This is a genomic window from Zetaproteobacteria bacterium (assembly GCA_003696765.1).
Lineage (GTDB): Bacteria > Pseudomonadota > Zetaproteobacteria > Mariprofundales > J009 > RFFX01.
The window spans coordinates 1-49,952 of sequence record RFFX01000079.1 but is presented as its reverse complement, the minus strand read 5'-3'; the positions used below and the strand labels follow the sequence as shown (position 1 = coordinate 49,952).

At 68.7% G+C, this 49,952-nt stretch carries 43 protein-coding genes and 1 tRNA gene; 17 read left to right on the top strand and 27 right to left on the bottom strand.

Going from position 1 to position 49,952, the window contains the following annotated elements; all coding sequences use genetic code 11:
- The first annotated feature begins 110 nt into the window (after positions 1 to 110).
- The 6 genes from D6682_07635 to D6682_07610 all read left to right on the top strand — a co-directional run bounded on the left by D6682_07635 (position 111) and on the right by D6682_07610 (position 7,982).
- Positions 111 to 1,310: an aminotransferase class I/II-fold pyridoxal phosphate-dependent enzyme gene (locus tag D6682_07635; protein RMH50213.1), complete on the top strand. Its 1,200-nt coding sequence runs from the start codon at positions 111 to 113 to the stop codon at positions 1,308 to 1,310.
- Positions 1,307 to 2,503 (top strand): diaminopimelate decarboxylase, encoded by a 1,197-nt coding sequence (locus D6682_07630; protein ID RMH50212.1) that lies wholly within the window; start codon positions 1,307 to 1,309, stop codon positions 2,501 to 2,503. Before D6682_07635 ends, D6682_07630 begins: the two co-directional genes overlap by 4 nt.
- Positions 2,101 to 4,137 (top strand): sel1 repeat family protein, encoded by a 2,037-nt coding sequence (locus D6682_07625; protein ID RMH50211.1) that lies wholly within the window; start codon positions 2,101 to 2,103, stop codon positions 4,135 to 4,137. The genes D6682_07630 and D6682_07625 overlap by 403 nt, the downstream gene beginning before the upstream one ends.
- Before the next feature lie 61 nt (positions 4,138 to 4,198).
- Entirely contained in the window at positions 4,199 to 5,512 is a 1,314-nt protein-coding gene (locus D6682_07620) for an adenylosuccinate synthase (protein ID RMH50210.1), read from the top strand.
- 39 nt (positions 5,513 to 5,551) lie between these two features.
- Positions 5,552 to 6,169, top strand: a complete 618-nt coding sequence (locus tag D6682_07615) for an RlmE family RNA methyltransferase (GenBank protein ID RMH50209.1) — start codon at positions 5,552 to 5,554, stop codon at positions 6,167 to 6,169.
- A gap of 49 nt (positions 6,170 to 6,218) precedes the next feature.
- Positions 6,219 to 7,982, top strand: a complete 1,764-nt coding sequence (locus D6682_07610) for a GGDEF domain-containing protein (GenBank protein ID RMH50208.1) — start codon at positions 6,219 to 6,221, stop codon at positions 7,980 to 7,982.
- Between the two features lie 55 nt (positions 7,983 to 8,037).
- Here D6682_07610 and D6682_07605 read toward each other — a convergent pair.
- Positions 8,038 to 8,112, bottom strand: a tRNA-His gene (locus D6682_07605).
- Between the two features lie 157 nt (positions 8,113 to 8,269).
- On the opposite strand from D6682_07605, the gene D6682_07600 reads away from it, so the two are divergent.
- From D6682_07600 to D6682_07590, 3 genes are read left to right on the top strand one after another with little or no spacing between them, the layout of a single operon-like run.
- Positions 8,270 to 9,682 (top strand): PAS domain-containing protein, encoded by a 1,413-nt coding sequence (locus D6682_07600; GenBank protein RMH50207.1) that lies wholly within the window; start codon positions 8,270 to 8,272, stop codon positions 9,680 to 9,682.
- Positions 9,663 to 12,140: a response regulator gene (locus D6682_07595; GenBank protein RMH50206.1), complete on the top strand. Its 2,478-nt coding sequence runs from the start codon at positions 9,663 to 9,665 to the stop codon at positions 12,138 to 12,140. Before D6682_07600 ends, D6682_07595 begins: the two co-directional genes overlap by 20 nt.
- Before the next feature lie 17 nt (positions 12,141 to 12,157).
- Positions 12,158 to 12,928 carry an MBL fold metallo-hydrolase gene (locus D6682_07590; GenBank protein RMH50221.1) on the top strand — a complete coding sequence of 257 codons (771 nt, stop codon included), beginning with the start codon at positions 12,158 to 12,160 and terminating at the stop codon, positions 12,926 to 12,928.
- Positions 12,929 to 12,965: 37 nt separating this feature from the next.
- Here the strand turns inward: D6682_07590 and D6682_07585 are convergent, their stop codons facing one another.
- A complete protein-coding gene (locus D6682_07585; protein RMH50205.1) occupies positions 12,966 to 14,381 on the bottom strand; it encodes a hypothetical protein in 1,416 nt (471 codons plus the stop codon).
- 72 nt (positions 14,382 to 14,453) lie between these two features.
- A complete protein-coding gene (locus D6682_07580) occupies positions 14,454 to 14,945 on the bottom strand; it encodes an Rrf2 family transcriptional regulator (protein RMH50204.1) in 492 nt (163 codons plus the stop codon).
- 238 nt (positions 14,946 to 15,183) lie between these two features.
- Between D6682_07580 and D6682_07575 the strand changes: the two genes are divergently transcribed.
- The 3 genes from D6682_07575 (at position 15,184) to D6682_07565 (ending at position 17,169) form a co-directional block, all read left to right on the top strand.
- A complete protein-coding gene (locus tag D6682_07575) occupies positions 15,184 to 15,549 on the top strand; it encodes a group 1 truncated hemoglobin (GenBank protein RMH50203.1) in 366 nt (121 codons plus the stop codon).
- A 20-nt stretch (positions 15,550 to 15,569) separates the two neighbouring features.
- A complete protein-coding gene (locus D6682_07570; protein ID RMH50202.1) occupies positions 15,570 to 16,058 on the top strand; it encodes a group 1 truncated hemoglobin in 489 nt (162 codons plus the stop codon).
- Between the two features lie 139 nt (positions 16,059 to 16,197).
- On the top strand, positions 16,198 to 17,169 hold the full coding sequence (locus D6682_07565; protein RMH50201.1) for an oxygenase: 972 nt from the start codon (positions 16,198 to 16,200) through the stop codon (positions 17,167 to 17,169).
- Between the two features lie 51 nt (positions 17,170 to 17,220).
- On the opposite strand, the gene csrA is transcribed toward D6682_07565, so the two are convergent.
- The 6 genes from csrA to murJ all read right to left on the bottom strand — a co-directional run bounded on the left by csrA (position 17,221) and on the right by murJ (position 22,513).
- Complete coding sequence (csrA, locus tag D6682_07560) at positions 17,221 to 17,442, bottom strand: carbon storage regulator (protein ID RMH50200.1); 222 nt, start codon at positions 17,440 to 17,442, stop codon at positions 17,221 to 17,223.
- Entirely contained in the window at positions 17,436 to 18,671 is a 1,236-nt protein-coding gene (locus D6682_07555) for an aspartate kinase (GenBank protein ID RMH50199.1), read from the bottom strand. The genes csrA and D6682_07555 overlap by 7 nt, the downstream gene beginning before the upstream one ends.
- A gap of 4 nt (positions 18,672 to 18,675) precedes the next feature.
- Positions 18,676 to 19,095 carry a biopolymer transporter ExbD gene (locus D6682_07550; protein RMH50198.1) on the bottom strand — a complete coding sequence of 140 codons (420 nt, stop codon included), beginning with the start codon at positions 19,093 to 19,095 and terminating at the stop codon, positions 18,676 to 18,678.
- Positions 19,096 to 19,410: 315 nt separating this feature from the next.
- Positions 19,411 to 20,022: a MotA/TolQ/ExbB proton channel family protein gene (locus tag D6682_07545; GenBank protein ID RMH50197.1), complete on the bottom strand. Its 612-nt coding sequence runs from the start codon at positions 20,020 to 20,022 to the stop codon at positions 19,411 to 19,413.
- A 77-nt stretch (positions 20,023 to 20,099) separates the two neighbouring features.
- Entirely contained in the window at positions 20,100 to 20,936 is an 837-nt protein-coding gene (locus D6682_07540) for a hypothetical protein (protein ID RMH50196.1), read from the bottom strand.
- 92 nt (positions 20,937 to 21,028) lie between these two features.
- Entirely contained in the window at positions 21,029 to 22,513 is a 1,485-nt protein-coding gene (gene murJ, locus D6682_07535; protein ID RMH50220.1) for a murein biosynthesis integral membrane protein MurJ, read from the bottom strand.
- A gap of 179 nt (positions 22,514 to 22,692) precedes the next feature.
- Between murJ and D6682_07530 the strand changes: the two genes are divergently transcribed.
- The 5 genes from D6682_07530 to queG all read left to right on the top strand — a co-directional run bounded on the left by D6682_07530 (position 22,693) and on the right by queG (position 28,639).
- The gene (locus D6682_07530) at positions 22,693 to 22,908 is read left to right on the top strand and encodes a 30S ribosomal protein S21 (protein RMH50219.1); all 216 of its coding nucleotides are present in this window, start codon (positions 22,693 to 22,695) and stop codon (positions 22,906 to 22,908) included.
- Positions 22,909 to 23,059: 151 nt separating this feature from the next.
- Complete coding sequence (locus D6682_07525) at positions 23,060 to 23,506, top strand: GatB/YqeY domain-containing protein (protein ID RMH50195.1); 447 nt, start codon at positions 23,060 to 23,062, stop codon at positions 23,504 to 23,506.
- Positions 23,507 to 23,512: 6 nt separating this feature from the next.
- Complete coding sequence (locus D6682_07520; protein ID RMH50194.1) at positions 23,513 to 25,318, top strand: DNA primase; 1,806 nt, start codon at positions 23,513 to 23,515, stop codon at positions 25,316 to 25,318.
- 238 nt (positions 25,319 to 25,556) lie between these two features.
- Entirely contained in the window at positions 25,557 to 27,557 is a 2,001-nt protein-coding gene (gene rpoD, locus D6682_07515) for an RNA polymerase sigma factor RpoD (protein ID RMH50193.1), read from the top strand.
- Positions 27,554 to 28,639, top strand: a complete 1,086-nt coding sequence (gene queG, locus D6682_07510; protein RMH50218.1) for a tRNA epoxyqueuosine(34) reductase QueG — start codon at positions 27,554 to 27,556, stop codon at positions 28,637 to 28,639. The genes rpoD and queG overlap by 4 nt, the downstream gene beginning before the upstream one ends.
- Here the strand turns inward: queG and D6682_07505 are convergent.
- The 18 genes from D6682_07505 to D6682_07420 form a co-directional block, all read right to left on the bottom strand.
- Complete coding sequence (locus D6682_07505) at positions 28,596 to 29,762, bottom strand: glycosyltransferase WbuB (protein ID RMH50217.1); 1,167 nt, start codon at positions 29,760 to 29,762, stop codon at positions 28,596 to 28,598. The genes queG and D6682_07505 overlap by 44 nt on opposite strands.
- A gap of 5 nt (positions 29,763 to 29,767) precedes the next feature.
- The gene (locus D6682_07500) at positions 29,768 to 30,913 is read right to left on the bottom strand and encodes a UDP-N-acetylglucosamine 2-epimerase (non-hydrolyzing) (GenBank protein RMH50216.1); all 1,146 of its coding nucleotides are present in this window, start codon (positions 30,911 to 30,913) and stop codon (positions 29,768 to 29,770) included.
- A 327-nt stretch (positions 30,914 to 31,240) separates the two neighbouring features.
- Positions 31,241 to 32,788, bottom strand: a complete 1,548-nt coding sequence (locus D6682_07495) for a heparinase (protein RMH50192.1) — start codon at positions 32,786 to 32,788, stop codon at positions 31,241 to 31,243.
- Positions 32,789 to 32,889: 101 nt separating this feature from the next.
- Positions 32,890 to 35,019 carry a dehydrogenase gene (locus tag D6682_07490; GenBank protein RMH50191.1) on the bottom strand — a complete coding sequence of 710 codons (2,130 nt, stop codon included), beginning with the start codon at positions 35,017 to 35,019 and terminating at the stop codon, positions 32,890 to 32,892.
- Positions 35,020 to 35,220: 201 nt separating this feature from the next.
- A complete protein-coding gene (locus D6682_07485) occupies positions 35,221 to 35,532 on the bottom strand; it encodes a DUF3467 domain-containing protein (GenBank protein RMH50190.1) in 312 nt (103 codons plus the stop codon).
- Positions 35,533 to 35,818: 286 nt separating this feature from the next.
- The gene (locus D6682_07480) at positions 35,819 to 38,473 is read right to left on the bottom strand and encodes a valine--tRNA ligase (GenBank protein ID RMH50189.1); all 2,655 of its coding nucleotides are present in this window, start codon (positions 38,471 to 38,473) and stop codon (positions 35,819 to 35,821) included.
- 73 nt (positions 38,474 to 38,546) lie between these two features.
- Positions 38,547 to 38,903, bottom strand: a complete 357-nt coding sequence (gene gspI, locus D6682_07475) for a type II secretion system protein GspI (protein ID RMH50215.1) — start codon at positions 38,901 to 38,903, stop codon at positions 38,547 to 38,549.
- Positions 38,890 to 39,552, bottom strand: a complete 663-nt coding sequence (locus D6682_07470) for an orotidine-5'-phosphate decarboxylase (protein ID RMH50214.1) — start codon at positions 39,550 to 39,552, stop codon at positions 38,890 to 38,892. The genes gspI and D6682_07470 overlap by 14 nt, the downstream gene beginning before the upstream one ends.
- Before the next feature lie 38 nt (positions 39,553 to 39,590).
- The gene (locus tag D6682_07465; GenBank protein ID RMH50188.1) at positions 39,591 to 40,763 is read right to left on the bottom strand and encodes a heat-shock protein; all 1,173 of its coding nucleotides are present in this window, start codon (positions 40,761 to 40,763) and stop codon (positions 39,591 to 39,593) included.
- A 47-nt stretch (positions 40,764 to 40,810) separates the two neighbouring features.
- Positions 40,811 to 41,104, bottom strand: coding sequence for a LapA family protein (locus tag D6682_07460; protein ID RMH50187.1), 294 nt, complete (start codon positions 41,102 to 41,104; stop codon positions 40,811 to 40,813).
- Between the two features lie 33 nt (positions 41,105 to 41,137).
- On the bottom strand, positions 41,138 to 41,425 hold the full coding sequence (locus D6682_07455; protein RMH50186.1) for an integration host factor subunit beta: 288 nt from the start codon (positions 41,423 to 41,425) through the stop codon (positions 41,138 to 41,140).
- A 177-nt stretch (positions 41,426 to 41,602) separates the two neighbouring features.
- The gene (locus tag D6682_07450; protein RMH50185.1) at positions 41,603 to 43,456 is read right to left on the bottom strand and encodes a 30S ribosomal protein S1; all 1,854 of its coding nucleotides are present in this window, start codon (positions 43,454 to 43,456) and stop codon (positions 41,603 to 41,605) included.
- Between the two features lie 496 nt (positions 43,457 to 43,952).
- Positions 43,953 to 44,636, bottom strand: coding sequence for a (d)CMP kinase (gene cmk / locus D6682_07445; protein RMH50184.1), 684 nt, complete (start codon positions 44,634 to 44,636; stop codon positions 43,953 to 43,955).
- Between the two features lie 2 nt (positions 44,637 to 44,638).
- The gene (gene aroA, locus D6682_07440) at positions 44,639 to 45,961 is read right to left on the bottom strand and encodes a 3-phosphoshikimate 1-carboxyvinyltransferase (GenBank protein RMH50183.1); all 1,323 of its coding nucleotides are present in this window, start codon (positions 45,959 to 45,961) and stop codon (positions 44,639 to 44,641) included.
- A 318-nt stretch (positions 45,962 to 46,279) separates the two neighbouring features.
- On the bottom strand, positions 46,280 to 47,188 hold the full coding sequence (locus tag D6682_07435; protein RMH50182.1) for a prephenate dehydrogenase/arogenate dehydrogenase family protein: 909 nt from the start codon (positions 47,186 to 47,188) through the stop codon (positions 46,280 to 46,282).
- Positions 47,185 to 48,291 carry a histidinol-phosphate transaminase gene (locus tag D6682_07430; protein RMH50181.1) on the bottom strand — a complete coding sequence of 369 codons (1,107 nt, stop codon included), beginning with the start codon at positions 48,289 to 48,291 and terminating at the stop codon, positions 47,185 to 47,187. The genes D6682_07435 and D6682_07430 overlap by 4 nt, the downstream gene beginning before the upstream one ends.
- A complete protein-coding gene (gene pheA, locus D6682_07425) occupies positions 48,288 to 49,439 on the bottom strand; it encodes a prephenate dehydratase (GenBank protein ID RMH50180.1) in 1,152 nt (383 codons plus the stop codon). The genes D6682_07430 and pheA overlap by 4 nt, the downstream gene beginning before the upstream one ends.
- A 60-nt stretch (positions 49,440 to 49,499) precedes the next feature.
- Positions 49,500 to 49,952 (bottom strand): aminotransferase class III-fold pyridoxal phosphate-dependent enzyme (locus D6682_07420; GenBank protein RMH50179.1); only part of this gene is annotated, 453 nt, incomplete at its 5' end.

The window sequence follows — 49,952 nt, the reverse complement described above, 5'->3', positions numbered from 1 at the left end:
GGCCGCGCAAATCCGGAGGTTGCAGACGCAACCAACGGATTTGTAAGGGGATCGAAGACCGCGCTCTTCGATCCCCGTCGAGCAAAAAGTCCACGGACGCACTTTTTGCGATTCCATCAAGATTGAAACCCCAACCCAGGCTAGCGCGGTTGGCCGCCTATCCCTTCGTCCGCCTGCAGGCGCTCCTGGCCGATCTGCGGCCGGCGGAGCAGCTTGCGCCGATCGATGCCGGCGCCGGCGAACCGCGGCTGCCCCCGGCCGGATTCCTTCGGGATGCGCTGTGCGAATCCCTCGACGGCTTCTGCCGCTACCCCCCCACCCGCGGCACGGGGGAGCTGCGCCGGGCGGTGGCCGACTGGGTGGCGCGCCGCTATCCCGGCGTACGGCTCGACCCCGACCGGCAGGTGTTGAGCGCCAACGGCACCCGCGAGGCGCTCTTCGCCGTCGCCCACGCGGCGGTCGATCCCGACGCCGATCCCCCCCCCTATGTGCTGCTGCCCGACCCGATGTACCAGATCTACCTCGGCGCCGCGGTGACCGCCGGGGCCATCCCCTATCCGGTGGCCGCCACCGCCGCCACCGGTTTCCTCCCCGACTGGCGCAGCGTGCCCGAGCAGGTATGGGCCCGCACCGCGCTGCTCTACTGCTGCTCTCCCTCCAACCCGACCGGCCGGGTGATGGGGCTCGACGACTACCGTTGGTTGATCGAACAGGCGAGATGCCACGACTTCCTGCTGGTCGCCGACGAGTGCTACTCGGAGATCTACTACGGTCATCCGCCGGCCGGGCTGTTGCAGGCGGCCGTGGCGGCCGGTTGCGACGACTTCCACAACTGCCTGGTGTGCAACTCCCTCTCCAAGCGCTCCGGCCTGCCCGGGTTGCGCAGCGGCTTCATCGCCGGCGACGAGGCCTGGATCGACCGCTTCGCCAGCCTGCGCAGTTACACCGGGCCGGCCACCCCGCTGCCGCTGCAGCATGTCGCCGCCGTCGCCTGGCGCGACGAGGAGCATGTGGCGCAGGCCCGGGAGTGCTACCGTGCCAGCCTGGATGCCTTCCACCGGACGCTGGGAGTGGGCGAGCCCGCCCCCGGCGGCTTCTTCGCCTGGCTGCCGGTGAGTGATGACGAGGCCTTCGCCCGCGCCGCCTGGCGTGAGGCCGCCGTCCGGTTGCTGCCCGGCTCCTATCTCGGTACGGCCGATGCAGAGGGGGTCAACCCGGGGGCGGGCTTCGTCCGGGTGGCGCTGGTCGACGGCGTCGATCGGGCCGAGGAGCTGGGCAGGCGCCTGGCCCGCCTGCTAGAATCCACATGAACCTACCGCCGGAACTTACGGATATCCTGCGCAACATTGCGCGGGACGGAACGGTGAACTGCTACATCTACCAGCCGCGGATCATGGCCGAGCGCTTCGCCCGGGTGGTCGCCGCGGTCCCGCCGTCGGTCGAGCTCTTCTACGCCATGAAGGCCAACCCGCATCCCGCCTTCCTGCGCACCGCCCGCGAGGCCGGCGCCGCCGGGATCGAGATCGCCAGCCTCGGCGAGGCACGCCGGGCCTGCGCGGCGGGGTTCCGCCCCGATGCGCTGATCTACACCGGGCCGGGCAAGCGGCCGGAGGAGCTCGCCTGGTGTGTGGAGGCCGGGGTGCGCACCGTCCACGTCGAATCGCTGGTCGAGGCGCACCGGCTGCAGCAGGCCTGCGTCCACGCCGACCGCAGCCAGGAGATCCTGCTGCGGGTCAACGCCAACTTCGACATCCACGACGCCCAGACCACCTTCTCCGGCGGTTCGCGCAAGTTCGGCGTCGACGAGGAGCTGCTGCCCCGGGTGATTCCGCAACTGCTGGGGCTCGACCGGCTGCGGCTGCGCGGACTCCACGTCTATGCGGCCAGCGGTGTGCTCCGGGTGGAGGATCTGCTGGAGAACTGCCGGCTGGTCTTCTCCATGGTCGCGGAACTGCGCCGCCGCTTCCCCCGGCTGACACTCGATCTCATCGACTTCGGCGGCGGCTTCGGCGTCGACTACCTCGACCAGGGGCGCAGTTTCGATGTGGAGGCCTACGGGCGCGGGCTGGCGGAGCTGATCGCTCGATTCGGACTTACGGGGTGCCGTTTCGTGCTGGAGCTCGGCCGTTACCTGGCGGCGGAGAGCGGCTGGTTCTGCACCGAGATCCTCGACATCAAGCAGAGCCGCGGCAAGAAGCAGGTGATCTGCGCCGGAGGGATCAACCATTTCCGCCGGCCCGCGGCATTGGGGATCAACCATCCGGTGGCCATCGTCCGCATGGAGCGCCCGCCGCTCTTCCCTGGGCAGGAGTCGGTTCGGCGCGAGTCGGTCTATTTCGGCGGGCCGCTCTGCACCGGCGCCGACAAGCTGGCCGACGACCTCTATGTCGAGGCGGCCGACGTGGGGGACATCGCCGTCTTCGGTCTTGCCGGCGCCTACGGGTTGACCATGTCCAACATCGAGTTCCTCAGCCACGACCGGCCGCGGGAGATCGTGCTCTGAGCGGATCCCCTCCCACGGGGGAGCAGGGTCGGCGGCCGCCCGAAGAGGAGGGGGCGCGCCCCTCCGGAAAGGGGGAGGAGGCGTGGCTCGACATCGATCCGGACGGGGATCTGCCCGATGAGGGCACCCGGCCGGAGTTTCTCGACGAACGGGGCGCCTATGCCGATTCCAGCCTCGCCCGGGTCCGCTCGCGGGCCGAGAAGGGGGATGTCGAGGCGCAGTTCGAGCTCTGCCTGCGCTACCACTTCGGCCGCGGCGGCGCGATGCAGGACGATGCGGCCAGCTTCCGCTGGTGCCGCGAGGCGGCCGAGCGGGGCCATGCCTGGGCGCTGGCCAATCTGGGCTGGATGTACGAATCGGGCACCGGTGTGGAGCAGGACCACCGCAAGGCGGCCTGGGCCTACCGACGGGCGGCCGAGGCCGGCCTGCCCGAGGCGATGGTCTGGTTCGGCCAGATGCTGGAGCGGGGCAGGGGGGTGGAGGAGTCGATCGACGCCGCCGTCGCCTGGTACCGGCAGGCGGCGGAAGCGGGCAACGCCGACGGCCAGTACAACCTGGCGCTCTGCTACCAGTTCGGCAAGGGGGTGGAGAAGGATGAGCGCGCCGCCTCCCGCTGGTACGAGAAGGCGGCGGAGCAGCAGCACGTCGATGCCCTCTACAACCTTGGGTGGCTCTACAGCCAGGGGAGGGGGGTGGCCAAGGACATCGCCAAGGCGAAGGAGCTCTTCACCACCGCCGGGCGCAAGGAGCCGGGCGAGGTCGACGAGCTGATCATCGAGGCGATGGACTACGAGCTGGGGCGCGGCGTGCGGCAGGATCCCGCGAAGGCGCACATGCTCTACCGCAAGGCGGCGGAGAACGGCAGCGTGCAGGCGATGTTCACCGTCGGTGTCGACTACGAGTACGGCCGCGGGGTGGAGAAGAGCTGGAAGGAGGCGCTCTACTGGTACAAGCGCGCCGCCACCAAGGGGCATCCCGAGGCGGCCTTCCGCGCCCGCTTCCGCCGGCTACAGGCGGGCGGAGAACTGATCCGTTTCTTCCGTTACACCGGCACCGTGCTGCCGGTCGGCGTCGATCGTCCCGCCGACGGCAAAGATGGGGTGATCGGCCGCTTCGGCGGCGGCCCGCCCCCCCGGCGGCGGGTGCGGATCCGCGGTGACCGCTTCCATCTCGACACCGACCTCGGCGATCGGGTGGAGGTCGAGCTGCCCGTCCTGGCCCGCCGCCTCCATCGCGAGCAGAAGATCACCCTCGTCTACGCCATCCGCGGCGGATTGCGAACCGGCCCCTACATGATGCTCTTCGACCACGACGACAAGAAGGCGGTGACGGTGACCACCGCGCGCGAGTTCTGGGACCGGCAGGTGATGGGCAGGCTCCTCTCGATCCAGATCTTCCTGCTGCTCTCGAGCGTCGGGCTCGGGGCGATCTTCGGCAGCCTCGGCCGGGTGGAGAAGACGGAGGGGTGGCTCCATCCCTTCTTATCCCCCTTCAACTGGCTAGTCTTCGCGCCGCTCTTCGCCTTCGTCGCCCTCTGGCTGCGCGGTACGCTCAGGCGGCGGGCGCAGGGAATCGAGGCGATCCGCCGGCGGATGGCGGAGATCAGGGCGTGGGTGGAGCATCTTCCGCGCTAGGGCGACGAACCCGTCCACGGCGGACGGCCGGCTCCACCGCGTGTCACAACGAAGGAATCCAATGGGCAACATCATCGCACTCGGCGCGCAGTGGGGCGACGAAGGCAAGGGAAAGGTGGTCGACCTGCTGGCCGCACGGATGGAGGTGGTGGTCCGCTTCCAGGGCGGGCCGAACGCCGGCCACACGCTGATCATCGGCGGTGCGCGCACCGTGCTGCACCACATCCCGTCGGGCATCCTCCACCCCGGCACCCTCTGCCTGATCGGCAGCGGCACCGTGCTCGACCCGGAGAAGCTCTCCGAAGAGATCGCGCAGCTCCGCTCCGGTGGCATCGAACCGGAGGGGCGGCTCAGGATCGCGGAACGCTGCCAGTTGATCCTCCCCTCGCACCGGATGCTGGACGAGGCGCGGGAGGCGGGAAGGAGGGGAGGCAGGCCGCTTGGAACCACCGGCTGCGGCATCGGACCGGCCTATGAGGACAAGGCCGGCCGGCGGGGGATCCGGCTGGCCGACCTGGCGCAGCCGGAAGCGAAGCTGCTGCCGAGGGTGCGGGCGCTGCTCGACTACCACAACCACCAACTGCGCTACTACGGTGCCGATCCGGTGGCGCTGGAGGCGGTGGAGGCGGTGCTCAACCGGGCGCGGGCGGAGCTACTCCCCCTGGCCTGTGACCTCCCGCGGCTGTTGCGGGAGCGGATGGCCTCGGGGGCGCGGATCCTCTTCGAGGGGGCACAGGGGGCGATGCTGGACATCGACCACGGAACCTACCCCTTCGTCACCTCCTCCAGCACGGTGGCGGGAGGGGCCCTGTCGGGGACGGGGGTGGGGCCGGCGGCGATTGGCCAGGTACTGGGAATCGCCAAGGCCTACGCCACCAGGGTGGGGGAGGGGCCCTTTCCCACCGAGCTCTACGACGGGGAGCAGCTGCGGGATCCGGCCGGGGCGCGGATGGCCGATGTGGGGCGGGAGTTCGGAGCGACCACGGGACGGCTGCGGCGGACCGGTTGGTTCGATGCGGTGGCGGTCCGCCACGCGGTCTGCGTCAACGGGATGACCGGGCTGGCGCTGACCAAGCTCGACGTCCTCGACGGCTTCGAGGAGGTGCGCATCTGCGACGGCTACCTGCTGGACGGCACCTCCATCGACCGGATCCCCCCGCTGGCCGAGGAGTACGGCCGCTGCAGACCGCACTACCGCACCCTGCCGGGATGGCGCTGCTCCACCTACGGGCTGACCGACGCCGCTGCGCTGCCCGAGCGCGCACGCGACTTCATCGCGGCGATCGAGGAGCTGTGCGGGGTGCCGGTGGTGCTCCTCTCCACCGGGCCCGATCGGGAACAGGTGATCACCCTGCGTCCCGACTTCTTCGCCTGATCCCCAAGGCCGCCCGGGGTTCCGTCCGGTCGCCCTCCATTGGCCCGCCGCAACCGCCGATGGCTCCGCCGCCACCTCGACGACGGCTGGGTCCGTCGGGCGCGCACGGAGGGGAAACGCTCACGCGCTGCATTCAAACTCACGCAGATCTTTCAAGAATATAAACTTTCGATCTCACGTAATGCTGTAGTTGTCGATCTCGGCTGCGCGCCGGGATCGTGGTGTCAGGAGCTGGTTCGCCTGGCGCCGCACGGGATGGTGGTCGGCATCGATCTCCTGCCGGTGGAGCCGGTGGAGGGGGCCACCATCCTGCAGCACGACTTCCTCACACCGGCCGGTCGTCGGGCGATCGATGAGGAGCTCGCCGGCCGTCCGATCGATCTGCTGCTCTCCGACATGGCCCCGGAGATGAGCGGCAACCGCATCGTCGACCAGGCCGCCGTGGAGCGGCTCAACGAGGCGACCATCGCCTTCTGTTCCGGTCGGCTCGCCGCCGGCGGTATCATGCTGATGAAGAGCTTCATGGGCGACGGCTTCGATCGGGTGCGGACTTCGCTGCGCGACGGCTTCGACCGGGTGCGGGTGGTCAAGCCGCCAGCCAGCCGCCGGGCGTCGCGCGAGCTCTATCTGCTGGCCACCGGCTGGCGCGCCGCCTGACGACGCGGCGCCTTCGCTCCGTCCGTCGTGAGTTTACATAATATATATTATGCGACGTAACGATTCCGTCGCCGCGCCCGGGCGCGGCGCAATCGATTGCAGCAGCGCCACCGAGCGGAGCACTCGCACACCCCATGAGCGGGCCCGCGGCCCGCGGTACTTGACACCACGCACCACCGCCGGGATGGTTGGCTCAGGCCCATCCAGGATGGTGCGCCCAATCGATTGTTTTTCCTTGGTGATGAATCCATTGTGCGCAACCCGGAATCCACCCTGGGCTGGGATACCGGCGGAATCGGAGCCGGCATCACCGCAATGGAGCGCCACGGTCATGAACGAAGGATCATCGTCGAGGGCTTCGAACGAGGCCGATCCCGTCAGGAGAAACATCGACGGGCGGACGGGTTGCGGTGCGATGGGCGTTGACATGACAGCCAGCGTCTCGGCCAACGCCCGGCGGGTCCATCTGCTGATCCTGGGTGCGGGCCGCGGCGGCCGGGCGCTGCTGCGCGTGCTCCATCCCTACGACGGCGTGGTCATCGACCGGATCGCCGACATCGATCCGGCGGCGCCCGCCTTCGCCGATGCCGCATCGTTGGGGATCGCCGCCAGCAGCGACGTCGAGGCGGCGCTGGCGGAGTTCTCCGGCGATATCGTGCTCGACGTCACCGGCGATCCGCAGCTGGCCGACCGCCTGCGCCGCCACCCGGCGCTGAGCGGGGTGGAGATCATCTCGGGCAAATCGGCCAAGATGATCTTCGACCTGGTGCTCGAACAGCTTCGGGAAAGCCATGAGATCCGGCTGCAGAGCGTGCGGCTAGACCTGCTCGACGCCCTGCTCGAAACCACCAGAAACCCGGACACCGGGCGGGAGGACGATCCACTGGTGCATGTGACCGCCCGCTCCCTCGACGCCCTCCACCACCACACCTCGATTCGGGGCATCGCCCTGCTCTGCCACGACCGCAACGATCTGGAGATCGTCGGCGCGGTGGGGATCCCCGCCCCGATCTTCACCAACGGGCTCCATGCCCGGCTGGCCGAACTGGTCGACCGGCGCGACCTGCCGCGCCTGGGCACATCTCGGCTGGAGCAGCCGATCTCCGTCCCCGGGGCGGAGCTGAACACATTGCTCTCCGTCTGGCATCAGGAGCAGCGGGTCGCGCTGCTGCTCTTCGAGCTGCCCGGGCACCCCTCCTCCGAGCAGAAGGCGATGCTCGATCTGCTGAGCGAACACCTCACCCTGGCGGTGGCCAACATCCTCTGGCGCAGGGAGCTGGAGCAGATGGCCTTCCGCGACGTTCTGACCGGGGTCTACAACCGGCGCCACTTCCTCGAGCGGATGCGGGTGGAGATCAGCCGCACCCGTCGCCACCCAAAGGCCGGCCTGGCCTGCGCCTTCATCGACCTCGACGAACTGAAGCGGATCAACGACCGCTTCGGCCATCAGGGTGGGGATGCCGCCATCGCCCACATCGCCGATGCCGCGACACAGAGCGTGCGGGATTACGATCTGGTGGCCCGCTACGGGGGCGACGAGTTCGTGGCGCTGATGCCGATCGAGGAGATGGCGCACGCCTCCTCGGTGGTCGAAGAAATCGGAGTACGCATGCTGGAGCGAATCCGCGCCGGCCGGGTCCGGGGCTTTCCGCGGTTGCGCTGTACCGCATCGATCGGCATCGCGGCACAACCGGCCGGCGAACTCGACGGCGAACGGCTGTTGCAGCTGGCCGACCGCGCCGTCTATCAGGCCAAGCGCTCCGGTCGCAACCGGCTGCAGACCATCCTGCCGCCCGTCACCGCCTCCCACTAAACACAAACACCCCCACATGCACCGGAGGGGCGCATGCGGGGGTATCGGAAGGAAGTGGGGTGGACGATGGGACTCGAACCCACAACAACCGGCACCACAAGCCGGGGCTCTACCATTGAACTACGTCCACCGTATGCGCCCCTGGAGGGCGGAGGCCGGCGTAAGGTAGCCCGCCCCCCTTCTCCGTTCAAGCCGCCCTCTCCACGCTCCACGACACCACCACCCTCTTCCCGTCGCACCGCCCCGATTTCTTGACTTTTCCCCGCAGGTAACCTATTCAAGGGGGCATGGATCCCTCCCCTCCCCCGCTCTTCGCCTGGAGTATCGTCGCCGCCTTCGCCTACCTGCTGCTCGACGGCTACATCGGCGGCCTGCTCGATGGCATGCCGTTTCTCCCGTCACTGCTCTCCGGCGACGATCCACAGGAGTGGTGGATGCGGATCGTGACCATGGCCATCATCATGATCTTCGGCCGGATCGCGCAGTCGATGCTGCGCCGCCAGCAGGCGCTCAACCGGGCGCTGGAGCGCTCCCGCCACGAGCTGGAGTTGCTGATCGAGTCGGCCTCCGAGGGGATCCTCTTCCTCGATCCCGACGAGCGGGTGCGCGTGGTCAACCCCGCCTTCTGCCGCCTGGTCGGCTACACCCCCGAAGAGCTGCGCCGGAGCGATCTGCACGGCCTGATCCACCCGCGCAGCGACCGCGGCGATGCGCTCGATCCCGAGGAGTGCCCGCTCTGCCGGCTCGATCCACAGATGGAGGGCATCGACCACATCCCGCGTCTGTGGCTGACCACCTCCCGCGGCGAGTCGAAGGTGGTGGAGTGCTGGGTGCGGGCGGTGTGGACGCCGGGGACGCGCCATTTCGAGGGGTGGCTGGTGACGATGATCGACATCGGCCAACGGGTGGCCAGCGAGGAGCAGAACCTCCGGTTGCTCGAGGATCTGCAGCGCGAAGGGCAGCGGCTGGCCGCGCGCAACGAAGAGCTGCAACGCTTCGCCTATGTCGCCTCGCACGACCTGCAGGAGCCGCTGCGCATGGTCTCCAGCTTCGTGCAGCTGCTCAAGCGGCGCTACCACGACCGACTCGACGAGAGTGCCCGCGAATTCATCGACTTCGCCGTCGACGGCACCCGCCGGATGCAGCAGATGATCAACGACCTGCTCGACTACTCCCGCGTCGGTACCCAGGCCAAGCCGCTTGCCCCGCAGCCGCTTGCCCCGCTGATCCGGGCGGCGCTGGAAAACCTCCAACTGGCCGTCGCCGAGCGCGGCGCGCGCGTCGAGGTCGTCGGATGCGATGTCACGATCATGGCCGACGAGTCGCAGATGATCCGGCTCTTCCAGAACCTGATCGGCAACGCGCTCAAGTTCCAGCCCGAGGGACAACGCCCGGAGATCACCATCGCGGTGGAGGCGCGGGAGGAGTCTTGTCGTATCACCGTCACCGACAACGGCATCGGCATACCGCCCGCCTATCGCGACAAGGTCTTCGAGCCCTTCAAGCGGCTGCACGCCCACGACCGCTACGGCGGTTCCGGCATCGGGCTGGCCGTCTGCCGACGGATCGTGCACCGCCACGAGGGAGGGCTGGAGATCGTCGACCGGGCCGACGGGAAGCCGGGCACCACATTTGCCATCACCCTGCCCCGCGCTAAGGTCGGGCCGCCGCCGGAGCGCGATGAAGGAGCCAAACCATGAGCCGGGTCGAGGGGCAGAACTTCACCATCCTGCTGATCGAGGACAACGCCGCCGACGCCCGGCTGGTGCGGGAGGCTCTGGCCGAGAACAAGATGCTGGTCGAGGTGGAGACCGCGCGCAGCGGCGAGGAGGCGCTCGACCGCCTCTTCCGCCGCACGCCGTACCAGGAGGCCCCGCTGCCCGATCTGATCCTGCTCGACCTCAACCTGCCGGGGGTGGACGGGCGGGAGGTACTGGCGCAGATCAAGGGGGATGCGCGGCTCAAGCGGATCCCGGTGGTGATCCTCTCCACCTCGCAGGCGGACGACGACATCGTGCGCAGCTACGACCTCAACGCCAACGCCTACGTGGTCAAGCCGCTCGACTTCGACAAGTTCGTCGCGATCGTGCGCGACACCAGTCAGTTCTGGCTCACCGTCGCCGTGTTGCCCGACGGCAGGCTGGATCGCCGGCGGCAGGAGCCCGCCCCGTGAAACCGACACCGCGGCTCCTGCTGATCGAGGACAATCCGCTCGATGTCCGGCTGCTGGAGGAGACCTGCCGCGAGACGCCCGACTGGGCGGTGCGGTTTGATCTAGCCCGATCGCTCGCCGAGGCGCGCGATCGCCTGCGGCAGCAGCAGTACGACGCCGTGCTGCTCGATCTCGGCCTGCCGGAGAGCGACGGGCTGGAGACACTCGAGTCGTTCCTGGCGCTGCAGCGCGACCGCGACTGCCCCCACCATCCTGCGGTGATCGTGCTCACCTCGGTGCAGGCCGAGCAAGTCGGCGATGCGGCCATTGCCATGGGGGCGCAGGATTTTCTCATCAAGGGAGAGATCGATGCGCGGCTGTTGCGCCGTTCTGTGCGCTACGCCTGCGAGCGGCAACAGGCGCTGGAGGCGCAGCGGGAGCGCGAGACCCGCATCGCGCTGATGGGGCGGGCGCTCGATCAGGCCTCCGACGCGGTGATCATCACCGATGCCGCCGGTACGATCCGCTACGTCAACCGGGCCTTCACCCACATCACCGGCTACGATGCCGCCGAGGCGATCGGTCGCAGCCCGGCGCTGCTCCGCTCGGGCAAGCAGGGCTCCGCCTTCTATCGCCGCATGTGGCGGACCATCAAGCACGGCGAGCCGTGGCACAGCGAGATGATCGACCGGCGCAAGGACGGCAGCTTCTACCCCTGCCATCTGGAGATCACCCCGGTGACCGACGAAGAGGGGGCCATCACCCACTTCGTCGGCATCCAGCGTGACCTGACCGAAGCGCGGCTGCTCGAGGCGCGGCTGCGGCGCAACCAGAAGATGGAGGCGATCGGCACGCTGACCGGGGGCATCGCCCATGAGTTCAACAACATGCTCGCCGGCATCAACGGCAATCTGTTCCTCGCCCGCCACCGCCTGAACGATCCCGGACAGCTGGCACGAAGGCTGGAGGTGATCGAGTCGCTGTGCGACCGCGCCGCCGGCATGATCCGCAAGATGATGGCCTTCGGCCGCACCGGGATGGTGCAGATGGAGCCGGTGGTGCTCAACCCCCTCCTGCACGACGTCTGCGGGGCGATGCGCCGCATGCTGCCGGAGCGGATCCACCTGCAGGTCGATGCCGTCGACGAGCCGCTCACCGTCCACGGCGATGAAGGGCAACTGCACGAGGTGCTGGTCAACCTGCTGGAGAACGCCCGCGACGCCCTGGAGGAGCGGGATCTGGAGGGCGAGATCCGCTGCAGCCTCCACCCTTGCACCCCGGACGACGCCTTCCTCGCGCGCCACCCCGAGGCGGAGGGCAACCGCTACGCCCGGCTGGTGGTGGAGGATGACGGCCCGGGCGTCCCGGAGGAGGTGCTGCCCCACGTCACCGAGCCCTTCTTCACCACCAAAGAGGTGGGCGCCGGCAGCGGGTTGGGGCTGTCGATGGTCGAGGGGAGCGTCGATCAACACCACGGCATCCTGGAGATTGACAACACCCCCGGGGCCGGCCTGCGGGTGGAAATCTACCTGCCGCTGCTCGATGCGGATGCGCAACAACAGCATGGCGCCGAGGAGCTGCCCCACGCGCTGGACGCGCTGAAGGCGCAGGAACAGACGCTGCTGCGTGGCAAGGGCGAAACGATTCTGCTGGCCGACGACGAGGAGGCGGTGCGTACCGTCCTCTCCGAAGCGCTGGAGAGCATGGGCTACCGGGTGGTGGCCGCCGCCGACGGCGATGAGGCGCTGCAGCGATTTGCCGAGCAGCGCGACGAGATCCGGCTGGTGCTGCTCGACGTGGTGATGCCGAAGCTGGGCGGCCCGGCCTGCTACCGTGCGATGCAGCGGCGGTGGGGGGGCGGGGATCTGCCGGTGATCTTCGCCAGCGGTTTCGAGCGCACCCGAGTGCCGTCCGAGCTGCTGGCCGGTGCCCACCAGCGCTGCCTGCGCAAGCCGTTCGGCATCCCATACCTCTGCCGCGTGCTGCGCCAACTGCTGGATCGGTGACCACGGCGCAACACGGCCTGCGCGATCCGGGGGCGATCGCACCCGACCTGGCCCTGCCCACCGAGCTTTTCCGCCACGGCGACCACGCGGTCTACTGGATCGGGCTGCACGAGGAGAGTCGCTTCCGCTGCAACAACTACCTGCTGCGCAGCGGTGCGCGCACCCTGCTGATCGACCCCGGATCCCGCGCCCACTTCGCCCAGGCGATGGCCCGCGTCGCCCAGATCGTCGACCCCTCCGAGGTGACCGATCTGGTCATCTGCCACCAGGACCCCGACGTCGCCGCATCGATGGTCGACTGGCTCGACCTCAACCCGGAGCTCACCATCATCACCTCGGCCCGCACCCAGGTGCTGCTCCCCTACTTCGGCAAGCGCGGCTACCGCTGGCTGGACATCGCCTCGGACGAGGGGGTGCCGCTGGCCGGCGGTGAGCGGCTGCGTTTCATCCCCGCCCCCTTCCTCCACGCGCCGGCCGCCTTCACCACCTACGATCCGGTCTCCCGCTTCCTCTTCTCGGGCGACATCTGGGCGGCGATCAGCAACGACTGGTACCTGATGGTGCACGACTTCACCGCCCACCGGCAGGCGATGGACCGTTTTCATCTGCACTACATGGCCTGCAATCGCGCCTGCCGCGGATTCGTCCGCCGGCTGGAGGGGGTGGCCATCGAGGCCATCCTGCCGCAACACGGATCGATCATCGGGCCGCAGTTCGTCGATCAGGCGCTCGACTATCTTCGGCGGCTGCGCTGCGGGCTCGATCTCGAATACGGACCGGAGCCGTAGGCGCGCCAACCCCCTCCTTCCGGAGCGGAACGCCGCTTCAGCGCTTCTTCGCCACCTCCGTGCCCCCGCTGCGCCGGCGCAGCACCACCCCCCCTTCGGTGATGGCCACCGTCTCCCATGCCCCGGTCACCGTCGCGAGGCTCTCTACAAGCGGCCGTTGCGCCGGATTGCGCTCGTCAAAGAGGATGTGGGTGAGCGGCGCAATGTTGCGCTTGAAGCGCTCCACATCGCCATCCGCCGGCGGAAGTGGAAAGACGTCGCGGCGGGTGGCGAGCATGGTGCGCCCCGGCCACTGGCTGGCGGCGAGAAAGGGCCGGTGGAGATCGGCGGCATCGCGCGCCACCACCGAGATGAGCAGATCGGTCGGCGACTTGAGCCCCTCGGTGCGGATGCGGCTCATCGCCTTGCCGCTCTGGCTGCAGAGCATGGCGACCAGCGCCACCACCAGCAGCACCAGACCGCGCTGGCCGGCCATGCCGCCGCCGCCGATGCGGCTGTTCAGCCGGATCAGCACCGGGATGCCGAGGTAGTAGAAGAATGCGGCCACCACCAGCGCCCAGGCGTGGTCGGGGTGGTAGAGGCCGATCAACCCGGCGACCAGCAGCATGCCGGCCATCAGATCCAGCCGGCGCCAGATCGGGATGGCCACCAGCGCGGCCAGCAGCAGCAGGCCGATCAGATAGCCGAGCCACAAGTGGGGGGGGTGGATCATCGGAGGCCCCAGCCAGATGTCGCCCAACACCGACGGGATGGCGCCTGGATCCTCCATGCCGCTCCAACCCCAGCGCAGCAGCGCCACGCCCGTCGCCGTGGCGGTGATCGCCGCCATGATCAGCCGCCGGCGACGGTGGCGCCCGATCCGCCGCCAGGCGATCAGCAGGGCGATCGGTGCGGCCATGCCGATGGGGTGGAGCGACACGACGAAGGCGACCAGCAGCATCAAGAGAAAGAAGTCGCTGGGGACCCCATCCGCCGAGGAGCGCAGCCGGCCGTGAAGGAAGAAGATGGAGATGAAGCCGAAGAGCAGATAGACGCCGCTGCCGATGGCGTCGATCTGCATCAGGCAGATCGGGGAGATGAGCAGCAGGCCGCTGGCCAGCATGGCCACCTCCTCATCGTCGCGCACGGCACTCCAACGGTGCATCATCAGCACCGCAGCGAAAAGGAAGAGCATGGTGAAGACCTTGGCCGCCGGCAGGCTGCCCGCCCAGTGGAGGTCGAGCGGGATGAAGAGGATGGCGCGCAGGTCGGGTACGCCGAAGAAGGCGATCGGGTTGGCGATCCGGTGGACGATCGACCAGTTGATCAGCAGCGCCCGCGCCGCCCCCTCCTCGATGCCGTAGTTGTCGTAGCGTAAGAGGTAGAGGAAGGCGGCGGCGAGCAGGCAGATGCCGACCATGGCCAGATGGCGCGGGCGGAACCGGGCGGAGAGACTCTGGATCATGGCGCGCATGCTGCCATGGAGCCGCCGGTCAGGCGATGGCGTTCCCCCCACCCATCATCCGATCCGCCGCCCGGGCGCCCGTCACCCTTCCGGGGTGGAAGGTACGCCGCCCTCCTTCTCCGGTGCGGGCATGGGCGACTCGATCTTGAGCAGCCTGCGCATCGCATCACCCTGCTCCGCCACCACGTCGGCGATGGTGTAGCGATCGAGCACGGAAAGAAAGGCCTCGCGTGCCTGGCGGAAAAGACCGGTCCCCCGGCAGACGGGGGCGATCGGGCAGGTGTTGGTGGCGGGATCGAAACACTCCAGCAGATCAAGCGAGGGCTCGAAGGCCCGCACGATGTAGCCGACGTTGATCTCCGCAGGCTCCTTGCACAGCAGCACGCCGCCGTTGCGCCCCCGCCGGGCATCGACGATCTGGTGACGGCTCATCGCCCCGACGATCTTGACCAGATGGTTGTAGGAGACACCGTAGGCGTCGGCGATGTCGCGCAGCCGCACCCGCCGGTCGGGCTCGAGCGCCAGGTAGATGAGGATCCGGATTGCATAGTCGGCAAATTGTGATATCTGCATGCGCCAATCCTGCCCCCCGCCGGGATGAGGGTCAAGAACGCACCCTCCCCCCCCTGCCGCGACGGAGAGGATCGGTTGACAGCGGGTGGGGCGATCCTATCATGCCCCGCCGGTGCAGCTTATCCACCCCCCCCGGAAGAGGGGCCGGGCTTCACTGCGCCTGTGGCCGTCTCCGGCCGCGACGCCGGCATCCCGCGATGCCGGCACCATCAAACGCATTCGGGAGGATACAACGATCATGAGTACACTGTACGAACAGCTCGGTGGCGAGGCCGCGGTCAACGCGGCGGTGGATCTCTTCTACAAGCGGGTGCTGGCGGACGCCTACGTCAACCGCTTCTTCGAGGGGGTGGACATGGCCAAACAGGCGGCCAAGCAGAAGGCCTTCCTCACCATGGTCTTCGGCGGCCCCAACAACTACACGGGCAAGGATATGCGCGAGGGGCACCGCCATCTGATCAAGATGGGGCTGAACGACTCCCACTTCGACCACATCCTGGCCCATCTGCGCTCGACGCTGGCCGAGCTCGGCGTCGATGATGGCCTGATCAAGCAGGTGATCGACCTGGCGGAATCGACGCGCGACGACGTGCTCGATCGCTGACGGACGGGGGAGCGAGCGACATGCATTTCGACACCTTCATTCCGGCGTTTCTCATCTTCGCCGTGGTCGGCCTGGTGCTGCCGGTGCTGCTCGCCACCATCGCCGACGCCCAACGCACCAGTCCGGAGGAGGCGGAGCCCGCCCCGCAATCGCTCTACGATCGTCTGGGCGGTGAGGCCGCAGTCAACGCGGCGGTGGACATCTTCTACCGCAAGGTGCTGGCCGACCCCTTCGTCACCCCCTTCTTCGAGGGAGTGGACATGGCCAAACAGGCGGCCAAGCAGAAGGCCTTCCTCACCCTCGCCTTCGGCGGTCCCAACCGCTACACCGGCAAGGACATGCGTGAGGGGCACCGCCACCTGGTCAAGCGCGGGCTCAACGACGCCCACTTCGACCACATCCTCGTCCACCTCCGTTCGACGCTGGCCGAGCTCGGTGTGCCCGATCCACTGATCCAGGAGGCGGCGGCCATCGCCGAATCGACCCGGAACGACGTGCTGGACCGCTGAGCCCGCGGCCGGCCGCCCGCGCCACCCGAGGGCGGGGAGGGAGGAGCACTCCTTCCCCGCCCTTTTTGCTACGGGTCGGCCCACGCTAAGCTTCCCCCCCGGTCGGAAACGGCCGGAACCTGTCGAGGAGCGCACTTCATTGACCACCATCACGTTTGAACAACAGCAGTACGATTGTCGGGAGGACGAGAGCGTGCTCGCCTGCCTCACCCGCCACGGGCTGACGCTACCCTCCTCCTGTCAGAGCGGGGTCTGCCAGACCTGCATGATGCGGGCGACCGCCGGCCGTGTGCCCGAACGGGCGCAGCAAGGGCTGCAGCCGACCCAGCGGGTACAGGGCTTCTTCCTCGCCTGCGTCTGCCATCCGACCGAGGATCTGACCGTCGAACGGGCCGACACGCTGAAGACGTATCGCGGCATGGTCTGCGGCAAGACGATGCTCAACGGGGATGTCGCCCGCATCCGTATCACCCGGCCGGAGGGGTTCGACTACCACCCCGGACAGTTCATCAACGTACTGCGCGACGAGGGACGGGTGGTGCGCAGCTATTCGCTGGCCAGCATCGACGACGAGGCGCTCGAGCTCCATGTCAAGGCGATCCCCGGCGGCGCGATGAGCGAGTGGCTGGTCCATCGGCTGGCCGTCGGATCACCGCTCACCTTTCAGGGGCCGATCGGCAACTGCTTCTATCTGGAGGGAAAGCCCGACCAGCCGATGGTGATGGTCGGGGTGAGCACCGGCCTGGCGCCGCTCTACGGGATCGTGCGCGATGCGCTCGCCCGCGGCCATCGCGGCCCGATCCGTGTCTATCATGCCAGCCTTGCCGCCTCCGGGCTCTACTACGTCGAGGAGATGCGTCGGCTGGCCGCCGCCCACGACAACCTCCACTACATCCCGTGCGTGCTGCACGGCCCGGCGCCGGAGGGGGGCGAGGTTGGTGCAGTCGACGCCATCGTCGCCGCCACCGGAGACTTCAGCGGCACCCGCGTCTTCCTCTGCGGCGATCCGCCGATCGTCAACAGCCTTCGGCAGAAGGTCTACCTCGGCGGCGCCCACATGTTGGAGATCTTCTCCGACCCGTTCGACCCCGCCCCATCCCCGACCGCTTGAGAGTGAGGCGGCGGCGCAGCGGAACTCCGCACCGCCGCTGCCGGATGCCCCCTACTCCTCTTCGTCGGGATTGAAGTCCGCGCCGGCGGCGCCTCCGCCGCCGGTGGCGACCTCGATCAGCCGCTGCTGATAGACCTCCTCGCGGTCAATGTGCACGGTCTGCGGCGCATCCACCCCAAGCCGGACCTGCCCCCCCTTGATCGAGAGCACCTTGATCTGCACCTGATCACCGACGGTGATCGCCTCTCCAACCCTTCTGGTCAATATCAACATGTTACACGTACCTCTTCAGAATCCAAATGAAATGCATCGTGCAGTGTGCGCACCGCCCGGTCGACCGCATCTTCGTCGACCACCACGGTGATCTTGATCTCGCTGGTGGTGATCATCTGGATGTTGATCCCGGCACCGGCGAGGGCGTCGAACATGGTGCGTGCCACCCCGGCATGGGAGCGCATGCCGACACCGACGATCGAGACCTTGCCGATCTTCGGATCACCGAGCACCTCCCGCGCCTGCAACTGCGCCCGCAGCGGCTCCATCAACTCCAGCGTGCGCTCGTAGTCCTCCCGCGGCACGGTGAAGGTCATGTCGGTGTAGCCCTGTTCGCTCACGTTCTGGACGATGACATCGACATTGATCCCGGCCTCGGAGATCGGACGCAGCACATTGGCGGCAATGCCCGGATGGTCGGGGATCCCCCGAATGGTGATCTTCGCCTCGTCGCGATTGAACGCGACACCGGTGACCACGGCCCGTTCCATGGTGTCGTCCTCCTCGGTGACCAGCGTCCCGCCGCTGGTGGTGAAGCTGGAGCGCAGACAGACCGGCATGCGGTAGCGCATGGCCAGCTCGACGCTTCGGGTCTGCAGCACGTTGGCTCCGAGCGAGGCCAACTCCAGCATCTCTTCGTAACTGATCCGCTCCAGCTTGCGTGCGTCCGGCACCACCCGGGGGTCGGTGGTGAAGATGCCCTCGACATCGGTGTAGATGTCGCAGCGATCGGCCTCGAGCGCCACGGCCAGTGCCACCGCCGAGGTGTCCGACCCCCCCCGTCCCAAGGTGGTGATGTTGCCGTCGCGATCGACCCCCTGAAATCCGGTGACCACCGGCACCTCCCCCCGGGAGAGGGCGGCATCGAGCACCGCGCTCTCGATGCGGCGGATGCGGGCGCGTGAATGGGCTCCGTCGGTGCGGAAGCCCGCCTGACTGCCGGTGAAGGAGCTCGCCGGCACGCCGCGCCGGTGTAGCTCGATGGCCAGCAGCGCGGCGCTGACCTGCTCGCCGGTGGAGACGAGGGCGTCGATCTCCCGCGCCGGTGGGCGCGGATCGAGCGCGTGCGCCATCCCGAGCAGGCGGTCGGTCTCGTCGCCCATCGCCGAGACCACCACCGCCACCTGATGGCGCCCCTGCTCCCACGCCCCGATCACCAACCCGGCGATGTGGCGGATCCGCTCCAGCGATCCGACCGAGGTGCCGCCGTACTTCTGCACCAGCCGCACGCCCCTACTCCCCCTCCTCCGCCGGCATGGTGGCGATGCCGATGCGGTTGAGCCCCAACTGCTGCAGCGTATCGAGCACCAGCACCACCCGCTTGTGGCGGGCGTCGCTGTCGGCGCGCAGCAACACCTTCCGCTCGGGGTCGCCGCCGCTGGCCGCCAGCAGCCGGGCCCGCAGGTCGCGGTCGGCCACCGTCTTGCCGTCGACGAAGATGGTTCCGTCGGCCCGGACCGCCACCACCAGCGGATGGTGCTTGCCGTCGGCATCCGCCCGGGCGTGGCTGGTCGGCAGGTCGAGCTTGAGCGCGGTGGTCGCATCGAAACTGGTCGAGACCATGAAGAAGATCAGCATGAGGAAGACGACGTCGATCAACGGGGTGAGGTCGACCTGCGGATCGCGGCGGAATCGATGGGGGCGCAGATTCATGATCCCATCCCGACAGCTCCATCCGTGGATGTACTCGACGGGGATCGAAGAGCGCGGTCTTCGATCCCCTTACAAATCCGTCGGCTGTATCCGCAACCTCCGGATTTGCGCGACCGTCCTGGTCGCGAATGCCGGCTTCTTGCGAAGCCGTCATTCATGATCGAATCGCAAAAAGTCCGTCCGTGGACTTTTTGCTCGACGGGGATCGAAGAGCGCGGTCTTCGATCCCCTTACAAATCCGTCGGCTGCATCCGCAACCTCCGGATTTGCGCGACCGTCCTGGTCGCGAATGCCGGCTTCTTGCGAAGCCGTCATTCATGCTGGCTCATCCCCCTTGAGCAGATCGACGAAGCGGAGCGCATGCCGCTCGATCTCCACCACGAAGCCGTTGACCCGCGTCTCGAAGGTGCGGTGGGCGATCAGCGCCGGGATGGCCACCACCAACCCGGCGGCGGTGGTGTTGAGCGCCTTGGAGATGCCGCCGGCCAGCACGTCGGCCTTGCCGACGCCGTGCACGGAGATGACCTGAAACACCTCGATCATGCCGAACACCGTGCCGAGCAGACCGAGCAGCGGCGCGATGGCGGCGATCACCCCGAGGATGCCGAGGTAGCGTTCGAGGTAGAAGACCTCCTGCCGGCCGCTCTCCTCCAGCCGCTCCTTGAGCATGGAGCGCTTGATGCCGCGATTCTTCAGCGCCAGCCACAGGATGCGGGTCATGGTGGTGTTGTGCCGACCGCAGATCTGCATGGCGCGTTCGACATCCCCCTGCCGGATCGCCTGTTCCATTCGCCCCAGCACATCGGTGGAGATGATCAGCGAGGGACGCAGGCTCCAGCTTCGCTCCAAGATGATGGCCACCTCGAGGATCGAGGCGATGAGCAGCAGGTACATCACCACCCCACCCTGGTTGATGAAATCGATCATGTCGGCGCCCCGCTCCTTGCCTCCGGTCTCTCTCTGCGCCCGCGCATGCTACCGTTGCCTGCGCCGCGCGCACCCTTTCAGTCGGCGCCATCCTCCTGCATGGCGGCCTCATCCGGGCGCCACGCCTGCAGGAAGCGGAGCAGATGCGGCCGCGCCTCCCCCTCGGCGCGCAGGTAGTTGGCCAGCCCCTCCTCGGTGCGGGCCAACGCCCCGTCGCCCAGTTGCCCGCGGAAATGGAGCAGACGCAACCACAGCAGCAGCGTGGCGCAGACATCGGTCTCGCAGTAGGCGCGGATGCGGTCGATCGCGCCGGCACGGAAGAGCTCGAGCACATCCGCACCGCTGGTCTCCAGCTTGCCCGGCACGCCGAAGGCGCTGGCGATCTCGTGCAGCCCGCAGCGCGCCGATGCGCCGTGGTCGGAGAAGGCTTCGAGCAGGTCGAGGTGGTAGCGGTCGGAGTAGCGCTGCTCGTAGCCGTGGTAGCGATCCCCCTCGCGAAACCAACGCGGACAGCTGATGCCGTGGACCATGGCGCGGTATTTGAGTACCGGCAGATCGAAACCGCGGCCGTTGAAGCTGACCAGCTGCGGCGCCCGCTGCGTGATCATGCCGAAGAAGCCGGCAACCAGCGCCCGCTCGTCGCTCGCCTCGCTTCCTCCACTGGCGATCCGCCGGATGACCAGCTCCTCCCCCTGCTCTCCCGGCTCCCGACGCAACTGGGCGTAGCTGATCGCCACCACCTGGTGGAAGGGCTGACGCGGAAAGTCGTTGCGCCCGTCGGTCTTGTCCAGGAAGTAGTCGCGCAACGCCTGACGGGCGGCGTCGTCGTCCAGCTCGGGCCGGCCGAGCAGCCGCCGGGCGGCGGCCGCGTCGGGAACGGTTTCGATATCGAATACGAAACACTCGTTCGGCATCTGGAGTAGAGGCACGACATCCCTCCATGGAGGTCGGCGCGATATTCCGGTCGCTGCGCGCGGCCCTCCGTTGCCGCGCCCTTCTCCACCGCTCAGCGGGGAGGCCGGGGGATGATACGCTCTCCCATGATCCATGCGCTGCCGCCGAAGACGACCAAGGCGCTCGCGATCACCGCCGCCAACCACCCCCCCTGCTCCGGCCAGCCGGCCATGAGCGGAAAGGGAAACCGCCAGCAGATCAGTTTGAGCCAGCCGGCCATGATCAGGGAAGCCGCCGCCGCCTTGCCGATCCGCCACGCCACGCCACCGACCAGCAGCCTGCCGTAGAGCAGGGCACTCTTGCGCGCCAGCAGCAGCGCGTTGGCCAGCGCGGCCAATGAGGTGGCCAGCGCCAGCCCCACCCAGGCCAGCGGCCCCATCAGCAGCAGGGCGAGCAGCAGGTTGACCGCCACCCCGACCATGGCGTAGTGCATCGGGGCCTTGGCCTGACGATCGGCGAAGCAGGCCGCCCCCAGCACCTTGGCCCAGCAGAAGGGAATCAGGCCGAGGGCATAGGCCTGCAGCGTATGGGCGGTGGCCACCGCATCGCCATGGGTGAAGCGGCCGTGGACGAAGAGGGTCTCCACCACCGGCCGGGCCAGCATGAAGAGGCCGACGGTCGCCGGCAGTGTGATCCAGGTCAGCCACCCCAGCCCCTGTTGCAACTGCGCCTGCGCCGCACCACGCCGTCCCTCGGCCACCATGGCGGAGAGTGCGGGCAAGAGCGCCGAGCCCATGGCGATGCCGAAGAGGGCCAGCGGCAGTTGCACGATGCGGTCGGCATAGTAGAGGTAGGAGACCGCGCCGACCGGCAGCAGCGTGGCGAGGATGGTGCCGATCAGGATGTTGAGCTGCACCGCCGCCACCCCCATCAGCGCGGGGACGAAGAGCCGCAGCGTCTCGCCGATCGCCGGCTGACGCCAGGCAAGAGAGAGGCGCGGCCGCCAGCCGATGCGGCGCAACGCCGGGATCTGGATGGCCAGTTGCAGCGCGCCGCCGGCCAGAACGCCGAAGGCCAGCGCCAGCGCCGGGTTGGCCATCGATGGGGCGAGCAGCAGAGCGGCGGCGATGATCGCCAGGTTGAGCAGCGCCGGGCTGGCCGCGGCGACGGCGAAGCGCCGATAGGCGTTGAGCACCGCCCAGCCCATCGCGGCCAGCGAAATCAGGGCCAGGTAGGGAAACATCCAGCGGGCCAGCAGCAGGGCCTGGCTCCAGCGGTTCGGCTCATCGTGAAAGCCGGGGGCGAAGAGCAGCAGCAGCCACGGCATGAGCGCCACACCGGCGACGGAGAGGAGCAACAGCAGCAGCAGCAACAGGCTGGCCAGCGCATCGAGAAAGGCGTGCGCCTGCCCCTCCCCCGCCTGCCGCTGCCGGGCCAGCACCGGAATCAGCGCCACGGTGAGGGTTCCCTCGGCCAGCATGCGGCGGAAGAAGTTGGGCAGCTTGAAGGCGACGAAGAAGGCGTCGGCCAGCACGCCAGCGCCGAGCAGCACGGCGAGCAGGATGTCGCGCGTGAAGCCGAGCAGACGCGAGACCATGGTCCAGGAGGAGATGGTCAGGGTGTCGGCCAAAAGCCCCCGGTCGCTGTCCGATCTGGTGATTGACTTTGCCCCGTGATGGACGACAATGCGCGCCCTTTTTCGCCGCCGCTGCGGTCGTGTGTTTGCGCAACCGTGCAGGGAAGCGGCCGATGTTGCAAGACAAGGGGGTGATGCAGTTGCCAGGCATCAAGGTCGAGGACGAGGACGATTTCGAACTCGCCCTCAAGCGGTTCCGCAAGCAGACGGAGCGCGCGGGTGTGATCAGTGAGTGTCGTCGGCGCGAGGCGTACGAGAAGCCGTCGATCAGGGCCAAGCGCAAGGCGGCCGCCGCGCAGAAGCGGCTGCGCAAGCGGTTGCGCCGTATGCGCATACGCGACGCCCGGGACTACTAACCCCTCCTCTCCCGTGGGGCCGGGCGTCGCGGCGCCCGGCCCTTTTTGTTTCCCCTCCGGGGGGACCACGGTTCGTCCCTTGCTTCAGCATCTTGTGACAACTATTTGATCCAGCAAGATGATTCTAATCCCGAATCAGGAGCATACAATCATGCTGCAGCGCATCACCGAGGCGATGAAAGAGGCCATGAAGGCGGGCGACAAACCGCGGCTGTCGGCCATCCGTATGCTGCGCGCCGCCCTCAAGGAGCAGGAGATCGCCGCCGGCCGACCGCTGGAGGAGGATGAAGTGGTTCGGGTGATCGGCCGGCTGATCAAGCAGCGCAAGGATGCCGCCGAACAGTACCGCAAGGGGGGGCGGGACGATTTGGCCGACAAGGAGTTGTTCGAGGCGGAGGTGCTGGCGCAGTGGCTGCCGCGGCAACTGGACGATCGGGAGCTGGCCGCCGCCGTCGATCGCGCCTGCACCGAGCTTGGCGCCGATTCGATACGGGCGATGGGCCGGGTGATGGGCCGATTGCAACAGGAGCTGGCCGGACGCGCCGACATGCGTCGGGTCTCGGAGCTGGTCAAGGCGCGTCTGACCGGCGGAGACTGACCTCCACTGGCGCAGTTCGACCAGGGCTTCCTCGAGGAGGTGTTGCAGCGCACCGATCTGGTCGCGCTCGTCTCCCGCCGCGTGGCGCTCAGGCGCAGCGGCTCCGGATTCATGGGGCTGTGTCCGTTCCATAACGAGAAAACCCCTTCCTTTTCCGTCTCTCCCGACAAACAGCTCTACTACTGCTTCGGCTGCGGCAAGGGGGGGAACGCCTTCCGCTTCCTCATGGACCTGGACGGCTACAGCTTCCCCGAGGCGGTGGAGCTGCTGGCAGGCCAGGCGGGGCTGACCCTGCCGGAGCGGAAAGGGCGCCCCGCCGGAGAGGAGGAGCGGCGCCGGCGCCAGCTACAGCTGCTCCAGCAGGCGGCCGACGCCTTCGTCGCGGCGCTGCGCGAGGCGCCGCACGCCCGCCGCTATCTGGAGGGGGAGCGGGGGATGTCCCCGGCGATCATCGAGCGCTACGCCATCGGCTACGCACCGCCCGGATACGGCTTCATGCGCCGGCGCTTCGGCGCGAAGCGGGAGGTGCAGCGGTTGCTGGCCGAGGTGGGGTTGATCAGCGATCAGGCCCACGGCGGAGGCGACCGGTTCCGCGACCGGATCATCTTCCCCATCCGCGACCGTCGGGGGCGGATCGTCGGTTTCGGCGGGCGCAGCCTGGGCGAGGGCAAACCCAAGTATCTCAACACCGCGGAGACGGCGCTGTTCCACAAATCCTCCCTCCTCTACGGCCTGGCCGAACATCGCGAGGAGATCCGCAAGGCACGGCGGCTCATCGTGGTCGAGGGCTACATGGATGTGCTGGCGCTGGCCGCGCACGGCCTGCCGCAGGGGGTGGCGCCGCTGGGGACGGCCATCGGTGATCAGCAGATCCGCGCCGTGCTGCAGCTCTGCTCCGCCCCCCTCTTCTGCTTCGACGGCGATCAGGCCGGCCGCAACGCGGCGTGGCGGGCGCTGACCCGGATGATGCCGCTGCTCGGCGCCGACCATGCCCCGCACTTTCTCTTCCTGCCGGAGGGGGAGGATCCCGACTCCCTGCTGCGCAGAGAGGGGGCCGAAGGGTTGCAGCGGCGGATCGGCACGAATGCCCGCAGTGCGCTGCAGTACTGGATCGACGGCCTGCGCCGTTCGGCCGGCGGCGGGGTGGAGGGGCGTGCCCGCATGGCCCGGCAGGCGCACGAGATGCTCTCCACCATGGGTGAGCGCTACCTGGCGCAGGTCTGGCGACAGGAGGCCGAACGGGCCGTCGGCATCGCCATCGCCCCCGGTCCGAGGGCGACGGCGGTCGAGCGGCGGCCTGCCCGCTCCCCGCGCGACCTCGCCAGAACCCTCGGCGCCCGCTTTCTCAAGGCGTTGTTGCAGCGGCCCGAGCGCTTCGTCGCGCTGGAGCCACAGGATGGCACGCTCTTTCTTGACAACGACCGGTTGCAGTCGATATACACCCGCGCTTTTTCCGCGCGGGAACACCATCGCAACGACCCTGCGGGCATCGTGCGCGAACTGGCCGCGGCCTTTCCCGAGACGAGGGAGATCCCCGCCTGGTCGATGCACCGGGAGCCGATCCCCGCGGGCGACCCGCAGAAGGCGGAGGAAGCGGACGACGACACCATCGAGGAGCACGAATATCAGGCGATTCTTGCAACGTTGCGCATGGAGCAGATCCAGCGCCGGCTGCGCGGCGGCGGGATCTCCCTGGATGAGAGCATCGCCCTGCAGCGGCGGCTGCGGGAGCTGAGCCGACAGCGCAGGGCCTACGACCACTCCCGATCCACCGAGAGAGCACCGCCGCCCCTGGGGCGGCCGGAGGGGTAGTTCCTCATCGCAGGGCGGGGAACGGCGATCAACCCCATTTCGCGATCGCCTCCCGAGGGGGAGGGATCTGCCGGAGATCCCGGCTTCGCAACGAGTCGGCATCCGCGGCCAGGAGGGCCGCGTAAATCAAGAGCTTGCGTAAGCAAGCGATTGATTTGTAGGGCGATCGAAGAGCGCGTTCTTCGATCGCCGCCTAAGCAAAAAGTCCATGGACGGACGTTTTGCGATTCGATCATCCATGAACGACACCACCGAACAGCTGCGGGTACGCCACCTGGGCAGCCTGATCGCCAAGGGCAAGGAGCACGGCTTCATCACCTACGACGAGCTCAACGCGCACCTGCCCGAAGGGCTGGTATCCGCCGGCCGGATCGAGGCGGTGATCAACATCTTCACCGACATGGGCATCGACGTGGTCGATCCGGAACGGGCGCCGGACGGCATCCATGCCGTGCGCAAGGATCGGCTGCGCAAGGAGGACTCCGCCCTGCGCGCCGATACCACCCAGCTGGGCACGGTCATCCGCATCGACGACCCGGTACGCATGTACCTGCGCGAGATGGGCACGGTCGAACTGCTCACCCGCGAGGGGGAGATCGAGATCGCCCGCCGCATCGAGGAGGGCAAGCTCAAGGTGCACGAGGCGATCTGCCTCTGTCCGGCCACCTTCCGCGAGATCATCAAGATGGGCGAGCGGGTGATCGCCATCCGCAAGGAGGCCGAGGAGAAGGGGGAGAAGCCGGTATTCCGCGATCTGCTCGACATCGAGGAGAAGGTGGTCAACGCCGCCGCCATCGACGCCTACGAGAACCGGATGAACAAGGCCGACGAGCTCGATGACGAACCGGAGGAGCCCGAAGGGCTCGATCAGGAGAAGCTCAACGAGGCGATCAAGGCCCGCACCGCCACCCCCGACGGCACGCCGATGCTGGAGAAGGTGATCACCATGGAGGAGCAGCTCGACCAGGCGATCCACCACTTCGAGCAGGCTCAGGCGTGGCACGCGAAGTTCGTCGAGCTCGACGCCCGCGCCAGGCGCCGCCCGCGCGACAAGAAGCTCGCCGCCGAACGGCAGTACGCGCTCGATCAGATGCTGCAGAACATGCTGCACATCCCCTTCTCGCCCAAGCGGCTCAACCAGCTGGTGCAGCGCTTCAAGAACGCCACCGCCCGCGTGCGGCGCTTCGAGCGCGAGATCCGCGACCTGGCGCTGGGCGCCGGCATGCCGCGCAAGCTCTTTCTGGAGAGCTTCATCCCGATGGAGTCGGACGAACGCTGGGTCGATCAGGTGATCGCCGCCCACCCCGACGCCAAGTGGGTGCCGAAGCTGGAGAAGGTCGCCTTCCGCATCAAGGAGCATCAACGGCGGCTCCGGCGGGTCGAGCAGGAGTGCGAGCTCCCCCTGGCCGAGCTGAAGAAGGTGGCCCGCTGCCTGACCATGGGCGAGGCCAAGATGCGTCAGGCCAAGCGGGAGATGATCGAGGCCAACCTGCGTCTGGTCATCTCCATCGCCAAGAAGTACACCAACCGGGGGCTGGGATTTCTCGACCTGATCCAGGAGGGGAACATCGGTCTGATGAAGGCGGTGGAGAAGTTCGAGTGGCGCCGCGGCTACAAGTTCTCCACCTACGCCACCTGGTGGATACGACAGGCGATCACCCGCTCGATCGCCGATCAGGCGCGCACCATCCGAATCCCGGTGCATATGATCGAGACCATCAACAAGATCACCCGCGTCTCGCGGCGCATCGCCCAGGAGACCGGCGTGGAACCGACCCTCTCCGAGCTGGCCGTCCATCTGGAGATGAGCGAGGAGAAGATCGAGCAGATCCTCGAGGTGGCCAAGGAGCCGGTCTCGCTCGAGGCTCCGGTCGGAGACGAGGAGGACTCGGTGCTGGCCAACTTCGTCGAGGACGAACGTGCGGAGAACCCCTTCGATGCGACGGTCTCCGATGCGTTGAAGAAGGCGGTCCTCGAGGTGCTCGAGACGCTGACCCCACGGGAGCGCAAGGTGCTGCGCATGCGCTTCGGCATCGACATGAACACCGACCACACGCTGGAAGAGGTGGGCAAACAGTTCGGCGTCACCCGGGAACGCATCCGCCAGATCGAGGCCAAGGCGTTGCGCAAGCTGCGCCATCCGTCGCGCTCCAAGCAGTTGAAGACCTTCTCCGAACTGCTCGATCCGGCGGCCGCCTCGGCGCGGCTGGGCATCGAGGAGATGCCGCCGGGGAGCTGATCGCGGCGACGGTGCCCGCGGCGCTGCGCGATCGCGTCAAGGCGCTGGCCGCGGAGGCGGGGTTCGACTTCTGCGGCATCACCCGCCCGCGGGTCGCCGCGCGCGATGCGGCGGCATTGCGCGCCTGGGTGGATGCCGGCCACCACGCCGATATGTGGTGGATGGCCGAAGAGGAGCGGCTGGCGCGGCGGATGCGGCCCGCATCACTGCTCGATGGCGTGCGCAGCGTGATCTGTGTCGCGATGCGCTACACCCCCCCGCAGCCCGCGACCACGGACGGCCAACCGCGCGGAATCGTCGCCGCCTATGCCTGGGGCAGCGACTACCACAAGGTGATGAAGCGGCGGCTGCGCCGGCTGGCCCGGGCGCTGGACCGACTCCTCGGGCGGCACGACCAGCGGATCTTCGTCGACACCGCGCCGGTGCTGGAGCATGCGCTCGCCGCCTCAGCCGGGATCGCCTGGCAGGGCAAGCACTCGCTCTCGCTCAACCGGACGGGGGGATCGTGGTTGCTGCTCGGCGAACTCTTCACCACCGCGGAGCTGCCGTGCGATCCTCCCGCCACCCACCACTGCGGCAGCTGTCGCGCCTGCATCGACGCCTGCCCCACCGGGGCGATCGTGGCGCCGTTCGTGGTCGACGCCCGCCGCTGCATCGCCTGGCTGACCATCGAGTACGACGGCCCGATCCCGCCGCCGCTGCGACCGCTGCTCGGGCGGCGCATCTTCGGTTGTGACGATTGCCAGACCGTCTGCCCCTGGAACCGCGCGGTGGCCGCACCGCACCCCGACCTGCTCGCGCCAAAGAACGAGAATCGCGCCCCGCTGCTGACTGAGCTGCTGACGCTGGACGAGGCGGGCTTCCGCATCCGCTTCCGCGGCACGCCACTGCGGCGCGGCGGCCGCATCCGCCTGGTGCGCAACGCCTGCATCGCCGCCGGCAACAGCGGCGATCGCCGGCTCATCCCCCCGCTGCGCGCCCTGCTGCGCGACGAAGCGCCGCTGCTGCGCGAGCACGCCGCCTGGGCGCTGGAGCGGATCACGCGACCAGAGCCAGAATCTCCTGCGCCAGCCGATCCATGATGCGCCCTCGGGCGTAGCGGTCGACGAACGGCCTCCGATCGACCCCACCCGGCGGAATGGTGGAAACCAGCCGCGCCGCCTCCTCAATGTCGCCGGGATCGAAGCAGTAGGCGCCGGCCACCTCCCGCTGGAGGAAGGCGCGGGCGGTGCCGCGGACACCGGCGAGGATCGGCCTGCCGGTGGCGGCATACTCGAAGATCTTCGACGGCAGCACCTTGTCGAAGGCGGGACGATCGTTGAGATGGAGGAAGAGGATCTCCGCCTCCTCATAGAAGCCGATCAGCCGCTCACGGCCCACCGGCGGGATCAGCTCCACCTGATCGAGCCCGGCCGTCGCCGCGGCCAGCGCCCGCTGCATACCGCCGGAGCCGATGATGCGAAAGCGGTATCCCCTCCCGAGTCGACGCGCCAGCCCGGGAACGATCCGCTCCAGACCCTGCCCTTGGCCCAGGTTGCCGGCGTAGCAGATGGTGCGCGGGCCGGCCCGGTCGCGCCGCGGCGGCGGGAAGTGGTGCTGCAGGAAGAGGTCGTCGATGCCGTTGGGATGCAGCGAGATCCTCGCCCACGGAGCCAGGCGGCGCACATCGTCCAGAAACCCCTCGGAGACCAGATTGATCCCCCCGGCCGTGCGCAGGGTGTGACGCTCCACCGCGGAAAAGAGGGGCAGGAGCACCACGCGGGCGGAGGGGAAGAGGAGCGATCGCATGGTATCGACGAAGAGGTCGCGGATGTCGAGAAAGAGCGGCGCCCGCTGGCGACGGGCGATGCGCGCCCCGAGAAAGGCGGTGAAGAGGCGGGAGGAGGTGGCGACGACCAGATCGTAGCGGCGCTCTGCCGCGCGCGCGCGGGCGGCGAGGAAGTAGGCGGAGAAGGCGCGTGCCTGATCGAGGAAGCCGCTGCGGTGCGGCGGCAGCGGCAGCCGGACCACCTCCACCGGGCCCAAGCGCTCCACGGGCGGCGCCGATACGCGGAAGTCGTGGTAGCGGTTGGGCATGGTGGTCACCACGTCGATCCGGTCCTCCGGCCCGAGTCGCCGCCGCAAGGCCTCGACCAGCGCCGTGGCGCGGAAGGAACCTGCGCAGAGGTCCGGCTGGAAGTAGAAGGTGAGCAGCAGGATGCGCACCCGTCTCACCCCCCTGCGGTGTGCGCCCCCCCCCCGGTGGAGGCGCGGGCGCGGAGGAAGTCGTGGAGGATGGCGGCGATGCGGACACTGGCCCGGCCGTCCCACAGGGGGGGGACCCTCCCCCGCTTGCCCCTGCCGGCCAGGATCTCCCGCACCGAGTGCAGCAGACGTTCGGGATCGTCGCCGATCACCGTATTGGTGCCGTGGGTGACGGTCACCGGACGCTCGGTGTTCTCCCGCAGGGTGAGGCAGGGGATGCCCAACGCCGTCGTCTCCTCCTGCAGGCCGCCGCTGTCGGTCAGCACGGCGGCGGACTCCCTCCAGAGTGCAAGGAACTGGTTGTAGGGGAGCGGCGGCAACAGATGGAGCCCGTCGGCCCGCTGGATGCGTTCCCACCAGCCCAGCCGCCGAATCCGCTCTTCGGTGCGGGGATGGCAGGGGAAGAGCACCGGGGCGGTGGCGCCCACCGCGACGATCGCCCGCAACAGCCGCTCGAGCCGGATGGGATCGTCTACGTTCGCCGGCCGGTGGAGGGTGAGGCAGAAATAGGGGCGCGGCGGTCGGCAGGGAGGCTCGACCGGCTCCGCATCCAGCCGCGCACACTGGTGGAAGAGGTTGTCGACCATCACATGGCCGACGAGGTGGACACGCCGCGGATCGTGCCCTTCGCGCAGGAGGTTGGCCCGTGCTTCCTCCTCCGTGGCGAAGAAGAGATCGCTGATCGCGTCGGTGGCCAGGCGGTTGATCTCCTCCGGCATGCTCCGATCGTACGACCGCAGCCCCGCCTCGACGTGCACCAGCGGGATGGCAAGCTTGGTCGCCACCAGCCCGGCGGCGATCGTGGAGTTGACATCGCCCACCACCACCACGGCATCGGGTTGCCGCCGCTGGCAGAGCGGCTCGAAGCGCTCCATGATGCGGGCGGTCTGCACGGCGTGCGATCCCGATCCCACCCCGAGGTTCTCGTCCGGCTCGGGGATGCCGAGCTGCTCGAAGAAGGTGGCGGACATCGCCTCGTCGTAGTGCTGGCCGGTATGGACCAGCATGCTCGAGAAGCCGCCGTGGGCGGCCAGCGCCCGCATCATGGGGGCGATCTTCATGAAGTTGGGCCGCGCACCGGCGACCAGCATCACCTTGAACCGGAAGGTCATCGACTGCATCCCACCGCAAAAGCTCCGTCCATGGATCCATGATGGTTTCGCAAGAAACCATCATCGCGACCATGGAGGGTCGCGCAAATCAAGAGCTTGCGTAAGCAAGCGATGGATTTGTAAGGCAATCGAAGACCGCGCTCTTCGATTGCCGTCAAGCAAAAAGTCCACGGACGGACTTTTTGCGATTCCAACATCCATCTCCCGGCGGAAATCGAAGGGGACGCCCCCCCGATCCCCCTGCACACCGCATACGCAGGCCCCTTCTCTTGCGCGACCCTCCTGGCCCCGGCCGCGGATGGCGACAGCCTGCGTTGCCGTCGTCGACTAGCGCCATACGACGACGGCGGAGAGCTCCGCCGGAAGGGTGCAGAGGGCGGAGAGCTCCACGCACCGGTTTGCTTCCACCCGGCCGAACGCCGGGAAATAGCGGGCGGAGACGAGACGCAGACGGCCGCCGGCGCCGCCGGCTTGGATCACCGCCAGCGTCCGCCCGCTCCGACGCAATGCCACCTCCTCCCCATCCATCACCGCATCCAGCTCCGGATGGAGATAGAAGCGGCTGACCAGACGGTGGCGGCCGCCCCCCTCGAGACGATCGCGCACCTCCAGCCGCCCCTGCCACAGCCGCCACTCCCGCCGATGGATCCCCACGCCCGGCAGGCGGCGGTAGCCGTCGTGCGCCCCCCAGGCGACCACGCCCCCTTGCTCCCGACGCATGCCGCGATCGACGATCTCCGCGCGCCCGGCCAGACGGAAGCCGCCCCATACCTCGCTGGAGTCGGCGCCGTCGACCTCAAGGGTGGAGTGGGCGGCGGTGGAGCGCTGCCACCGCCGCTCGGCATCGTCGCCGTAGCGGTCGATGCCGGAGTTGACGATCAGCCGCCGACCATCGAGGGAGCACTCGAAGCTCAACGTATCGGCGTGGGCGTGGCCGGGCTGATCGGCCGAGCCTGCCGGGGCGGCATCGAGCAAGACCACCATCCCCCCCTGCTCCAGCCGCATGTATCCGCTCTCGGGAAGGTCGACCGTGCCGGGGGGAGTGGCGTGCGCCTCCTCAGCCAGAGCGAGCATGACGGCCAGCCGGCCGAGATGGGCGCAACCGGGCGCCTGCCCCAGGGTGGCGTCGTTGAAGAAGGCGATCCCCCCATCCGGATGGGTCATGACCTGCAGCCAGCGGAGCATCGCCGGCACCGGGGCGCAGAGCGGCTCCGGCGGGGTCAGCCCGACATGGCGCCAGGCGCGCACCAGCTCCAACAGATCGTGCAGCACCAGGGCGTGGTAGGCCGGGCTGCGCTCGTCGTGGCCGCCGTCGGCCAGGATCTGGCGCGGCAGTTGTTCCAGCAGGAGCGAACGCCCCCGCTCCAGCCACCTCCGCCCGTCGGGGCCGGTGAAGAAGAGACCGGCGAAGCAGAGCCCCTTGGCATCGGCCAGCAGATGGTTGCCCAGCAGATCGAACTCCAGGTTGCGCCGCAGCCATGCCGCCTGGGTGGCGATGCTGTCGAGGATCGCCGCCTCCGGCTCCCGGCCGCCGCCATCCTGCCAGCACCATTTGATCCAGTTGACCAGCCGCAGGGCGGTCGGATAGGGATCCCAGCCGGGGAACGCGCCGGGGGGATGTTCGTCGATCCAGCGCACCATCCAGCGTCGCTGCAGCACGCGCCGCGCCGACGCCCCCTCGGCGTCGAGGTCGTCGAAGTAGTGCAGATGGTAGCGCAGCAGCAACGGCAGCGCGGGATCGTTCCAATCCGTGGGGGCGGCCACCCGGACCGTCCGGTTGAGCAGGCGCATCCGCTGCTCCCCCTCGATGCAGGCCGGCTGCCAGGGGGTGGAGAGCCACGGCACCGCCCAGCGGCGCAGCGGCTCGTGGCGCATCCGCCGCGGGCGGCGCGGCCATCCCCGGCGCCACAACCGCCAGAGGAGCCGCCCCGGCGAGATCCGGCGCAGGGTGCGGAAATAGAGGGGGAGGGTGGCGGTCAGCGCCCGGATCCGCGCCGCAGCAGATCGGCGATCCGGATCGTCGCCGCACTCACCTCGAAGAGCTCGTCGATCGGGATGGGCGGCTCCCCCCCCTGCTCCACCGCCCGGACGAAGGCGGCGGCACAGCCCTGCTGCCCCTTGTCCTGCCCGCGCAGCCGGGCGCCGGAGAAGCCCGGCCAGCCGAAGCTGCGCAGGCGCAGGAAGTTGTCCAACTGCAAGACCGCATCCTGCGCGAAGAGCTCGATGCGCTCCTTGGGGAAGTGTTTGCCCCCGTCGGTCAGATAGTGGATCGAGGCGGCCGATCCGTCGGCGAAGGTGAGCTGGATCAGGGCCGCGTCCCCGCGGGCCCCCTCCTCCCCGCCCGCCGCGGTCGCCTGGAATCCGGTCAGCGGCGCACCGGCGAGGAAGCGGGCCAGATCGACGTAGTGGCACGCCTCACCAATGATCCGCCCCCCTCCCACCGCGGGGTCCCGGGTCCAGTGGTCGGCGGGGATCGCCCCCGCATTCATCGTCAGCAGCAGCGTCACCGGGCCGCCGCAGGCCGTGCGCAACCGGTGCATGCGCTCCACCAACGGCGCGAAACGGCGGTTGAAACCGACCATCAACAGCCGGTCGGGGTGGGCCTCCCAAGCCCGGCGGATCCGGTCGATCTGCCCCAGGGTGAGGGCGAGCGGCTTCTCGACGAAGCAGTGTTTGCCCGCATCCAGAGCGGCGAGCACCTGCTCGGCGTGGAGATGGTGGCGGGTGGCGATCACCACCGCATCGACCCCATCCCCGGCCAGAACCTCCTCGAAGCGGGTCGCCGCCCGGGAGAAGCCCTGCCGGATGCCGTGGTGGACGGCGGTGACCCCTTTGGCGCTGACCAGGGTGTCGAGCTGCGCCCCACTCCGCCGGAAGGCGGGGATCAGCACCCGTGCGGCGTAGTTTCCCGCACCGACCACCGCCAGACGCGCTCCTCCCGCGCCCGCCACGGGCTTTTGCTGTATCGGCAGCGCCACCACCCGGCGGCGGAGCGCCTGCTCCTCCCGCCCGGGGTATCGGATGATGGTTCCCAGGCTCCCGACGGCCCCCAACCGCCGGTAGGCATCCAGCGCCCGGTCGATCTCCACCCGTTCGGTGATGAGCGGCGCCACATCGAGCCTTCCATCCGCCAACAGCTCGAGCACCGCCTCGAAGTTGCGCTGCTCGGTCCAGCGGACCAGCCCGAAGGGGTAATCGTGCCCCTTCTCCTCGTATTCCGGATCGTAGCGCCCGGGGCCGTAGGAGCAGGAGACCTGGAAGGTGAGCTCCTTCTTGTAGAAGTCGTCCCGCCGCAGGTGGAGCCCGACGACGCCGACCAGCACGATCCTGCCGCGCTGCCGGCAGATCTGCGCCGCCTGATGCACGATCTCGTCCGATCGCGCCGAGGCGGTGATCACCACCCCGTCCATCCCGCGGCCGTCGCTGAAGGCTCGGGCGGCGGCCACGGGATCCCCCCCCTCGGAGGGGGCGACCACCTCCGCACCGAAGCCGCGCGCCAGGGCGCAGCGCGCCGGGTCGGGATCGACACCGAGCACCCGACAGCCGTGGGCACGCAACATCTGTACGCAGAGCTGGCCGATCAGACCGAGTCCGATGACGGCGATCCGCTCGCCCAGCGTCGGCGCCAGCAGGCGGATCCCCTGCAGCGCAATCGCCCCCAGGACCGTGAACGCCGCCGCCTCGTCGGTCACCCCGTCGGGGATCTTCGCGCAGAGGCGGGCGGGAACCGCCACCACCTCGGCATGCCCACCGTTGGAGGCGACCCGATCGCCGCGGCGGAAGCCATCGGCCCGCGACTCCAGCACCACACCGGCGTTGCAATAGCCCAACGGGAGCGGCTGATCGAGCTTGGAGCGGACGGCATCGAGGGTGCTCCACACCCCGTCGGTACGGATCTTCTGCACCACCTGCAGCACCTTCTCCGGCTGCTGTCGCGCCTTCTGCAGCAGATTGGCCCGGCCGAAATCGACCAGCATGCGCTCGGTTCCCGCCGAGATCAGCGAGGCCCGGCTGGCGATGAGCAACCCGCCCGGCTCCACCCTAGGGGCGGGGATGTCGGCCAGCAGGGTCTCTCCGGTGCCGAGGTTCTGCAGGATCTGCTTCACGTTGGATCTCCGGCTGGATCCGTTCCGCGCAGGAGCGCCATCAGTGATCAGGCCGCAACACGTCCGTCCGTGGACTTTTTGCTCGACGGCGATCGATGAGCGCACTCTTCGATCGCCCTACAAATCCGTCGGTTGCATGCGAAACCTCCGGATTCGCGCGGCACGCCAACGCCGCGATGCCGGCATCTTGCGAAGCCGTCATCAGTGCCGCACCGGATCGGGCGGGGGGATGAGGCGCTCCCCCTGCTCGATGGGGCCGAACTGCTGTTCGTAGCGGTGGATTCCGTCCTGCAACACGGCCAGCAGCCGACGGGCGTGCTGCGGGGAGAGGATCACCCGCGCATTGACCACACCGGCCGGTGGGGTGGTGAGGATGAAGTCGAGGATGAACTCCTCACGGGTATGCCCCACATGGGTCTGGTTGGCGTAGACCCCGCGCTGCACCTCGGGCGGCAGATGGATCTGCACCTGCTGCTCTCCCCCCTCCGCCCTCTGTGTCTCATCCCGTTCCATCATCCCACCTCCCTGAACTTCCGCCCTTCTTCGCGGCGGTACCGCGCCCGATCCGGGACCCGCGCGGGCGGGCGATGGATCCGCTCGCGCTCCCCCGGCGGCAGACGGTGTCCCACCGGAGCGCTCATTCCTGATTCCATCGCAAAAAAGCCCGTCCGTGGACTTTTTGCTTGACAGGGATCGAAGAGCGCGATCTTCGATCCCCTTACAAGACAGTGGCTTGCATGCACACGCTCCCGTTTTGCGCGGCCGTCCTGGCCGCGGATGCCGACTTCTTGCGAAGTCGTCATTCCTCCCCGCCCTCCGTGATCCGCTGCAGACGATCGAGTGCGGCGGTCAGCTCGTCGCGGCGCACCCGTACGCGGGTCAGCTCCGCCTCCACCTTGGCCACCACCGCCTCCGGGGCGTTCCGGCGGAACGCCGGATTGGCCAACTTCCCCTCCAGCTTGCCCATCTCCTTCCCGAGCCGCTCCAATGCCTTCTCCAGCCGGGCCCGCTCCCCGGCGAGATCGACCAGGCCGGCCAGCGGCACCAGCACGCGGGCGAACGGCAGCGGGGCGACCGCCGCTTCCTCCAGCCCGGCTGCCCCATCGAGCCAGTCGATCCGCTCCAGCCGGGCCAGGGCACGGATCAACGCCTCCTGCCGCTGCAGTTCCGTGCGCACCTCCCCGTCGGCGGCGATCGCCGCCGCGATCCTCCTGCCCGGCGCGATGTTCATCGCACCACGGATCGAGCGGATCGCCGTCACCACCGCCATCACCCGCTCCATCTCTTCCCGCGCCTGCCGATCCTCCCGCAGGGGTGCGGGCCACGCCGCAGCGATGAGCAGCCCCTCCTCGCGGCCGTGCAGCCGCCGCCACAGCACCTCGGTGATGAAGGGGCAGATCGGATGGAGCAGCCTCAGCCATCCGTCGAGGGCGGTGAGCATCACCACCTGCGTCTCCCGCTTCGCCTCCGGATCGTCGCCGTAAAGGGCCACCTTGGCCGCCTCGACGAACCAGTCGCAATAACTGCCCCAGATGAAGCCGTAGAGGCTGGATGCGGCATCGTTGAAGCGGTAGCCGGCCAGTGCCTGCTCCACGTCACGGCGGCACGACTCGAGCGCGTCGAGCACCCAGCGGTTGGCCAACAGCCGCGGCTCCACGGTGGAATCCACACCTGCCGCGCCCCGGTTCATGAAGACGAAGCGGGCGGCGTTCCAGATCTTGTTCATGAAGTTGCGGTTCGATTCGATGCGCGCCTCGTCCAGCTTCACGTCGCGGCCGGGGGTGGCCATGTGGGCCAGGGTGAAGCGCAGCGCGTCGGCGCCGTACTTCTCCACCATCACCAGCGGATCGATCACATTGCCCTTCGACTTGCTCATCTTCTGCCCCTGGGCGTCGCGAATCAGGGCGTGGATGTAGACGTCGCGGAAGGGCACCTGGCCGGTGAACTTCAGCCCCATCATGATCATCCGCGCCACCCAGAAGAAGATGATGTCGAACCCGGTAACCAGCACATTGGTCGGATAGAAGCGCGCCAGATCATCGCTCTGCTGCGGCCAGCCGAGGGTGGAGAAGGGCCAGAGCGCGGAAGAGAACCAGGTATCGAGCACATCCTCGTCCTGCCGGATAGCGCCACCGCCGCATCCGCCGCATACCTCCGGCGTCTCGCGCGCCACGGTGATGTGGTCGCAGTCGGCGCAATACCAGGCGGGGATGCGGTGGCCCCACCACAACTGGCGCGAGATGCACCAGTCCTGGATGTTGCGCATCCACTCGAAATAGGTCTTCTCCCAGTGGCGCGGCACGAAGCGGATCGCCCCCTCCTCCACCGCGCGGATGGCCGGCTCGGCCAGCGGCTTGATCTCGACGAACCACTGATCGGTCAGGTAGGGCTCCAGCACCGCGTGCGACCGGTCGCCGTAGCCGACCTGGTGGGTGTGCTTCTCGATCTTGTACATCAGGCCGGCCGCATCGAGATCGGCCACCAGCCGCTCGCGCGCCTCGTAGCGGTCCAGCCCGCGGTAGCGCTCCGGCACCGCCTCGCAATCGGAGAGGTGGGCGCGCGGGGTGAGGATGTTGATCATCGGCAGGTCGTGCCGCCGACCCACCTCGTAGTCGTTGAAATCGTGCGCCGGGGTGATCTTGACGCAGCCGGTGCCGAACTCCCGATCAACATAGGCATCGGCGATCACCGGGATGGTACGGTCGGTCTGTGGCAGCCGCACCCGCCGACCGATCAGATCGCGGTAGCGTTCATCCTCGGGATGGACCGCCACCGCCGCATCGCCGAACATGGTCTCGGGCCGGGTGGTGGCGACGACGAGATGGCGGCCGGGATCGTCGATGAGCGGATAGCGGATGTACCAAAGGTGACCCTCCACCTCCTCGTGCACCACCTCGAGATCGGAGACCGCCGTCTCCAGCACCGGATCCCAGTTGACCAGCCGCTTGCCTCGATAGATCAACCCCTCCTCGTAGAGGCGGACGAAGACCTCGCGCACCGCCCGGGAGAGCCCTTCGTCCATGGTGAAGCGCTCGCGCGACCAGTCGCAGCTCGCCCCCAACCGCTTGAGCTGACGCACGATGGTCCCGCCCGACTCCTCCTTCCACCGCCAGACCCGGTCGAGAAACCGCTCCCGCCCCAGATCGCGGCGCCGGACTCCCTCGGCGTCGAGCAGCCGCTCGACCACCATCTGGGTGGCGATGCCGGCGTGGTCGGTGCCGGGTTGCCACAGGGTCGATTTGCCCTGCATCCGCTGCCAGCGGATCAGCGCATCCTGCAGGGTGAAGGTGAAGGCGTGGCCCATGTGCAGGCTGCCGGTGACGTTGGGCGGCGGAATGACGATGCAGTAGGCCTCCTCGGCCGGCCTCGGCGCCAGTGCATCGGACTCGAGCCACGCCTCGGCCACCGCCTCCTCCAGCGCTGCGGGATCGTACTGTTTCTCCAGCTCCGTCACGCTATTCACCACTCCTGATTTGATCGAATCGCAACACGTCCCTCTGCCGGGCGGACGCCCCCTCGCGTTGGCCTCACTCCACCCCGCGATAGAGGAAGAGACGCAGCTCCGGCTCACCCGGGGCGCGCACCGCCACGTTCTGTCGCAGGAAGCCGTCCATCTCCGTCTTCTCGCTCCACAGCCGCCACGCAAGCGTCACGCCGCCGGCCTCGACCGTTCCGTCGCGCTCATCTCCGCTGACCGTCTTCTGCAGCCGTTGCCGCTCGATCCGGTTGAGCGCCACATCAAGCATCAGGGTATGGAGCGCCAAGGTGCGCTGCACATCGCTCGACGCCCCCAGCCGGCCGACCATGGCGACCAGCGCGGTGGCCACGATCACCATCGCCACCAGCACCTCGATCAGGGTGAAGCCGCCTTCAGCCCGCTCCACCGCCAACCATCGCCGCCAGCACCGCCTCCGCAGCCGCACGGGGGTCGTCCGCCTGAAGAATCGGGCGGCCGACCACCAGATAGTCGGCCCCGGCGGCGATGGCGGCGGCGGGATCGGCCACACGCGCCTGATCCTGCCGCGCTTCCCCCGGCATGCGGATGCCCGGTGTCACGGTGAGGAACCCCGCACCACACGCCCGCTTGACCGCCGCTGCCTCGTGCGCACTGCACACCACCCCGTGCAGCCCCGCATCCCGGCTGATCCGCGCCCGCTCCACCGCCAGCGCCCGCGCCCGCTCGGGCGGCATGTTCTCGCTGGTGAGCACCGTCACCGCGATCAGCCGCATCCCGGGGAAGGAGGCGGCGGCATCCGCCGCCGCACGCAGCATCTTCGGCCCGCCCGCGGCATGAACGTTGACCATCGCCACGCCGAGTGCACCGGCCTGCTCCACCGCCTGCGCCACGGTGTTGGGGATGTCGTGGAACTTGAGGTCGAGGAAGATCCGCCCTCGCCGCCGCAGCGCGCGCACCAGGCCCGGCCCTTCACCGACGAAGAGACGCAGCCCCACCTTGAACCAACCGACGACCCCCTCCAACTGGTCACACATCGCCCGTGCCTCCGCACCATCGGGCAGATCGAGCGCCACCATCAGACGGGAAGCCGCCCCTCCGAGACCACCGGCGTCGGTCACAACCGCACCACCTGGATCGGCCGCATCGTCCCCCATTGATGGCACTGCGGACACTGCCAACGCATCTCCCGCACCTCCACACCGCACTCGGAGCAGCAGAAATCCTTCACCTGCTGCCGCCATCGGCGCGCCCGGGCGACGAGCCGCCCGTCCGGCACGTCCGACCCCGCCGCGCCGCATCCCAACGCCAACAGCCGAAGATCGCCACGCAACGAATCGGGCACGAAGCCGACCGCTCCGATCAGGCGGCGGAGATCGTCGTCACGGCCGGCCTCATGGAGCTGCTCCAGCCAGGTGAGCATCATCCCCTCGTCGCGCCGCGCCCGCCACACTGCGAGCAGGAAGGATTCGATCTCCTCCCGGTGCCGTTCCTGGCGCAACAAGAGCGGTACCGCCTCCATGGCGTGGTGCGGGCAGTGCTGCCACAAACCGCGCAACACCCCCTCCATTTCCGGCCAGTCGGCGTCGCGCCGAAGCAGCAGCTCGAGCATCACCAGCCGGGCGGAGGCGCACCCCTGGTCGAGATCGATCGCCCGGTCGGCGAAGTGGCGGGCCTGCGCCTCATCCCCCTCGTCATGGAGGCAGCGGCGCGCCTCCTCGGCGTAGAGAAAGGCGCGGTGGAAGCGGGCGTCCTCACCGCGGATGCGCTCGATCCGACAGAGCAGCTCCTCGGCCTTGAGCCACTCCTTGCCCTGCTCGCGGATGCGCAGCGACGCCTCCAGCGACGGAAGATGGTCCGGCGCGATGGCCAGCGCCTTGTCGTACTGGCGCAGCGCCCGGTCGAGCAGCCCACCGGTATGGAAATCGCGACCCAGCGCGTAGTGCGCCTCCAGCTCCTGCCCGGGGGTGATATCGGGCCGGGCCAGCAGGTTCTGGTGGATGCGCACCGCACGGCCGATCTCGCCGTTGCCGCGGAACATCTCGCCCAGCGCCATGTAGACGTCGATGGCATCCGAGCGCAGCCGCGCCACCTGCACCATCTCCTGCAGGGCGCGGTCGGTCTGATCGGAAAGGAGGTAGTTGATGCCGCGCAACAGCGGCACCACCCGGGCGTCGTCGGGCTCTCGCTCCGGTCTGCTCTGCTCCTGCTCGCTCTGCTGCCATGCCCACCAGCCGACCGCGGCCACCGCCACGGTGAGAAGCAGGATCAGGAGGGCCGATCCGCTCATCCGCCGCGCCCCCCCCGGCCCGCTGCGCCCGGTGCGGGATGCCCCACCTACAACTCTTCTTGCAGGGGGATGTTGCGCAGGTTCTCCACCTCGCTGTGCAGCTGCCGGTTCTCCGCCTCCAACTCCAGAATGCGCCGCTTGTGCTTGCGCCGGGAGAAGGCAAGAGACAACACCCCGCCGACATAGCCGAGAACGAAGGCGGCGAAGACCGGAACGTAGAGCGGACTGTGGCCGACGCCGATGCCGGTGAAGGCGATGGCGACCTCGCCGGAGTTGGCCAGAGCGAAAATGGTGGCAACCGCACTGAAAAGCGCGACCACCAGGGCGTTGATCCAGTTCATCGGCGGAGGGTCAGCGCATCGCGCGCTCGCCAGTCAGGCGACGCTGGCGGCTACCCGCTCGCGCAACGCCTTGCCCGGCTTGAAGTGCGGCACCACCTTGGCCTCGACCTCCACCGTGGTACCCAGCCTGGGATTGCGCCCCTGCCGCGCACGGCGGTGACGCAGGGTGAAGCTGCCGAAGCCGCGCAGTTCCACCCCTTCACCCGAGGCCATCGCCTCGACCATCGCATCGAGCACGGTGTTGACCAGCAGCTCCGACTCCTTGCGGGTCAAGGAGGGATTCTGCGCCGCGATCTTGGCGATCAGTTCCGATTTCGTCATCTCTTGATCAGACCGCAAAACGCCCGTCCATGGACGTTTTGCTTGACGGCGATCGAAGAGCGCGGTCTTCGATCCCCTTACAAATCCGTCGGTTGCATGCGCAACCTCAGGATTCGCGCGACCCTCTTGGTCGCGTACGTTGGTTTGCTACAAACGTTCTGCTGAGGAGCGCCGCGCTTACAGCAGCTTCCCTTTCAACTTTCTCTGCAGCTCCAGTGCCAGTGGCGACGGCGTCTCGTCCGACTCCTGGACGGAACGGTAGTGGCGGATGGCCTCACGCTCCTCATCGCGCAACAACTGCCGCACCGAAAGCTCGACTTCACGCCGCTTGCGATCGACACCGACGATCTTCGCCTCCACCTCGGTCCCAATTTCAAGGGGATCCTGACCTTTTGGCAACTCCCGCCGGGGAAGGCGCGCCCGCACCCCTTCGGCCACCTCCAGCAGATAACCCCAGGCGGCGGCCTCGACCACCCGACCGGTCACCCGGCCACGCTCCCCCGCCCTTTCGAGGAAGAGCACGAAGGGGTCATCGCTCAACTGCTTGATCCCCAGGGAGATTCTCTGCCGCTCGACATCCACGCCGAGCACGACGCACTCCACCTCCTGCCCCTTGTGGTAGTCGGAGAGCGCGGCGGCACCATCCCCCTTCCAGGTCAAATTGCCGATGTGTACCAGCCCGTCCAGTTCCTCGGTCAAGCCGACGAAGAAGCCGAAATCGGTGATGTTCTTCACCCGGCCGCGCACCCTGCTGCCGACCGGATGATCGGCCAGCCACGCCTGCCAGGGGTTCTCCAGCACCTCCTTGATGCTCAAGCGGATACGCCGCTTCTCCACATCGACGTCGAGCACCGCCAGATCGACCACATCCCCTTCGGAGAGAAGCGACGACGGCTTCACGTCCTGCCGGGTCCAGCTCATCTCCGAGCGATGGATCAGCCCGTCGACCCCCGGCTCCAGCTCGACCACCGCCCCGTAGTCGAGCAGCTTGCGTACCGTTCCGGTCACCCGCATCCCCCTGGCATAGGAGCCGGCGACCCGGGTCCATGGATCCTCCTGTAGTGCGCGCATCGAGATGGAGACCTTACCCGCCTCCGCGTCGAGCGCGCGGATCTCCGCAGTGATGGTCTGGCCCGGGCTCAGCGCCTCCGAGGGGTGGGAGAGCCGCCGCCAGGCGATGTCCGAGACGTGCAGCAGCGCATCGACCCCGCCCAGATCGACGAAGGCGCCGAAATCGACCAACCGCCGCACCACACCGGTAACCCGGTCCCCCACCTTGTGGTCGGCGAAGAAACGGGCCCGGCGGGCGGCCTGCTCCGCCTCCAGCGGGCGGCGGTGGGAGACGACCACATTCTCCGGCTTGCGGCTCGCCTCGAGCACCGCCACCGGATAGCGGTTGCCGATCAGGGCTTCGGGCTGGACGAAACGGCTGACGTCGGCCTCCGAGCGGGGCATGAAGGCCTCCAGCCCGCCGATCGAGACGCGGAACCCCCCCTTGACCGCGCGCAACACGCGCGCCTCCACCGTCCCGCCGTCGGCAAGCGCCGCCTCGACCCGTTCCCACTGATGCTGTTTGTGCGCCTCGAGCACGGAGAGGCGCACCCCGTCGGCACCGAAGCCGGTGATCATCACCTCGACCCGGGCATCCCGTTCGGGCAGGGGAAGAGCGAGTCGGGAGAACTCGTCCGCCGGAACCGCCCCCTCCCCCTTGGCACCCACGTCGATGATCACCAGATCCCCGTCGAAGCCGACCACCACCCCCTCGACCAGCCGGCCGCGATCGAGCGGCGTCTGCACACGCAACGACTCCTCGAACAGGGCGCGGAAGGCATCCTCCTCACCCCCCTCCTCCTCTTCTCTATCCGCCTCATGCGCGTCGTCATCGGCCGCGGATTCGGGCGCCGCCGTCGCCGTGGTGCGCGGCGCTCCTCCGCTCCGGCCGAGATCGGCGACAGCGCCATCGGCGGATGCCGCCTCCTCCGACGGCTCCTGCGGCGGGAGGCCATCTCCCCCGCCGATCTCCCCGTCCATGCCGGACGCAGCCGGGGTGCCATCCGCCCGACCATCCGCCGCCGCGACCGATGCCTCCTCCCGGGGGGCACCGGAGGACGCGACGGGATCGGTCGCATCGGCCCCTCCGCCGGCTGCGGGTTGGGGTGCAGACTCTGTCGTCATCAGCTCCATCCGATCGCAACACCTCCATCCATGGACGTATTGCCCGACGGGAACCGAAGAGCTCACTCTTCGATCGCCCTACAAATCCACCGGTTGCAAGGGCAACCTCGATTTGCGCGGCCCTCCTGGCCGCGGATGACGGCTTCCAGTGGGGCCGCCATACATCCGTCACCTGCAAGGACAAACACGCGTCCTGCCCGACCGTCCCGGCCACAGGTTGCATCCTTCCGCGAGGCCGCCTTGCGATCCACGACCGCAACAGGGCCTACAGCGCCCGCCTCCGCCCCCGGATGCGGCGGCGCAACCTAGCCGCAAACGAAAGGCGAGGAAACGACCGGCGGGGAAGGGGCGCTCAGACCACCAACCCACGGCGCCGAAGGACCGTCAGGACGCGGTCGACCACCTGATCGACCCGCAGGGTGGTGGAGTCGATCACCACCGCATCCGCCGCCGGCACCAGTGGTGCAACACTCCGCTCCCGGTCGCGCGCATCGCGCCGGGCCAGATCGGCCTCCACATCGGCCAGATCGACCCGATCGTGGCCGGCGGCGCGCAACTGCATCCAGCGGCGCCTGGCCCGCTCCCGCCGCGATGCAGTGAGGAAGAACTTGGCCTGTGCGTCGGGTAGCACCACCGTGCCGATGTCGCGTCCGTCCATCACGCAGCCGGCGGCGGCCAGCGTTCGCTGCAGGGAGAGCAGCGCCGAGCGCACTTCCGGTTGCGCGGCCACGCTCGATGCCGCCGCCCCCACCTCCTCGCCGCGCAGACGACCGGCGCACTCCACACCGTCGAACAGAAGCGATCCGCCCGCCCGCCAGCGTAACCTTTCCGCCTCCTTCCGCAGCATCGCCGCCAGCGCCGCACCGTCGTCGAGCGCAACCCCCAGATCGCGCGCCCGCCAGCCGGTGAAGCGGTAGAGCAGACCGCTGTCCAGCACCGGCAGATCGAGCCGCGCACCCACCTCCACCGCCACCGTCCCCTTGCCCGAGCCGGAGGGGCCGTCGATGGCCACCTGCAACCCCTCCACCGCACGCATCCTCACGCCCAGCGCACGTTCATCCCCAGCTCCCGGGCCAGGGAGACGAAACCGGGAAAGGAGGTGTCGATCGCCGCGGCATGCTCGATCCGGATCGGCTCCGCCGCAGACTGGGCGGCCACCGCCATCGCCATCGCCACCCGATGGTCGCCGCAGGCATCCACCGTGCAGCCGCCGCACAGCCGCCCGCCCCTGATGCGCACCCCGTCCGGGCGCTCCTCCACCCGCGCTCCGGCGGCATGCAGCGCCCGCGCCATCACGGCGATCCGATCGGACTCCTTCACCCGCAGCTCTTCGGCGCCCTCGAGCACGAACTCGCCCTCGGCCACCGCCGCCGCGGCGAAGAGCAGCGGAAACTCGTCGATCGTATCGGGCACGTCGCGCGGCGCCACCTCCACCCCGTGCAGCCGCACGCCCCGTGCCTCCAGATCGGCCACCGGCTCACCGCCGACCTCACCGATCGGCTTCATGTGCAACTCCCCACCCATCGCCTGCAACACCCGGCACCAGCCGGTGCGCCGCTCGTTGACCCCGACCCTCTGCAGGGTGACGCAGGAGTCGGGCACCATCGACGCCGCCACGGCGAAGAATGCGGCCGACGACGGATCGGCGGGGATCTCCACCGGGGTATCGGGCGCCTGCAACCGCTCCTCCGGCTTGAGGCTGATCCAGCCGTACTCCTTCTCCACCGGCTGACCGAAGAGGGGCAGCATTCGCTCGGTATGGTCGCGCGTCGGCCGCGGCTCGCGCACCCGCGTCGTCCCTTCGGCGAAGAGGCCGGCGAGCAGCACGCACGACTTGACCTGCGCGCTGGCCACCTTGGGCTCGAAATCGATGCCGCGCAGCGCCCCGCCCCGGATGGCCAGCGGCAGCTTGTTGCCTCCGTCGCGACCGTCGATGTCCGCCCCCATGCGCCGCACCGGATCGGCCACCCGGGCCATCGGCCGGCGGTGGAGCGATGCATCGCCGACCAGCACCGAGTGGAACGGCTGGCCGGCCAGCACCCCGACCATCAACCGCGCGCAGGTGCCGGCGTTGCCGGCGTTGAGCACATCCTCCGGCTCGCGCAGTCCGTTGAGCCCCACACCGCACACGGTGAGGGAGGTTCGCTCCGCATTGTTCCAGAGCACCTCCACCCCCATCTGTCCGAAGATCCGCACCGTCGCCAGATTGTCGGCCCCGGAGAGAAACCCCTCGATGCGCGTCTCCCCCTCGGCCATCGCCGCCAGCATCACCGCCCGATGGGACATCGACTTGTCACCCGGCACCCGCACCCGACCGGAGAGGGGCCGGTCGGCCGGTCCGGCGATCAGGGTATCGTTCATGAAGGATCCAATCGCAACAAGTCCGTCCATGGACTTCTTGCTTGACGGGGATCGGAGAGCGCACTCTTCGATCCCCTTACAATTCTGGCGGTTGCGTACGCAACCGACCGATTTGCGCGGCCGTCCGTGGCCGCGATGATGGTTTCTTGCGAAACCATCAAGAAGGATGAAATCGCAAAAAGTCCGTCCGTGGACTTTTTGCTTGACGGCAATCGAAGAGCGCGGTCTTCGATTGCCTTACAAATCAATCGCTTGCTCACGCAAGCCCTTGATTTGCGCGGCCGTCCGTGGCCGCGATGATGGTTTCTTGCGAAACCATCATGAATCGCTCCTGTGAAGCCAGTCGTCGCGCACGCGCTTGGCGCATTGAAACAGCGCCGCCAGCCGCGCGCCGTCGCCCTCGACCACCGCCTGCCGCATCCCGGTCAGCTGCGCCTGCAGGGCGTCGATCTGCGCGACCAGTGCTTCCCGGTTGGTCAGGGCGATGTCCCGCCACATCGTCGGTGACGAGGAGGCGATGCGGGTGAAATCGCGGAAGCCGCCGGCGGCAAAGCGCAACATCTCCGGTGCCCGCCCCTCGGCGGTAACTGCGTTGACGATGGCAAAGGCGGCCAGATGAGGCAGATGGCTCACCGCCGCCATCAACCGGTCGTGCTCGGCCGCATCCATGAAGCAGGGGCTGGCGCCGACCACGCGCCACATCGCCTCCACCCTGCGCACCGCCTCCTGCTCGACCGCTGCTCCCGGGGTGAGCACCACCGTCGCCCCGCGGAAGAGCCCGACGAAGGAGGCGGCCGCCCCCGAATCCTCGGTGCCGGCGATCGGATGGCCGGCGACGAAGCGGCCCGGCGCGGTCAGATAGCGGGCGGCGGTATCCAGCGCATGCTGTTTGGTGCTGCCGACGTCGGTGATCACCGCATCGGAGCGGGCATGCAGCTCCAGCGCGCTGAACACCTGATCGTAGGCACCCATCGGCACCGCCACCACGATGGTGTCGGCCCCCTCGACCGCCGCAACATCATGCGACCAGTCATCGATGATCCCCAGTCGTTCGGCGGTGCGCAGGTTCTCCGCGCTGCGTCCGATGCCGGTGATCCGCTCGACGCAGCCGGCCGCACGCAGCGCCCGGGCCAGTGAGCCGCCGATCAGGCCCACGCCGATCACGGCGAGCCGGCCGAGTCGGAGCGAGCGCCCCTCCCGCCCGGGTCGATCGACACCGCCCGTCACGCCCGCTCCAGCCAGTCGCGCAACGCCCCGAGCAGGCGATCGTTCTCTTCCGGCCGCCCTACCGTCACCCGCACCGACTGCGCCATGCCGTAGGGGCTCAGCGGCCGCAGGATCAACCCGCGCCGCTCGAGATCGGCCACCAGCCGCGCCGCCTGCCGGTGGTGGATCAGCACGAAGTTGCCGTGCGTGCGCCCCTGCAGCAGCCCCATCGCGGCCAGCTCCCGCTCCAACCGCCGCCGCTCGGCCACCACCGCCGCCACCTGCCGCCGCACCCACGCCGACTCCTCAAGCGCGGCCAGCGCCGCCTGCTGGGCAAGGGCATTGACATTGAACGGCTCGCGGAAGCGGTTGACCACCTCCAGCAGCCCGGCGTCGGCGATGGCGTAGCCGATGCGCAACCCGGCCAGGCCGAAGGCCTTGGAGAAGGTACGGCAGACCACCAGCCCGGGGTGGCGCAACCGGCGCAGGGTGGCGTTGGGATCGTCGGTGACGAAATCGACATAGGCCTCGTCGAGCAGCACCACCAGATCGGGCGGCAGGCGGTCGAGGAAGCGCTGCAGCGCATCGAGCTCGTGCATGGTGCCGGTCGGATTGTTGGGGTTGGCGATACACACCACCTTGCTGCGCGCATCGACCGCCGAGGCCGTCGCATCGAGATCGTGGTGCAACCCGTCCGGCTCGGCCACCGCCCGCCCCGCGGCGCCGGCGGCTCGGGCGGCCAGCGCGTAGACGATGAAGCCGTGTGCGCTGTAGAGCACACCATCCCCCGGCCCGGCGAAGGTGCGAATGATCAGCTCGATCACCTCGTTGGAACCGTTGCCGAGCAGGATCTGCGCCGGATCGACGCCGTGGCGGGCGGCCAGCGCCTGCTTCAACTCGGTCGCATCGCCATCCGGATAGCGATGCACCCCCTCCGCCGCCCGCTGGATCGCCGCCACTGCGGCCGGCGGGGGGCCGAAGGGATTCTCGTTGGAGGCAAGCTTGCACCCATCGGCCACGCCCAGCTCGCGCAGCAGCTGCTCCACCGGTTTGCCCGGCACATAGGGATGCAGCCGCGCGCTCTGCGCCACCGCGCGCGCCGCCCAATCGACCGCGACGGTCACAACGGCCGTGCGGCCGGGTAGGAGCCGAGGATGCGCACCCGCGCCGTCGGCATGGCGGCGATCTCGTCGAGTGCGTCGACCAGCGCCGGGTCGGTACGGTGCCCCTCGACATCGACGAAGAAGAGGTAGGTCCACGGCTCGGTGCGCGCCGGACGCGACTCGATGCGGGTCAGGCCGATGTCCCGCTTGGCAAAGGGGCGGATCAGCGCGTAGAGCGCGCCCGGCTCGTCGCGGATGGAGAGCACCAGCGCCGTCTTGTCGCGCCCGGATGGGCAGGCGTCGTGGCTGCCGATGACACAGAAGCGGGTGGTGTTGTCGCGCCGGTCCTCGATGTTGCGCTGCAACAGGTTGAGATCGCAACAGTCGACGATGCTGTAGGGGCCGATGGCCGCGGCGTGACGCCAGTCGATCGCCCCGCCGTGGCCGGTGCCGTCGCGCGCATCGCAGATCATCCGCGCCCCCTCGACGGTGGATGGGGCCTCGATCCATTCCACCTGCGGCAGATACTCCTCCAGCCAGCCACGGCACTGGGCCAGCGGCTGGGGATGGCTGACCACCTGCCGGATCTCGGCCAGCGATTCGGCGTAGCTGAAGAGGTGGTGATGGATCTCCAACTGTATCTCGGCACAGATCCGGATCCGTTGCGCATGGTCGCAGAGCAGATCGAGCGTCTGGGTCACCGCCCCTTCCAAAGTATTCTCCACCGGCACCACGCCGTAGGCCGCCTGGCCACGCTCCACCTGGCTGAAGACCTGGCTGAAGTTGCCGCAGGGCAGGTAGCGCACCGCGCTGCCGAAATGGCGGCAGGCGGCCAGGTGGGAGAAGGTCCCCTCCGGACCGAGGAAGGCGACCGTCAGGGGGTGCTCCAGCGCCAGGCAGGCGCCGATCACCTCACGGAAGATGCCGTGGACCGCCGCATCGGGCAGCCGCGCCCGGCCGCGACACTGCTGATGCCGCTCCAGGAGCCGGCGGATGATCGCCGCCTCGCGGCTCGGCACATAGAACGGGGTGTCGCCGTCGACCTCCTTGCGCTTTCCCACCTCGGCGGCCAGACCGGCCCGACGCCAGAGCAGCGCGAGGATCTCATCGTCGACGGCGTCGATCGCCGCACGCAGCGCGTCGAGGGAGGTGGGGAGGTCGTCGACCATGCCGTGCGGCAGGCTAGCCGCAGAGGCGGGAAAAGCGACCGGAGAAGCGACGCACCCCAGTCACCGCGCGCCGGCGGCGATCGCCACCATCGCCGCGATCAGCCGCTCCAGCGACGCGTCGTCGATCACATAGGGGGGCATGGTGTAGAGCAGCCGTCCGAAGGGGCGCAGCCAGACGCCCGCCTCCACCAGCCGCCGCTGCACCACGGCGACGTCGATCGGTTGTTTCATCTCCACCACGCCGATGGCGCCGCGCACCCGCACATCGGCCACCGCATCGCACGCCGCGCAGGGCGCCAGTCCGTCGCGCAGCCGCTGCTCGATGCGCGCCACCCGCCGCCGCCACGGCGAGGAGCACAGCAGATCGATACTCGCCGACGCCACCGCACAGGCCAGCGGATTGGCCATGAAGGTGGGGCCGTGCATCAGCACCGGATGGTCGCCTGCGGCGATGCCGTCGCGCACACGGGCGTTGCACAGGGTGGCCGCAAGCGTCATGTAGCCGCCGGTCAG

Bases quoted from the DNA above. Each gene is read 5' to 3' on its own strand.
- D6682_07545 (RMH50197.1), bottom strand. From the start codon at position 20,022: ATGATCGATTTCATCAACCAGGGTGGGGTGGTGATGTACCTGCTGCTC.
- csrA (RMH50200.1), bottom strand. From the start codon at position 17,442: ATGTTGATATTGACCAGAAGGGTTGGAGAGGCGATCACCGTCGGTGAT.
- D6682_07630 (RMH50212.1), top strand. From the start codon at position 1,307: ATGAACCTACCGCCGGAACTTACGGATATCCTGCGCAACATTGCGCGG.
- D6682_07470 (RMH50214.1), bottom strand. From the start codon at position 39,552: ATGGTGGCGCTCGATCTGCCCGATGGTGCGGAGGCACGGGCGATGTGT.
- D6682_07595 (RMH50206.1), top strand. From the start codon at position 9,663: ATGAAGGAGCCAAACCATGAGCCGGGTCGAGGGGCAGAACTTCACCAT.
- D6682_07460 (RMH50187.1), bottom strand. From the start codon at position 41,104: ATGAACTGGATCAACGCCCTGGTGGTCGCGCTTTTCAGTGCGGTTGCC.
- D6682_07620 (RMH50210.1), top strand. From the start codon at position 4,199: ATGGGCAACATCATCGCACTCGGCGCGCAGTGGGGCGACGAAGGCAAG.
- D6682_07585 (RMH50205.1), bottom strand. From the start codon at position 14,381: ATGCGCGCCATGATCCAGAGTCTCTCCGCCCGGTTCCGCCCGCGCCAT.
- rpoD (RMH50193.1), top strand. From the start codon at position 25,557: ATGAACGACACCACCGAACAGCTGCGGGTACGCCACCTGGGCAGCCTG.
- pheA (RMH50180.1), bottom strand. From the start codon at position 49,439: ATGGTCGACGACCTCCCCACCTCCCTCGACGCGCTGCGTGCGGCGATC.
- cmk (RMH50184.1), bottom strand. From the start codon at position 44,636: ATGCGTGCGGTGGAGGGGTTGCAGGTGGCCATCGACGGCCCCTCCGGC.
- D6682_07455 (RMH50186.1), bottom strand. From the start codon at position 41,425: ATGACGAAATCGGAACTGATCGCCAAGATCGCGGCGCAGAATCCCTCC.
- D6682_07500 (RMH50216.1), bottom strand. From the start codon at position 30,913: ATGACCTTCCGGTTCAAGGTGATGCTGGTCGCCGGTGCGCGGCCCAAC.
- D6682_07610 (RMH50208.1), top strand. From the start codon at position 6,219: ATGCGACGTAACGATTCCGTCGCCGCGCCCGGGCGCGGCGCAATCGAT.
- D6682_07580 (RMH50204.1), bottom strand. From the start codon at position 14,945: ATGCAGATATCACAATTTGCCGACTATGCAATCCGGATCCTCATCTAC.
- aroA (RMH50183.1), bottom strand. From the start codon at position 45,961: ATGAACGATACCCTGATCGCCGGACCGGCCGACCGGCCCCTCTCCGGT.
- D6682_07550 (RMH50198.1), bottom strand. From the start codon at position 19,095: ATGAATCTGCGCCCCCATCGATTCCGCCGCGATCCGCAGGTCGACCTC.
- D6682_07485 (RMH50190.1), bottom strand. From the start codon at position 35,532: ATGGAACGGGATGAGACACAGAGGGCGGAGGGGGGAGAGCAGCAGGTG.
- D6682_07570 (RMH50202.1), top strand. From the start codon at position 15,570: ATGCATTTCGACACCTTCATTCCGGCGTTTCTCATCTTCGCCGTGGTC.
- D6682_07525 (RMH50195.1), top strand. From the start codon at position 23,060: ATGCTGCAGCGCATCACCGAGGCGATGAAAGAGGCCATGAAGGCGGGC.
- D6682_07450 (RMH50185.1), bottom strand. From the start codon at position 43,456: ATGGACGGGGAGATCGGCGGGGGAGATGGCCTCCCGCCGCAGGAGCCG.
- D6682_07495 (RMH50192.1), bottom strand. From the start codon at position 32,788: ATGCGCCACGAGCCGCTGCGCCGCTGGGCGGTGCCGTGGCTCTCCACC.
- murJ (RMH50220.1), bottom strand. From the start codon at position 22,513: ATGGTCTCGCGTCTGCTCGGCTTCACGCGCGACATCCTGCTCGCCGTG.
- D6682_07575 (RMH50203.1), top strand. From the start codon at position 15,184: ATGAGTACACTGTACGAACAGCTCGGTGGCGAGGCCGCGGTCAACGCG.
- D6682_07465 (RMH50188.1), bottom strand. From the start codon at position 40,763: ATGAGCGGATCGGCCCTCCTGATCCTGCTTCTCACCGTGGCGGTGGCC.
- D6682_07600 (RMH50207.1), top strand. From the start codon at position 8,270: ATGGATCCCTCCCCTCCCCCGCTCTTCGCCTGGAGTATCGTCGCCGCC.
- D6682_07540 (RMH50196.1), bottom strand. From the start codon at position 20,936: ATGCCGAACGAGTGTTTCGTATTCGATATCGAAACCGTTCCCGACGCG.